The sequence below is a fragment of the Erythrobacter sanguineus genome, assembly GCF_900143235.1.
Classification (GTDB): Bacteria; Pseudomonadota; Alphaproteobacteria; order Sphingomonadales; family Sphingomonadaceae; genus Erythrobacter; species Erythrobacter sanguineus.
In genome coordinates this window covers 1-56,044 of sequence record NZ_FRDF01000017.1, presented here as the reverse complement: position 1 = coordinate 56,044, position 56,044 = coordinate 1, and the positions used below count along the sequence as shown (strand labels likewise).

The 56,044-nt window shown below is 65.0% G+C and carries 51 protein-coding genes and 2 tRNA genes (1 of these 53 cut by a window edge); 21 read left to right on the top strand and 32 right to left on the bottom strand.

Annotation, left to right across the window (positions count from 1 at the left end; all coding sequences use genetic code 11):
* Positions 1-482, top strand: the 3' portion of a protein-coding gene (locus BUA05_RS13450) for a hypothetical protein (protein WP_245790205.1). It extends 145 nt beyond the left edge of the window; 482 of the gene's 627 nt are visible here — the last part of the coding sequence; its start codon lies off the left edge, out of view; it ends in the stop codon at positions 480-482.
* A complete protein-coding gene (locus BUA05_RS13445; RefSeq protein ID WP_072675534.1) occupies positions 479-670 on the top strand; it encodes a helix-turn-helix transcriptional regulator in 192 nt (63 codons plus the stop codon). The genes BUA05_RS13450 and BUA05_RS13445 overlap by 4 nt, the downstream gene beginning before the upstream one ends.
* On the opposite strand, the gene BUA05_RS13440 is transcribed toward BUA05_RS13445, so the two are convergent.
* Positions 667-2,334 (bottom strand): alkaline phosphatase D family protein, encoded by a 1,668-nt coding sequence (locus BUA05_RS13440; protein WP_072675533.1) that lies wholly within the window; start codon positions 2,332-2,334, stop codon positions 667-669. The genes BUA05_RS13445 and BUA05_RS13440 overlap by 4 nt on opposite strands.
* 110 nt (positions 2,335-2,444) lie before the next feature.
* Here BUA05_RS13440 and BUA05_RS13435 point away from each other — a divergent pair, with 110 nt between their 5' ends.
* From BUA05_RS13435 to BUA05_RS13415, 5 genes are all read left to right on the top strand, one after another.
* Positions 2,445-3,191, top strand: coding sequence for an alpha/beta fold hydrolase (locus BUA05_RS13435; protein WP_072675568.1), 747 nt, complete (start codon positions 2,445-2,447; stop codon positions 3,189-3,191).
* Between the two features lie 5 nt (positions 3,192-3,196).
* Positions 3,197-4,081, top strand: coding sequence for a tetratricopeptide repeat protein (locus BUA05_RS13430; RefSeq protein WP_245790204.1), 885 nt, complete (start codon positions 3,197-3,199; stop codon positions 4,079-4,081).
* Complete coding sequence (locus tag BUA05_RS13425) at positions 4,078-5,073, top strand: LLM class flavin-dependent oxidoreductase (RefSeq protein ID WP_072675532.1); 996 nt, start codon at positions 4,078-4,080, stop codon at positions 5,071-5,073. Before BUA05_RS13430 ends, BUA05_RS13425 begins: the two co-directional genes overlap by 4 nt.
* A gap of 128 nt (positions 5,074-5,201) precedes the next feature.
* On the top strand, positions 5,202-9,938 hold the full coding sequence (locus tag BUA05_RS13420) for an NAD-glutamate dehydrogenase domain-containing protein (RefSeq protein ID WP_072675531.1): 4,737 nt from the start codon (positions 5,202-5,204) through the stop codon (positions 9,936-9,938).
* Between the two features lie 111 nt (positions 9,939-10,049).
* Positions 10,050-11,297, top strand: a complete 1,248-nt coding sequence (locus BUA05_RS13415) for an NAD(P)/FAD-dependent oxidoreductase (protein WP_072675530.1) — start codon at positions 10,050-10,052, stop codon at positions 11,295-11,297.
* Here BUA05_RS13415 and queG read toward each other — a convergent pair.
* Positions 11,281-12,342 (bottom strand): tRNA epoxyqueuosine(34) reductase QueG, encoded by a 1,062-nt coding sequence (gene queG, locus BUA05_RS13410; RefSeq protein WP_072675529.1) that lies wholly within the window; start codon positions 12,340-12,342, stop codon positions 11,281-11,283. The two genes, BUA05_RS13415 and queG, sit on opposite strands and share 17 nt — an antisense overlap.
* Positions 12,343-12,388: 46 nt before the next feature.
* On the opposite strand from queG, the gene BUA05_RS13405 reads away from it, so the two are divergent.
* The 4 genes from BUA05_RS13405 to msrB all read left to right on the top strand — a co-directional run bounded on the left by BUA05_RS13405 (position 12,389) and on the right by msrB (position 16,763).
* Entirely contained in the window at positions 12,389-13,429 is a 1,041-nt protein-coding gene (locus BUA05_RS13405) for an ABC transporter ATP-binding protein (protein ID WP_072675528.1), read from the top strand.
* Positions 13,426-14,715, top strand: coding sequence for an ABC transporter permease (locus BUA05_RS13400; RefSeq protein WP_072675527.1), 1,290 nt, complete (start codon positions 13,426-13,428; stop codon positions 14,713-14,715). Before BUA05_RS13405 ends, BUA05_RS13400 begins: the two co-directional genes overlap by 4 nt.
* 119 nt (positions 14,716-14,834) lie before the next feature.
* A complete protein-coding gene (locus BUA05_RS13395) occupies positions 14,835-16,175 on the top strand; it encodes a cytochrome P450 (RefSeq protein ID WP_072675526.1) in 1,341 nt (446 codons plus the stop codon).
* A gap of 75 nt (positions 16,176-16,250) precedes the next feature.
* On the top strand, positions 16,251-16,763 hold the full coding sequence (gene msrB / locus BUA05_RS13390; protein WP_245790203.1) for a peptide-methionine (R)-S-oxide reductase MsrB: 513 nt from the start codon (positions 16,251-16,253) through the stop codon (positions 16,761-16,763).
* A gap of 50 nt (positions 16,764-16,813) precedes the next feature.
* Here the strand turns inward: msrB and BUA05_RS13385 are convergent, their stop codons facing one another.
* Together BUA05_RS13385 and BUA05_RS13380 are read right to left on the bottom strand one after the other, a co-directional pair.
* Entirely contained in the window at positions 16,814-17,455 is a 642-nt protein-coding gene (locus tag BUA05_RS13385) for a PilZ domain-containing protein (RefSeq protein ID WP_072675525.1), read from the bottom strand.
* A gap of 194 nt (positions 17,456-17,649) precedes the next feature.
* Positions 17,650-17,734 (bottom strand) — tRNA-Leu (locus tag BUA05_RS13380).
* Positions 17,735-17,840: 106 nt separating this feature from the next.
* Here BUA05_RS13380 and BUA05_RS13375 point away from each other — a divergent pair.
* The gene (locus tag BUA05_RS13375) at positions 17,841-19,526 is read left to right on the top strand and encodes a cation:proton antiporter domain-containing protein (protein WP_072675524.1); all 1,686 of its coding nucleotides are present in this window, start codon (positions 17,841-17,843) and stop codon (positions 19,524-19,526) included.
* A gap of 14 nt (positions 19,527-19,540) precedes the next feature.
* Here the strand turns inward: BUA05_RS13375 and BUA05_RS13370 are convergent, their stop codons facing one another.
* Both BUA05_RS13370 and BUA05_RS13365 read right to left on the bottom strand, forming a co-directional pair.
* Complete coding sequence (locus BUA05_RS13370; protein ID WP_072675523.1) at positions 19,541-19,822, bottom strand: integration host factor subunit beta; 282 nt, start codon at positions 19,820-19,822, stop codon at positions 19,541-19,543.
* A 211-nt stretch (positions 19,823-20,033) separates the two neighbouring features.
* Complete coding sequence (locus BUA05_RS13365) at positions 20,034-20,387, bottom strand: GntR family transcriptional regulator (protein ID WP_072675522.1); 354 nt, start codon at positions 20,385-20,387, stop codon at positions 20,034-20,036.
* Between the two features lie 206 nt (positions 20,388-20,593).
* Here BUA05_RS13365 and BUA05_RS13360 point away from each other — a divergent pair, with 206 nt between their 5' ends.
* The 5 genes from BUA05_RS13360 to BUA05_RS13340 all read left to right on the top strand — a co-directional run bounded on the left by BUA05_RS13360 (position 20,594) and on the right by BUA05_RS13340 (position 26,331).
* Positions 20,594-22,261: a peptide MFS transporter gene (locus tag BUA05_RS13360; protein WP_072675521.1), complete on the top strand. Its 1,668-nt coding sequence runs from the start codon at positions 20,594-20,596 to the stop codon at positions 22,259-22,261.
* A 90-nt stretch (positions 22,262-22,351) separates the two neighbouring features.
* Positions 22,352-23,782 (top strand): amidohydrolase, encoded by a 1,431-nt coding sequence (locus tag BUA05_RS13355; protein ID WP_072675520.1) that lies wholly within the window; start codon positions 22,352-22,354, stop codon positions 23,780-23,782.
* The gene (locus tag BUA05_RS13350) at positions 23,779-25,098 is read left to right on the top strand and encodes an amidohydrolase family protein (protein WP_072675519.1); all 1,320 of its coding nucleotides are present in this window, start codon (positions 23,779-23,781) and stop codon (positions 25,096-25,098) included. The genes BUA05_RS13355 and BUA05_RS13350 overlap by 4 nt, the downstream gene beginning before the upstream one ends.
* Positions 25,098-25,610, top strand: a complete 513-nt coding sequence (locus BUA05_RS13345; protein ID WP_072675518.1) for an FKBP-type peptidyl-prolyl cis-trans isomerase — start codon at positions 25,098-25,100, stop codon at positions 25,608-25,610. Before BUA05_RS13350 ends, BUA05_RS13345 begins: the two co-directional genes overlap by 1 nt.
* A gap of 43 nt (positions 25,611-25,653) precedes the next feature.
* Entirely contained in the window at positions 25,654-26,331 is a 678-nt protein-coding gene (locus BUA05_RS13340; protein ID WP_072675517.1) for an NnrU family protein, read from the top strand.
* 9 nt (positions 26,332-26,340) lie between these two features.
* Here BUA05_RS13340 and BUA05_RS13335 read toward each other — a convergent pair whose 3' ends face one another.
* Positions 26,341-27,138, bottom strand: coding sequence for a crotonase/enoyl-CoA hydratase family protein (locus BUA05_RS13335; protein ID WP_072675516.1), 798 nt, complete (start codon positions 27,136-27,138; stop codon positions 26,341-26,343).
* 77 nt (positions 27,139-27,215) lie between these two features.
* Between BUA05_RS13335 and BUA05_RS13330 the strand changes: the two genes are divergently transcribed.
* The gene (locus tag BUA05_RS13330) at positions 27,216-28,223 is read left to right on the top strand and encodes an MlaA family lipoprotein (RefSeq protein ID WP_072675515.1); all 1,008 of its coding nucleotides are present in this window, start codon (positions 27,216-27,218) and stop codon (positions 28,221-28,223) included.
* A 1-nt stretch (position 28,224) separates the two neighbouring features.
* Here the strand turns inward: BUA05_RS13330 and dxs are convergent, their stop codons facing one another.
* From dxs to rpe, 7 genes are all read right to left on the bottom strand, one after another.
* Positions 28,225-30,147, bottom strand: a complete 1,923-nt coding sequence (dxs, locus tag BUA05_RS13325) for a 1-deoxy-D-xylulose-5-phosphate synthase (RefSeq protein ID WP_072675514.1) — start codon at positions 30,145-30,147, stop codon at positions 28,225-28,227.
* Between the two features lie 246 nt (positions 30,148-30,393).
* Positions 30,394-30,864, bottom strand: a complete 471-nt coding sequence (locus BUA05_RS13320) for a Fur family transcriptional regulator (protein ID WP_072675513.1) — start codon at positions 30,862-30,864, stop codon at positions 30,394-30,396.
* Between the two features lie 49 nt (positions 30,865-30,913).
* A complete protein-coding gene (gene msrA / locus BUA05_RS13315) occupies positions 30,914-31,597 on the bottom strand; it encodes a peptide-methionine (S)-S-oxide reductase MsrA (protein ID WP_072675512.1) in 684 nt (227 codons plus the stop codon).
* The gene (locus tag BUA05_RS13310; RefSeq protein WP_072675511.1) at positions 31,594-31,797 is read right to left on the bottom strand and encodes a hypothetical protein; all 204 of its coding nucleotides are present in this window, start codon (positions 31,795-31,797) and stop codon (positions 31,594-31,596) included. The genes msrA and BUA05_RS13310 overlap by 4 nt, the downstream gene beginning before the upstream one ends.
* A gap of 277 nt (positions 31,798-32,074) precedes the next feature.
* Positions 32,075-33,673, bottom strand: a complete 1,599-nt coding sequence (purH, locus tag BUA05_RS13305) for a bifunctional phosphoribosylaminoimidazolecarboxamide formyltransferase/IMP cyclohydrolase (RefSeq protein WP_072675510.1) — start codon at positions 33,671-33,673, stop codon at positions 32,075-32,077.
* A gap of 11 nt (positions 33,674-33,684) precedes the next feature.
* Positions 33,685-35,574: a heparinase II/III family protein gene (locus tag BUA05_RS13300; RefSeq protein WP_072675509.1), complete on the bottom strand. Its 1,890-nt coding sequence runs from the start codon at positions 35,572-35,574 to the stop codon at positions 33,685-33,687.
* Positions 35,574-36,236, bottom strand: a complete 663-nt coding sequence (rpe, locus tag BUA05_RS13295) for a ribulose-phosphate 3-epimerase (protein ID WP_072675508.1) — start codon at positions 36,234-36,236, stop codon at positions 35,574-35,576. Before rpe ends, BUA05_RS13300 begins: the two co-directional genes overlap by 1 nt.
* A 251-nt stretch (positions 36,237-36,487) precedes the next feature.
* On the opposite strand from rpe, the gene BUA05_RS13290 reads away from it, so the two are divergent.
* Positions 36,488-37,018, top strand: coding sequence for a DUF2141 domain-containing protein (locus BUA05_RS13290; protein WP_072675507.1), 531 nt, complete (start codon positions 36,488-36,490; stop codon positions 37,016-37,018).
* 5 nt (positions 37,019-37,023) lie between these two features.
* Here BUA05_RS13290 and BUA05_RS13285 read toward each other — a convergent pair whose 3' ends face one another.
* Positions 37,024-37,944 carry a hypothetical protein gene (locus BUA05_RS13285; protein ID WP_072675506.1) on the bottom strand — a complete coding sequence of 307 codons (921 nt, stop codon included), beginning with the start codon at positions 37,942-37,944 and terminating at the stop codon, positions 37,024-37,026.
* Positions 37,941-38,987 carry a diacylglycerol/lipid kinase family protein gene (locus BUA05_RS13280; protein ID WP_072675505.1) on the bottom strand — a complete coding sequence of 349 codons (1,047 nt, stop codon included), beginning with the start codon at positions 38,985-38,987 and terminating at the stop codon, positions 37,941-37,943. The genes BUA05_RS13285 and BUA05_RS13280 overlap by 4 nt, the downstream gene beginning before the upstream one ends.
* A 311-nt stretch (positions 38,988-39,298) precedes the next feature.
* Here BUA05_RS13280 and BUA05_RS13275 point away from each other — a divergent pair, with 311 nt between their 5' ends.
* On the top strand, positions 39,299-40,357 hold the full coding sequence (locus BUA05_RS13275) for a LacI family DNA-binding transcriptional regulator (protein WP_072675504.1): 1,059 nt from the start codon (positions 39,299-39,301) through the stop codon (positions 40,355-40,357).
* A gap of 6 nt (positions 40,358-40,363) precedes the next feature.
* On the opposite strand, the gene BUA05_RS13270 is transcribed toward BUA05_RS13275, so the two are convergent.
* The 14 genes from BUA05_RS13270 to BUA05_RS13205 form a co-directional block, all read right to left on the bottom strand.
* Positions 40,364-41,110, bottom strand: coding sequence for a SpoIIAA family protein (locus BUA05_RS13270; protein WP_072675503.1), 747 nt, complete (start codon positions 41,108-41,110; stop codon positions 40,364-40,366).
* 61 nt (positions 41,111-41,171) lie between these two features.
* Positions 41,172-41,885, bottom strand: coding sequence for a ribonuclease T2 family protein (locus tag BUA05_RS13265; protein WP_072675502.1), 714 nt, complete (start codon positions 41,883-41,885; stop codon positions 41,172-41,174).
* Positions 41,863-42,276, bottom strand: a complete 414-nt coding sequence (locus BUA05_RS13260) for a hypothetical protein (RefSeq protein ID WP_143150319.1) — start codon at positions 42,274-42,276, stop codon at positions 41,863-41,865. Before BUA05_RS13260 ends, BUA05_RS13265 begins: the two co-directional genes overlap by 23 nt.
* Entirely contained in the window at positions 42,273-43,148 is an 876-nt protein-coding gene (gene nadC, locus BUA05_RS13255) for a carboxylating nicotinate-nucleotide diphosphorylase (protein ID WP_072675500.1), read from the bottom strand. Before nadC ends, BUA05_RS13260 begins: the two co-directional genes overlap by 4 nt.
* 117 nt (positions 43,149-43,265) lie before the next feature.
* Complete coding sequence (locus BUA05_RS13250) at positions 43,266-44,072, bottom strand: LytR/AlgR family response regulator transcription factor (RefSeq protein WP_072675499.1); 807 nt, start codon at positions 44,070-44,072, stop codon at positions 43,266-43,268.
* The gene (locus tag BUA05_RS13245; RefSeq protein WP_072675498.1) at positions 44,069-45,319 is read right to left on the bottom strand and encodes a sensor histidine kinase; all 1,251 of its coding nucleotides are present in this window, start codon (positions 45,317-45,319) and stop codon (positions 44,069-44,071) included. The genes BUA05_RS13250 and BUA05_RS13245 overlap by 4 nt, the downstream gene beginning before the upstream one ends.
* 86 nt (positions 45,320-45,405) lie before the next feature.
* Positions 45,406-46,443 (bottom strand): M48 family metalloprotease, encoded by a 1,038-nt coding sequence (locus tag BUA05_RS13240; protein WP_245790202.1) that lies wholly within the window; start codon positions 46,441-46,443, stop codon positions 45,406-45,408.
* Positions 46,440-47,153 (bottom strand): DsbA family protein, encoded by a 714-nt coding sequence (locus tag BUA05_RS13235; protein ID WP_072675497.1) that lies wholly within the window; start codon positions 47,151-47,153, stop codon positions 46,440-46,442. Before BUA05_RS13235 ends, BUA05_RS13240 begins: the two co-directional genes overlap by 4 nt.
* 36 nt (positions 47,154-47,189) lie before the next feature.
* Positions 47,190-48,557: a M48 family metalloprotease gene (locus BUA05_RS13230; protein ID WP_072675496.1), complete on the bottom strand. Its 1,368-nt coding sequence runs from the start codon at positions 48,555-48,557 to the stop codon at positions 47,190-47,192.
* Positions 48,558-48,627: 70 nt separating this feature from the next.
* On the bottom strand, positions 48,628-50,364 hold the full coding sequence (locus tag BUA05_RS13225; protein WP_072675495.1) for a PAS domain-containing protein: 1,737 nt from the start codon (positions 50,362-50,364) through the stop codon (positions 48,628-48,630).
* Between the two features lie 115 nt (positions 50,365-50,479).
* The gene (locus tag BUA05_RS13220) at positions 50,480-50,917 is read right to left on the bottom strand and encodes a DUF2141 domain-containing protein (protein ID WP_072675494.1); all 438 of its coding nucleotides are present in this window, start codon (positions 50,915-50,917) and stop codon (positions 50,480-50,482) included.
* Positions 50,914-51,690, bottom strand: coding sequence for a sterol desaturase family protein (locus BUA05_RS13215; RefSeq protein WP_072675493.1), 777 nt, complete (start codon positions 51,688-51,690; stop codon positions 50,914-50,916). Before BUA05_RS13215 ends, BUA05_RS13220 begins: the two co-directional genes overlap by 4 nt.
* 94 nt (positions 51,691-51,784) lie before the next feature.
* Positions 51,785-52,288, bottom strand: a complete 504-nt coding sequence (locus BUA05_RS13210) for an MmcB family DNA repair protein (protein ID WP_072675564.1) — start codon at positions 52,286-52,288, stop codon at positions 51,785-51,787.
* Positions 52,289-52,351: 63 nt separating this feature from the next.
* The gene (locus tag BUA05_RS13205) at positions 52,352-52,756 is read right to left on the bottom strand and encodes a hypothetical protein (RefSeq protein WP_072675492.1); all 405 of its coding nucleotides are present in this window, start codon (positions 52,754-52,756) and stop codon (positions 52,352-52,354) included.
* A gap of 180 nt (positions 52,757-52,936) precedes the next feature.
* Here BUA05_RS13205 and BUA05_RS13200 point away from each other — a divergent pair.
* Positions 52,937-53,013, top strand: a tRNA-Arg gene (locus tag BUA05_RS13200).
* Positions 53,014-53,599: 586 nt separating this feature from the next.
* Here the strand turns inward: BUA05_RS13200 and BUA05_RS13195 are convergent.
* Together BUA05_RS13195 and BUA05_RS13190 are read right to left on the bottom strand one after the other, a co-directional pair.
* A complete protein-coding gene (locus BUA05_RS13195; protein WP_072675491.1) occupies positions 53,600-54,973 on the bottom strand; it encodes a hypothetical protein in 1,374 nt (457 codons plus the stop codon).
* Between the two features lie 48 nt (positions 54,974-55,021).
* Positions 55,022-55,717, bottom strand: coding sequence for a Crp/Fnr family transcriptional regulator (locus BUA05_RS13190; protein ID WP_072675490.1), 696 nt, complete (start codon positions 55,715-55,717; stop codon positions 55,022-55,024).
* Positions 55,718-56,044 lie beyond the last annotated feature (327 nt).

Sequence of the window (56,044 nt, the reverse complement as noted above, 5' to 3'; positions counted from 1 at the left end):
TGCCCTTTGCCCTTGTGCTGCCGATGATTACCGCCGCCAATCGCAGGAGCGACGCGCGATCGGGAGGCTGCGGTGCGAAGGGAGAAGCCCAACGCCGTTATATGAAGCGGGTCGCGGTGTTCACCTTCCTTTATCTGGTCGTGCTGGGCATCATGACCTTTGCCGTCAAGCAGGGCGACGTTCACCCGGTCTTGCGAACTTTTCTCGCACTGTTGCCCGGTCTCGCCGTTGTCGGCATCTTCTGGTCAGTCGGGCGCCTGATCGTGGAAGAACAGGACGAATTCCTGCGCATGCTGGTGATCCGCCAATCGCTGATCGCCACCGGCTTTGCCATGTGTGCCGCTTCGGTCTGGGGTTTCCTTGAATCTGCCGACGTCGTGCAGCATCTCGATGCGTATTACTGGGCGGTCGCGTGGTTCTTCGGCCTCGGAATCGGTGCGGTGGCGAACCGGCTGCGCTATGGCACTTGGGGAGCGATATGAACAACCGCCTCAAGGTGCTGCGTGCCGAGCGTGACTGGAGCCAGCAGGATCTCGCCGACCGGCTCGGTGTCAGCCGCCAGAGTGTCAACGCCATCGAAAAGGGCCGCTACGACCCTTCTCTGCCGCTCGCCTTCACCATTGCCGAGCTTTTTGGCCTGCCAATCGAGGCAATCTTCAGCCGCGATTAGACCGACAGCACCCCCGAACCCTTCTCGGTGGTGATCCGCTTGGTCCCTGCCAGCTTGGTCGAACGCTGCTTGATCCCGGCGCTGAAGCGGTATTCGGTCACCGCGCGGGTGGGGGTCAGTTCCACCATCATATAGCCGCGCTGCGCCGTATCGGCCCACACCAGTTGCTCGTTCTCGGCCACCAGCGCGCCTGCCAGTGTTTCGGGCGGGAGGAAGCCGAGATAGGTTTCAAACCCCGGCGAGCTGACCGAGGACACGCCCAGTTCCACGCCGACTTTTGCGCCGTCATGTGCCAGATCGAAGGCCCAGGCATTGTGCGTGTCGCCCGCCAGCACCAGCAGATTGGCGTCGGCATTGAGCGCCGCAGCGAACACGCGGTCGCGCGCGGCGGGATAGCCGTCCCATGCATCCATGTTGGACGGCAGGCCTGCCGCGCTCGCCGCTGCCGCTGCCATCAGCCGGTCGCGGATATAGTCGGGCAGGCCATCGCCGATCTGCTGCGTGAGCGCGCGGGGCGTCTTCAGATTGCCGATCAGCACCTGCTGCACCAGCACCTGCCAGTGCGTGCCGCTGGCGGTGGAGGCGGCCAGCCCTCCGGCCAGCCAGTTATCCTGCGCCTTGCCCAGCAATTGCCGCTCTGGATCGGCCCAGTCGCCATCGCGGAACGCGGTGAGCGCGGCCATCACGGCCTCGGGATCGCGCTTGCCCGCCAGCAGCTTTTCCAGGCTGAACTGTTCTTCGCGCCCCTCCAGCCGGGTGTCGAGCCGGAACAGGGTGGCAAGGTCACCGACCTGATAGGCGGCATAGGGTTCATCCGAGACCGGCATCCATTCGCGATAGACCCGCTTGGCGATGGCCTTGCGCACCTCCCACTCGCCCTCGGTGTCGGGCTGGTGATTTTCCGCGCCGCCTTTCCAGCTGTCGTTCGCGCTTTCGTGATCGTCCCACACCGCGATCATGGGGAGCACCTGATGCAGGCGCTGCAAATCGGGATCGGCGCGGTAGGTCGCGTAGCGCAGGCGGTAATCGGTCAGCGTGACGATCTCGTTGGCCGGAGCCAGCACCCTCTCGCCACTGGTCTGGGCCGGATCGGGATAGGTGCCCGCGCCATATTCGTAGATGTAATCGCCCAGATGCACCGCAAGATCGGCATCGTTGGCCTCGGCCGCGTGGCCATAGGCGTTGAACCAGCCAAAGCCGAAATTCGAACAGGAGAACACCGCGAGGCGGAACTTCTGGATCCCGGCTTCGGGCAAGGTCCGGGTGCGGCCGACGGGCGAGGAGGTGCCATCAGGCGCGATGAAGCGGTAGAAATACCAGCGCCCCGGCTGAAGCCCCGAAGCGATGCCCTTGGTGCACCAGTCGCGGCTGTCGCTGGCGTTCACGCTGCCCTCGGCCACGGGCGCCGAGAAATCCTCGCTCTCGCTGACCTGCCATGCAAGATCGGTGCTCTGTTCACCGACATAGCGCGTCCACAGCAGCACGCTGTTCTGGCCCGGCTCGCCGCTGGCGACCCCGTGGGTGAAGCCGCTGCCGAAGCTGCGCGCCGCCAGCGGCGCAGCCGCCAGTGCCGCCGAAGCTCCGGCAAGGGTGAACAGGCCGCGGCGGGTAAGCGCGGAAGGCGAAGCAGCCGGGATGCCGGCGGGCGGGTCGGTCTTGATCATGATTTTGGCGCTTATCCCTCTCCCGTTGCGCAATAGTGACAATGCTATCGACGGTCGCGCCTGTTCACTGTGGTTGCCTTTACGCGGCCATGCAAGGCATGGTGATCGGCATGAGCCAAGTCATGCACCATACCCTTTATGATGGCCGCCGGATCGCCTTCCGCCACACGCCCGGAGCCGAAGGTTTTGGGGGCCCGACGCTGGTCTTCCTGCCGGGCTACATGTCCGACATGGCAGGTGGCAAGGCAACAGCCCTGTTCGCCGAGGCTGAGGCAGCGGGCCGCGCCTGCCTGTTGCTGGACTATTCTGGCTGCGGCGCGAGCGCGGGCGATTTTTCCGATGGCACGCTCAGCCGCTGGCGCGACGAGGTGCTGGCGCTGATCGCATCTTATGTTGCGGGGCCGGTGGTGCTGGCGGGGTCATCAATGGGTGGCTGGCTGATGCTGCTGGTGGCGGAACGGCTGACGGAACAGCTGGCCGGTCTTGTCGGCATCGCGCCTGCACCCGATTTCACCCACTGGGGCTATACCGAGGCACAGCGCACACAATTGGCGCGTGGTGAAACGCTGTATCAGCGGAACCCCTACGGCCCCGAACCGACCCCGACCCACCCCGGCTTTTTTGCCGATGCGGAATGTCACCTGCGGCTCGGTGGCGTGATCGACCTCGCCTGCCCGGTGCGGCTGATCCACGGCCAGCATGACGATGACGTGCCGTGGGAGGTGAGCCTGCGCCTCGCTGCCGGATTGCGTTCGGATGATGTACAGGTAACCCTGATAAAGGACGGCGACCACCGTCTGTCGCGGGACAGCGACATTGCCATTCTCAAGGCCGTCGTGGCCGGTTTCTACGGATAAAACGCGTGTCGATTCTCCTCGCCCTGCTGCTCCAGGTTGGTCCCGATCCCATGGCCGGGGCGATGCAGGGCGATGATCTGGTGCGCGACCGGCCGCCACGCCCGAGCGCGCAGACGCAGACAGAGCAGGAAAGCCTCAACCCCACCAGCGCATGGCTCGTGCGCTGTCTTGACCAGCTGGCCGAAGACGCCGCGCGGGCGCATGCCATGGCGCAGATCCGTCGCAGTGAGGTCACCGGGCCGGACCGGGTGCTCGCCAATCACTGTCTGGGCATGGCGGCGACCGAACTGGGCCTGTGGGATGATGCCCGCACGGCCTTCCTTGCTGCCCGCGACGAAACCCCGGCGGATGAAGCGCGCATCCGCGCGAGGTTTGCGAGCATGGCCGGCAATGCCGCGCTGGCGGGCGGCGATCCGGCGGACGCGCTCGGCTTGCTGGGGCAGGCGCAGCAGGATGCCCGGGCAGCGGCTTCAGCGCCGCTGCAGGCGCTGGCGGCGATCGATGTTGCGCGGGTGCTGGTGACACTCGGGCGCAGCGAAGAAGCGCTCTCCGCGCTTGAAGAGGCAACAGCCCTAATGCCTGAAAGGAGTGAGGGCTGGCTGCTGAAGGCTACGCTGCTGCGGCGGCTCGATCGGCTCGGCCTTGCACAGGAAGCGATCGAGCAGGCCGCGCGGCTTGCGCCGACCAATCCGGAAATCGGGTTGGAAGCCGGGGTTATCGCGGTGCTTGCCGGACACGACGAGGCAGCGCGCCAAAGCTGGCAATCGGTCATCGAACTCCAGCCCGAAAGCCTCGCCGCCGCCACCGCGCGGGACTATCTAGCCCAGCTCGACCCAGCCGAAACCGTGCCCGCACCGACAACGACCAACGAGGAGGAACCTTCCGCATGACCGCGTTTTCCGTGCTTGATCTCGTCCCCGTCCGCGAGGGCGGAACGCTGACAGAAGCCTTTGCCGCCACCACCGATCTTGCTCGCGCGGCGGAAGCGGCAGGATGCAAGCGGTTCTGGGTCGCCGAACATCATGCGATGGATGGAATTGCGGGCGGGGCGACATCGGTCGTGCTGGCCCATATCGGCAATGCCACCCGCTGCATCCGCATCGGATCGGGCGGGATCATGTTGCCCAATCACACACCGTTCCAGATCGCCGAACAGTTCGGCACATTGGACGCGCTGTTCCCGGGCCGGATCGACCTCGGGCTGGGGCGCGCGCCGGGTGCGGGGCCGGAATTGCAGCAGGCCTTGCGCAAGAACCTGCACCAGGCGTCGGAATATTTCCCCCAGGACGTGGTCGAACTGCGCGCGCTGCTGACAGGCGATTACGATCTGCCGATCACGGCCACACCCGGGCTGGGCGCGAAGATCGAGCTGTGGATGCTGGGATCGAGCCTGTTCGGCGCCCAGCTCGCTGCCAAGCTCGGCCTGCCCTATGCCTTTGCTGCCCATTTCGCGCCCGATCATCTCGATGCCGCGCTGGCGGTCTATCGCCGCGACTTCCAGCCCTCTGACGCGCTCGAACGTCCCCATGTGATGGTGGCGATGAACGTCTTTGCCGCCGAGACCGAAGCGCAAGCACGGCTGATCGCTTCCAGCCAGCAGCAAAGCTTCGTGCGGTTGCGCAGCGGCAACCCCGGCAAGCTACCAGCGCCGGTCGCAGACTACACCGACACGCTCCCCGCCAGCGCGCAGGCGATGCTCGCCCATCTCGGCCAGGCCGCCGCTGTCGGCACGCCGACGCAAGTGCGCGAGGGCATCGCCGCCTTCATCCAGCGCACCGGCGCAGACGAGATCATGCTATGCGGCGCGACCTTCGAGCCAGAGGCGCGTGTCCGTTCGCTCGAACTGACGATGAAGGCGTGTGAAAATGCGCTCGCGGCGTGACATCGGTAATCATCGCGCTTGCGCCGGCTAGGGGGAAAGGCGTATCGCCGAAAACACGATAACAACAACCCGGCATAATATTATTACCACATGCTAATGTCGGAAAAACAGGATGCCGGGAGCCGTTGATGGGGTCCAGAACCAGCGCCAAATCCATTGGCAAGCCGTCGGGAAGCAAATTGCAGGAGGCGCTGAGGTCACATCTCCAAGCCTCGCTGTTGCCGGGCGATACCCCGCCGGGACACGCCGCGCTGGGTGAGGCGGCACAATATCTGCTTGCCGCCGCGCATACCCGCAAGCCCGGCAAGTCGCTGGTCCAGATCGAATCCGCAAGCGGCACGCGGCGTCGGCTCCGGATTGCCATCATCAACGACGACATGCCGTTCCTGGTCGATTCGATCGCTTCGACCATTGCTGCGCAAGGGATTGCGATCGATCGCCTGCTGCACCCGGTCGTCCCGGTCATGCGCGATGCGGCAGGCGCCATCACGGCCATCGCCAAGCCCGGCGCAAAGCAGCCTGACGGTCGGCGCGAATCGCTGATCTATGTCGAAACACCACGGGTCGATGCCCGGCAGCGCCGCGAACTGTCCGAAGCCCTGCAGGCGACCCTTGCCGATGTGCACGTTGCGGTCAGCGACTGGCCCGCCATGCAGACTGCAATGTCGGCCGACGCCGTGCTTGCCGAAACGTTCGACGAAGAGGCCGGCGCGCTGCTCGGCTGGCTGGGTGGCGGAATGCTTACCCAGCTCGGCCATATCACCCGCCATCGCGACGGGCAGGAACAGGCGGTGCTGGGGATCTGCCGCAGTTCGGCGCGCGAATTGCTGGCAGAAACATCGATCGAACGTGCCTTCGAATGGTTCGACCGCCACGAAGCCGCCGGGACACCGCGCACGCTGCTGGTTATCAAGTCGAACGTGCAGGCGCGGGTTCATCGCCGCAGCCCGCTCGACCTGTTCATGGTGCCGCTGCGCACAGAAGGGCGCGTCACCGCGCTTTCGATCCATGCCGGGTTGTGGACCAGCGCCGCCCTGAGCGCACGGCCGGGCGAAGTGCCGGTGCTGCGCCAGACGCTTGGGCAGCTGACCGGAGAGCTGGGTTTCGATCGGGCCGGGCATAATGGCAAAGCGCTGGTCCATGCCTTCACCAGCCTGCCCAATGATCTGCTGATCGCTTTCGGGCGGACACGGATCGCCGAACTTGCCACCACCAAGATGGTGCTGATTGACCGTCCGCGCCCACGCCTGGTTATGGTGCGCTCGACACTGGAGCGCCATGTCTTTGCCTTCGTCTGGCTCCCGCGTGACCAGCTTTCCACCGATGTCCGGCTGCAGATTCAGGCGATGCTGCTGGGCACACCGGGCGCAGCGCTGCTCGATTGGAGCCTTGAGGTCGAAGGCAGCAATCTTGCCCTGCTGCGCTTTCTTGTCGATGTGCGCGCCTGCGACACCCTGCCCGATCCCGTGGCAATCGAAGCCGCACTGGTCGATCTGCTGCGCGGCTGGAACGAAGCGGTCGAGGGCCATCTTGCAGCGCATGAGGACGACGGGCGCGCCGCCGCGCTCGCCGCGCGCTATGCCCCGGCCTTCCCGACCGGCTACCGCCTGACCTATGGCCCTGCCGAGGCGGCACGCGATATCGACCGGCTGCGTACCCTTGCCGTTACCGAAAGCGACGGCAGCCCGGCTGCGGCCCGCCCGGATCGCGCCACCCGGCTTTACCGCATGGACAGCGACGGCGCGCACAGCCTGCGGCTCAAGATCTATTGCGTGCGCGGACGCCTCGCGCTGTCCGATGCGGTGCCGGCGCTGGAGAATTTCGGCTTCCACGTCGCCGCAGAAGTACCGACCTTCCTCAACGACCCGGCGCTTGGCTCGATCCATGATTTCATCCTGACCGTTCCAGCCGGGATTGATGCAGCCACGCTGCTGGCGCGTGCGGAGCTGATCGAGCAGGCAATGGCCGATGTCTCGAACGGTGCGGCAGAGGATGATCCCTTCAACCGGTTGGTGGCAGCCACCGGGCTCGCACCGCGCGCGGCGAACTGGCTGCGCGCAGTCTACCGCTATCTGCGCCAGACCGGGGTGAGCTACACCATCTACACCGTGGTCGATGCGCTGGTGGCTGCCCCGCAGGTGACCCGGGCGATGATCGATCTGTTCACCGCGCGCCACGATCCGGCTTTCAGCGGCGATCGGAGCGAAGCGATTGCCGCTGCCCAGAACGCCTTTACCCGCGGACTGGCCAAGGTGACGGCCATCAATGACGACCGGCTGTTGCGGCTTTACCGCGCGGTGATCGACGCCATCCTGCGCACCAACGCCTTCGCCCCGGCCGCTGCCGAAGCGCTCGCCTTCAAGATCGACAGCCACGTCGTCCCTGGCCTGCCCAAGCCGGTGCCATGGCGAGAGATTTTCGTTTATTCGCGCCGGGTGGAGGGCATCCACCTGCGTTCGGGCGCGGTGGCGCGCGGGGGCCTGCGCTGGTCCGACCGGCGCGATGATTTCCGCACCGAAGTGCTGGGGCTGATGAAGGCCCAGCGGGTCAAGAACGCAGTGATCGTGCCGACAGGGGCGAAGGGCGGGTTCTATCCCAAACAGCTGCCCTCCCCCGCGCTCGACCGCGAAGGCTGGGCTGCCGAAGGCCGCGCCAGCTACGAAGTGTTCATCCGCACGCTGCTGTCGATCACCGACAATATCCTCGATGGCCGGGTGGTGCATCCTGATCGTGTCGAGGTGCTCGACGGGGACGACCCCTATTTCGTGGTCGCCGCGGATAAAGGCACCGCGACCTTCTCCGACATCGCCAATGGCATCGCGCAGGCCCGCGATTTCTGGCTGGATGATGCCTTCGCCAGCGGCGGATCGAACGGATACGACCACAAGGCCATGGGCATCACCGCGCGCGGCGCGTGGGTCAGCGTCCAGCGCCACTTCCGCGAGATGGGGATCGACGTCCAGAAGGACAGCATCACCGTTGCCGGCTGCGGCGACATGTCGGGCGATGTGTTCGGCAACGGGATGCTGCTGTCCAGGACGCTGAAGCTGGTCGCCGCCTTTGATCACCGTCACATCTTCATCGACCCTTCACCCGATCCACTGACCAGCTGGAAGGAACGCAAGCGTCTGTTCGATCTGCCGCGGTCGAGCTGGGAGGATTACGACGCCAGCCTGATCTCCAAGGGCGGCGGGGTGTTTTCCCGCGCCTCCAAGCGGATCAAGCTGCCAAGGCAGGCGCGCGAAGTGCTGGGGGTCGCCGAGAAGGAAATCGAGCCCGAGGCGCTGATTTCCGCGATCTTGCGGGCCGAAGTCGATCTGATGTGGTTCGGCGGCATCGGCACCTATCTGAAGGCCCCGCAGGAAAATCACATTCAGGTCGGCGATCCGGCCAACGACACCTTGCGCGTCGATGCTGACGCGGTGCGCGCCCGGGTGATAGGCGAAGGCGCAAACCTCGGCGTGACGCAGGCCGGACGCATCGCCTTTTCCATGAAGGGGGGCCGGATCAACACCGACTTCATCGACAATTCCGCCGGAGTCGATTGTTCGGACAACGAGGTCAACATCAAGATCGCGCTCGCCGCCGCGCTGCGCGATGGCAAGCTGACGGAGAAGAAACGCAACACGCTGCTCGCGGCAATGACCGACGAGGTCGCAGCGCTTGTGCTCGAAGACAACCGCTTGCAGGCGCTGGCGCTGTCAGTGGCCGAGACCGGCGGGCCCGGAGCCAGCGCGTCCTATGTCCGGCTGATCGAGCGGCTGGAGGAAATCAGTGATTTCGATCGCCGCACCGAAGGCCTGGCGGATGGCGAGGCGCTGCTGCGCCGTGCAGCCGACGGGCAGGGGCTGACCCGCCCCGAACTCGCGGTGCTGTTGTCTTCGGCCAAGCTGGCGCTGCAGGACGCGATCGAGGCCAGCCACCTGCCCGATGATCCGGTGCTGGAGCCGGTGCTGCTGGCGCGCTTCCCCTCGCCCATGCGCAAGAGTTTCGCCGCACAGATCCGCAGCCACCGGCTGCGGCGCGAGATGATCGCGACCAGCCTTGCGAACCGAATGGTCAACCGGCTCGGCATGGTCCATCCCTTCGAACTGGCCGAGGAGGAAGGTGTGGGCCTGGCCGAAGTCGCTGCGGGCTTTGTCGTGGCCGAACGCCTGTTCGGTCTCGATGCGCTGTGGCGCGAGCTGGACAAAGCGCCGATCCCCGAGGCGGCACGGCTCGCGCTGTTCGACCGGTTGGCCGCCGCCGTGGGTAACCTCGTGTCCGACGTGCTGCGCACCGCCGCCGGCAAGGTCGACGCGGGCATGATGATCGGGGAACTGGAATCCGGCGTCGCCGCGCTTGCCACCGCGCGCGAGGAACTGCTTGCCGCCGAGCCGCGCGCGCGGTCGCTCGAACTGCGCCAGAGCTTCGTGGCAACAGGCGCGCCCGAGGCGCTGGCGGCGCGGGTCGCCAACCTGTTCGATTTCGACGGCGCGATCGGGCTGGCAAAGCTCGCGCTTGAAACCGGGATCGATGCCAAGTTGCTCACCCACGCCTTTACCGATGTCGGTGCGCGGCTGGGGCTGGACTGGGCGCAGGGCATTGCCGCGCACATGTCGCCATCGGATGTCTGGGACCGGCTGCTCGTCTCGGGTCTCGCGCGCGATTTCCAGCAGATGCGGCTCGATTTCCTGCGACGGCTGATGCAGCGCAAGGCCGGCAAGGATAATCCATTGGGCGCAGTCGGCGCATGGGCGGAGCGGAACGTCGAAGCCGTGGCGCAGTTCCGGGCGATGGTCGCGCGGGGCCAGGCGCGGCCGCCGGTCGGTCCGGCGATGCTCGCGCAGATCGCCAGCCAGGCGCGCAACCTGCTGGAGCGTTAGGTTTCAGACCTTCTGCCCCGCAAATTCGACAGTCTGCATCAGGCCGGTTGACCCGGCGGGGGTTTGCGGCACATCAAAGGCACAAGGCAGCCGGAGGGGCACAGCGAATCCATGGTAAATACAACTCCTGACCATGCCGATGTGGTCATCGTCGGCACCGGCCACGGCGGAGCGCAGGCGGCGATCGCGCTGCGCCAGCAGGGGCACGAGGGTTCGATCCTGATGGTCGGGCGCGACGCGGTGCCACCTTACGAACGCCCCCCGCTGTCGAAGGAATATCTCGCCGGGGACAAGGGTTTCGAACGGATTATGATCCGGCCCGAAAAATTCTGGGCGGACAAGGGGATCGATCTGAAACTTGGTGCCGCGGTAACGCGGATCGACGCAGCCGCGCACCGGATCACCCTGTCGGACGGGAGCGCGCTGACCTATCGCAAGCTGATCTGGTCGGGCGGCGGCGATCCGCGCCGTCTGCCGGTGGCAGGCGCGGTGCTGCCGAGCGTCTTCTACGTGCGGGACAAGTCCGATGCCGATGCGATGATGGCCGCGCTGGCAGCCGGGGCGCGGCGCGCGGTGGTGATCGGCGGCGGCTATATCGGGCTGGAGGCTGCCGCCGTCTTGCGCAAGCTTGGCTGCGAGGTCACGCTGGTCGAAATGCTGCCTCGCCTGCTGGCGCGGGTCGCGGGCGAGGAGCTTTCGAGCTTCTATGCCGATGAACACCGGCGCCAGGGTGTTGACGTGCGGCTGGGCGAAGGCGTGCGCGCGGTCTTGGGCGAGGATGCCGGAAAGGTCACGGGCGTCGCGCTCGAAAGCGGCGAGGAATTGCCGTGCGATATGGTGGTGGTCGGCATCGGCATCGTGCCCGCGGTCGCACCGTTGATCGCTGCTGGTGCTGCCGGTTCCAACGGGGTGGATGTCGATTTCTGCTGCCGCACCACGCTGGACGACATCTACGCCATCGGCGACTGCGCTGCGCACGCCAACCCCTTTGCCGACAACGCCGTCATCAGGCTGGAATCGGTGCAGAACGCGCATGACATGGCCAACACCGTCGCCAAGGCGATCATGGGCGAAAAGGAGGCCTATAACGCGCTGCCGTGGTTCTGGTCGAACCAGTATGACCTCAAATTGCAGACCGCCGGCCTCAGTCTTGGTTTTGACCAGACGGTGCTGCGCGGCGATCCCGAGGCGCGCAAGTTCACTGTTGTCTATCTCAAGGATGGCAAGCCGATCGCGTTCGACTGCGTGGGGACGATGAAGGACTATGTGCAGGCAAGGAAGCTGCTGGAGAGCATGCCGGGCCGGATCGATCCCGCGCTGCTGGCCGACCCGGACGTGGCGCTTAAAGACCTGATCTGAGCCGCGCCAGCGCCCAACGCGCCGCCTCTCCCACCACCGGATCAGGATCAGCCGTGAGCGCATCGACCTGCGGGACGAGCGCGCCATCGCCGCTGTTGCCTGCCGCATAGAGGCAGTTCCGTACGAACCGATCCCGCCCGATCCGCTTGATCGGAGAGCCGGAGAAAAGCGCGCGGAAGCCTGCATCGTCCAACGCCAGCAATTCGGAAAGGCGCGGCGCGGCCAGTTCGGCGCGTGGCAGGAATTCGCGGATCGCCTGCGCCTCGGAAGCAAATTTGTTCCACGGGCACACCGCCAGACAATCGTCGCAGCCATAGATGCGGTTGCCCAGGCCTTCGCGGAATTCCTCCGGCACCGGGCCTTTGTGCTCGATCGTGAGGTAGGAGATGCAGCGCCGCGCATCCAGCCGGTAAGGCGCGGGAAAGGCATCCGTCGGGCAGGCATCCAGACATGCGCGGCAGCTCCCGCACTGGTCATGGTGGGGTTCAGCGGGGGCCAGATCCAAAGTCGTATAAATCGCCCCCAGAAACAGCCAGCTGCCATGGGTGGGGCTTACAAGATTGGTGTGCTTGCCCTGCCAGCCGATCCCCGCCGCCTCGCCCAGCGGCTTTTCCATTACCGGCGCGGTATCGACAAAGACCTTCACTTGCGCGTCGGGCGCTTCGGCCACCAGCCAACGGGCGAGCGCCTTCAGCCGTTTCTTGACGACATCATGGTAATCCCTGCCTTGCGAATAGACCGAAATCCGCCCGCGGCCGGGCGCGGATTCGAGCGCCAGCGGATCATGCGCCGGGGCATAGCTCATCCCCAACGCGATAACGCTCCTCGCCTCGGGCCAGAGCCCCTGCGGCGACCGGCGATGTTCAAGCCGCGTGGCCATCCACTCCATGCTGCCATGACGGCCCTCGCCCAGCCATTCTTCCAGCCGCGCCGAGCGCAGCGGGTCTTCGCCCGCGCCCGCAATCCCGCAGGCGGCAAAGCCCAGAGTACGCGCCTCAGCCGCAATCCGCTGCGCAAAGCCAGGTCTTTCGCGCACGTTAACCATGTTTGGAGAGGCTCCCGTTTAATCTCGCCGCCTAACCGACTAAGGCATGGACATGGCGGTAAGCGAACAGAACCTGTCGGGCAATCGGCCCCGATCACATAATCAGGCAGCGGGCTTCACTGCCATTCCTGCCGACGCACGCCCGTTGGCGATCGAGGCGCGCGGGCTGGTCAAGAGCTTTGACGGCACACGCGCGGTCGACGGGGTGGACATATCCGTGCCCGAAGGCGCGATCTACGGTATTCTCGGACCCAATGGCGCGGGCAAGACGACAACGCTCAGGATGCTGCTGGGGATTATTGACCCCGACGAAGGGGTGCGCCGGGTGTTCGGGCATGATCGCCCGCATGATATTGGCAGATTGATCGGCTATCTGCCCGAAGAACGCGGGCTTTATCCTTCGATGAAGGCGATCGAGGCGATTGCCTTCATGGGCGCGCTGCGGGGGCTGTCGCTGAAAGAGGGCCGCGCGCGCGGGGCCGAGCTGCTCGAACGCCACAGGCTCGGCCATGCAGCGGGCCGCCAGATCCGCCAGCTGTCAAAGGGCATGGCGCAAACCGTCCAGCTGCTCGGCACGCTGGTGCATCGCCCGCGGCTGGTGGTGCTGGACGAGCCGTTTTCGGGTCTTGATGCGATCAACCAGGGCAAGCTGGAATTGATGATCCGCGCGCTTGCCGAAGATGGCGTGACGGTAATCTTCTCGACCCATGTGATCCACCATGCCGAACGCCTGTGCGAAGGCGTGGCGATCATCGCCGGGGGCAAGGTCCCCTACGCAGGCTCTGTCGAGGCAGCGCGTGACCGGATTCCGGCGCAGGTGCGGCTGGAAACAAGGGCGCGCGAGGGTGCATGGCTTTCCGCACTGCCGAAAGAGGCCCGCCGCAACGGCGATTTTTTGCAGTTCCCGCTGCCCGAAGCCGGGGTCGAACCGCTGCTGCGCCAGCTGATCGAAGGCGAGGCAGGGATCCTCTCGCTGTCGATCGAACGCGCTGGCCTGCACGATGCCTTCGTCGCCATCGCGGGCGAGGCTGCCGCACGCCAGCTTGAAGCCGATTCTGCAGCCAATCTCGGGGAGACCCGCGCATGACCCCGACAGACGCCAGCGCCGCCATCAGGCCGCGCCTCTCCGCACTTGAGGCCGCATGGGTGATCGCCCGGCGTGATTTTCTGGCGGTGCTGTTCAGCCGCGCGTTCCTGTTTTTTCTGCTCGGGCCGCTGTTTCCGGTGATCGTCGGCGGGCTGGCCGGCAGCATTGGCGGACAGGTGCAGCGTGAGGCGGTGAGCAGCGAAGTCGGCCTCGCCATGAGCGCCGGGGATAATGCCGCGCTGCTCGCCGCAAGCCAGCGCCTTGCCCCGCAACTGGGCGGCGCGTTGCCAGTCTTGCGCCAAGTGCCCGAAGCCGCCAGCGATCCCGGGTTCGACGCGCGCGCCTTCATGGAGGCGCGGCGTGGCAATTATGCGGCGATCGTGACCGGAAGCCTCGCTGCGCCGGAGCTGGTTGGCACCGAAGGACAATTGCGCCGCTGGAGTGGGCCGGTAAGCCTGCTGGCGGGAAGCGCCCTCAGTGCCGAGCCCGCCACCCTTCCGCGCGTCAGCAAGCTGGCAGTCGCCACCAGCGCGGCCTCCGAACGATCAACCCGGATCCAGACCGCACAGCTCGCGCAGATGCTGCTGTTCCTGCTGACCATGCTGCTGGCGGGCATGGTGCTGTCCAATCTGGTCGAGGAAAAGGCCAACAAGATCATCGAGATTCTCGCGGCCGCCATCCCGATGGACGCAGTGTTCATGGGCAAGCTGTTTGCCATGCTGGGCGTGTCCTTCGTCGGTATTGGCGTATGGGGGCTGGCCGCCTGGGGGATGTGGAGCATCGGCAGCGAAGCGATCATCGCAGTTACCGGCTTCGACCTTGCACGCCTGCCCGCACCAGCAGTCGGCTGGCCGTTGTTCATCGTGCTCGGGGTGGTTTATTTCGCGATGGCCTATCTGCTGCTTGGCGCGCTGTTCCTTACCATCGGGGCAATGGCCAACACCGTGCGCGAGGTGCAGACGCTGTCGATGCCGGTCACGATGATGCAGCTGATGGTGTTCTTCCTTGCCGCCTATACCATCAAGCAGCCGGGATCGGGGCTGGAACTGGCGGCGATTGCCTTCCCGCTGTCCTCGCCCTTTGCGATGCTGGCGCGCGCCGCGCTTGACGCGACGCTGTGGACCCATGCTGCCGCGCTCGCATGGCAGGCGCTGGCGGTGCTGGCGCTGGTTAAGGGCGGATCGCTGCTATTCCGCAAACGGGTGATGAAATCGGGCGGCGCAGGCCGCGCGCGCAAAGGCTGGATGCGGCGCCCGCCGCGCAACGCAGCCGAGCCTGCGGAATAGGGCCTGCCCGCCTGATCAGTCCCAAAACGCAACCTACTATTGACAAAGCTGTCAGTTGAGGCACGATGCGATTCGGACAGGAGCGGCCCGCTAAAGAGGCCCTCTGACGGGAGAGAGACATGGCCACCATCGCCCCACCACAACGCCCGCAAGTGCGCCGCGAGCCGACGGCTTATGATGCGCTGAAAGAACATTTCGCGGCCCACCCGGAAGAACGGCTCCAGCACACGCAACCGTGGGACGTCAGCCGCTCGGACATCTATTTCAACGACACCTGGCAGCCGATCTTTGCCGAGATGCGCGCCGCCGGGCCGCTGCATTACATCCCGGAAAGCCCGTTTGGCCCCTATTGGGCGGTGGTCGGCCACAAGGCGATCCAGCATATCGAGGCGCTGCCCGAAGCGTTCTCGTCGAGCTGGGAACATGGCGGTATTACGATCCTCAATCCGCTGACGGCTGAAGAGGCTGCTGCGGCGGGCCATGCCCCGCGCGAATTGCCGATGTTTATCGCGATGGACCGCCCGCAGCACACAGGCCAGCGCCGCACCGTCGCGCCCAAATTCACGCCCTCGGCGATGACCGACATGGAGGCCGAAATCCGCGCCCGCACCGGCGAAGTGCTCGACCGCCTGCCGCGTGGCGAGACCTTTGATTGGGTCGAGAATGTCTCGATCGAACTGACCACCGGAATGCTGGCGATTTTGTTCGGATTTCCGTGGGAAGACCGCCGGCTTTTGACCCTGTGGTCGGATTGGGCGGGCGATACCGAACTCGCCACCGTGCGCGAAATGGACGAGCTGCGCTGGAGCTTCCTGCAGGAAATGGGGGCCTATTTCCAGTCGCTGTGGATCGAACGCACGATGGACAAGGAACCGGGCAATGATCTCATCTCGATGATGCTCCATTCGCCCGCGATGAACCAGATGCGGCCCGAGGAATTCATGGGCAATCTGGTGCTGCTGATCGTTGGCGGGAACGATACCACCCGCAACACCATGAGCGGCATCATCCACGCGCTCGACAAGTTTCCCGACCAGCGCAAACTGTTCGAGGAAAAGCCGGAACTTATTCCCAACGCGGTGCAGGAATGCCTGCGGATGCAGACTCCGCTCGCGCACATGCGCCGCACCTGCACCGAGGATACCGAAGTGTTCGGCCAGATGATCCGGAAGGGCGATAAGGTCGTCCTGTGGTATCTTTCTGCCAACCGCGATGAAGACGTGTTCGACAATGCCGACAAGCTCGACATCACGCGCGACAATGCCCGGCGGCATCTCGCCTTCGGTTACGGCATCCACCGCTGCGTCGGGGCGCGGCTGGCGGAACTGCAATTGAAGGTGCTGCTCGAAGAAATGCACAAGCGCCGGATGCGGGTGCATGTCGCCGGCGATGTCGAGCGGGTGCGCGCCAATTTCGTCCACGGCTTCCGCAAGCTCGAAGTGGAAATCACAGAGTTCTGATCCGGTCGGCGGGCAGGCGTGAAACCTTGGGGGCGTTCCGGGCGTATTAAGGCTGGAACGCTTACGCCCTTGCAGATGGAACACCGCCCCATGCGCCTGCCCTTCGTCACCCGCCGTACCGTGATCGCCGCCGCCGGGCTGGGCGCGGCCCTGCCGTTCGTCGCCTCCTGCGGCGCATCCGAAGCGCAGGCCAAGTCTTTCCCGATCACCAAAAGCGAAGCCGATTGGCGCAAGCTCCTGACCCGGGAGCAATATCGGATCTTGCGCGAAGAAGGCACCGAACGCGCCTTCACCTCGCCGCTCGACAAGGAAAAGCGCAAGGGCATCTTCGTGTGCGCCGGATGCGGCAACAAGCTCTATTCGTCGGCTCACAAGTATGACAGCGGCACCGGCTGGCCCAGCTTCTGGCAGGCGAACGACAAGGGCGCCGTGGGCACCAGCACCGATTACAAGATCGGCTATCCCCGAACAGAAGTGCACTGCGCCGATTGCGGCGGCCATCTGGGGCACATCTTCGGTGACGGCCCCAAACCCAGCGGCAAGCGCCACTGCATCAACGGATTGGCGCTGAAATTCGTCCCGGCCTGACGCTGGCGGGCAAACGCCATTGAAGCGCCGGGTGGATTGAAAAGGGGCAATCAGCCTTCAAGCAACGCGGGCGCCTGCAACTGCGCGGCAAGGCGTGCAAAATCGCCAAGGGCAAAGGTATCGTCGAACACCACGCCATAATGCTGGCCCCTCCGCCAGCGCACTTTGGCCCGCACTTCACGCATTGCGCTCGATACGCCGGGCGCTTCGATCCGTACCGTCTGGTCGATCGCCAGCAACCCATCACATTCGAACCGCGCACCCTGCTGCGAAAGGTTCTCGACCATCGCTTCGCAGCTCTGAGTCAGCGTGGTGAGCATGACCGGAAAACACAGGCCAAGGCGCAGTCCGCGCTTGGGGTATTCTCCGGATTCGTTGATCATGCGGGCGATATCAACCGGCTCGGCGAAGGAGAAGCCGGCCTCGTTGTCACGGTTCCAGACGCGCGAGATGGCATAGGCCGTGCCCGCAGGCATGTGCAGCTCGAAATCCTGACAGCTCGGCAGGGCATGAAACAGTCGGACGCTGACCCCGGTTTCGGACACGTCACGAATGACGCAGACGAATTCGCCCTGCGCCGATACCAGTTTGGCAGCGCGGATCAGCAGGGTAAAACGCGGCGCGGCGCGCTGGTCGGCGCCGCCTTCGTCAGGCCCTTTGTGCAGCTTTGCGCTATTCGCAGCCTTGTCCATGTCTGTATCGCCCTGCGCCCAGCCCTTTCTCCCCTGCGGGAGATGACGGGGCGCGTGTGTCCCATGCTTACGAGAAAGGCTTAATTGTAACAGGTTAAGCGGGCGATAATGCTGTCCCTGTGGTTTGTGGCAGGCTGGCCGACGGATCACAATCCTTCGAGCCGCGCCCCGGAAGGGATTGAATCTCAAAGTGCTGGTGCGGGTGGCGGGACTCGAACCCGCACGATCAAGGATCAGGGGATTTTAAGTCCCCGGCGTCTACCATTCCGCCACACCCGCCGATTGCCGCAATGCCCTTGCCACATTTGCCCCTCCCAGCGCCAGAGCTTGCCAGCCGCCGCGCCAATGCCCATCTGCGTGGGGGCGGAGGCAACCCGGGGACGACATGGCAGGCGAGGCAGCACACGGCGCGCATTCGGTGGTCGCCACGATCCAGCCGGCGATCACGCTGCTGGGGCTGGGCATTGGCGCAGCCCTGGCCAGCCGGGCGCTGCGACTGAATCCGATCGTCGGCTATATCGGGCTTGGTCTGGGCCTTGCAAGCCTCGGAATGGCCGATGATTTCAGCGGACCGCTGGTCGCCGCGATGGCCGAAGCCGGGGTGATGTTCCTGCTGTTCAATCTTGGCCTGCATTTTTCGCTTGGCCGGATTCGCGCCGAGGCGGGCAATATTTTCGGCTTCGGCGCGCTGCAGATGCTGATCGCGGGCGGTGCCTCTGCCGCGCTGTTCGCCGCCTTGGGACTGCCGGCGGCGTTTGCCATTATCGTGGGATTTTCGATGGGCCTGTCATCCACCGCAGTGGTGATCGGCCTGATCCGGGAGCGCGATCAGGAGGATTGCCCGGTTGGCCGCGCAGCGCAGGCGATCCTGATCTTTCAGGATATCGCCGCGATCCTGCTGCTGGTCGCAGCGGGCGCGCTGGCGGGCGGCGGGGCGATGGCCTCGGCGCTCGGACTGGCTGGGGTCAAGGCGCTCGCGGCGTTTGGCATCGCGGTGCTGTTCGCGCGTTATCTGACCGAACCCCTGTTCCGGCTGATTGCCCGCGTCGGCACCACCGAAGTCTATACCGCCACCGCGCTGTTCATTGCGCTGGCGGCGGGCTGGGCAACCGGGATGGCAGGGCTCTCACTCACCCTCGGTGCGTTTCTGGGCGGGATGGCCGTGGCGGATTCGCGCTATCGCATTCTGGTGCAGACCGAAATTGACGCATTTCGCGGGCTGTTCCTCAGTTTCTTTTTCATCTCGGTCGGACTGTCGATCAATCCGGCCTTGCTGGCGCAGGATTGGCTGTGGGTGCTGCTGGGCGCGGCCGGCCTGATCGCGATCAAATGCACGCTCAACGTGGTCGCGGCGCTGATCAACCGCTGGTCGGTGCCGGGATCGATCCAGCTTGGCTTTCTGCTCGGTCAAGGCAGCGAGTTCACGCTCGTGCTGCTGGCGCTGCCGGCGGTCGCGGGACTGGTGGAGCCGCGGCTGGTCTCGATGCTTGTCACCGCGATTGCCATCAGCCTGGCGCTGACACCGGCAATATCGAATATCGGGCGCAAGCTGGCGGGGCGGCTGCGCTCCGGCCCGCCCGATTCCAAGCTTTCAGGGGATGATGCACCCGTGCTGATCATCGGCCTGACCCCGGCGGGCCGCGCGGTCGCCGATGCGCTGGCGTTCAATGATATAGGCTATCTTGCGCTGGAACCCGATCACGACCGGTTCCAGACGGCGCTGGCCGATGGTTATCATGTGCACCGCGCCAATCCGGCCGATCCGCGCAGCTGGGATGCGATCGGCATGGGACGGCGCGAGGTGGTGGTGGTTGCGACCGGCAATCTCGCGGTCTCGCGCGATCTTACCCCGCTGGTCAAGCAAAGGCTGCCCGATATCGAGCGGGTCATTGCCCTGCCCGGTCCGGAAGCGGTTGACGAGTTCAACACGCTGGGGATGGTGCCAGTCGATACCAGTATCGAGGGCGAGCACGAACGGCTGGTCGATCTGGTATTCACCGCGCTGGATCGCGAACGCAAGCTTTCCGCCCCAAGCTGGGCCGGGGAGGAAAGGCTCAACGCTGCCGCATGAAGCCCCCCCGGGGCCTAGCCTTCGTTCAGGCGCTCGCGGATTTCCTTGCCCGCCTTGAAATAGGGCACCCGCTTGGCCGGAACGTCAACCGTTTCGCCGGTGCGCGGGTTGCGGCCGCTGCGGGCTTCGCGCTCACGAGTCGAGAAGGCGCCGAAGCCTCTCAGTTCAACCCGTCCGCTTTCAGCCAGCCGTTGGGCGATTTCATCGAAGAAGATATCCACGACCTGCTCGACTTCTTCGGCGCGCAGTTCGGGATTGTCTTTGTGTAATTCCTGCAGCAACTCGGATCTGATCATGGTGATCTCCCGGCGTCCATGGACGGTTGAACCGCCATATCACGCCGTATGCGGGTATTCCCGCGGTTTCCTCAACTCGCCTCCGACCCGAAAGGCGCCCCCCTTTAGTACCGGGACGCGGCGCAATGCAATCCCGCCGAACCCCGCAATGAACAAATTGTCATAAATCGGGGGCTTGCGCAATGTATACAAATGTCAGTCAGCGCATCTTTCAGGATGTCAGGGCCAGATCGGCGGGATCAAGGCCAAGACGCGCCATCCGGCTGCGGATTTCGGGCCATTCCTCGCTCAGGAAGGCCGCACGCTCGCGGGAGCGCAGGCGTTCCGCCGCGCCCTTGACCACATACATGCCGACCCCGCGCTGGACTTCGACAAGGCCATCATTCTGAAACTGCTGGTAAGCCTTGGCCACGGTGAGCGGGTTTGCCCCCTGCTCCGCTGCCAGAGCCCGCACCGATGGCAGCATCGCGCCTTCGGGATAATCACCATCAATGATCGCAGCGGCGATCTGGTCGCGCAGCTTGAGATAGACAGGCCTGTTGGGATTTGGGCGGTTGGGGTTCATGATATTGTCTGGTCCCTTGCGAGGTGCATCAGTGCCATAATACAGCCATGCGCGTCAAGGCAGGGGCCTCGCTTGGCGGCAGCGTTCCTGCGGCGCAGACCGCCCGCCAAGCAACAAAAGCTTCACATGGGAAATTGAGACGCTAGGTTGCGCGGCCATGGGATCGCGCCCGCGGGGGTGCGCAAATCACGTGGGATCGACCAGGTATGTTTGATGTATCACTTTGGGGTTACGGTGAATGGGCCGCGACCGTGGCAGCGGCCGTGCTCGGCGTTTTCCTGATCGGCGGCGCTTGGGCCGTCACCCGGCCGGGCGACGAGGTGCTGGGCCACCCCAAAGGCCTCTACATGCTGTTCTTCGCCGAAATGTGGGAGCGGTTTTCCTACTACGGCATGCGCGCGCTGCTGACGCTCTATCTGGTCAAGCACTGGCTCTATTCCGATGGCAGCGCCAACCTGATCTACGGCGCCTATACCAGCCTCGTTTACATCACTCCGGTGCTGGGTGGCTGGCTGGCTGACCGCTACCTTGGCCAGCGCAAGGCGGTGCTGTTCGGCGCGGTATTGCTTACCCTCGGTCACTTCTTCATGGCGTTCGAAGGAGACGGGTCGGGTTACAGCAATGATCCGACGCTTAACGTGTTCTGGCTGGCGCTGGCGCTGATCATCGTGGGATCAGGCTTCCTCAAGGCGAACATCTCGGTGATCGTCGGCCAGCTTTACCCGCGCACGGATATTCGCCGGGATAGCGCCTACACGATATTCTATATGGGGATTAACCTTGGCGCGGCCTGCGGCGTGCTAATCGCGGCGTTCCTTGGTGAAACCGTCAGCTGGGCACTGGGCTTTGGCCTTGCCGGGGTCGGGATGCTGCTGGGCCTGGTCGTGTTCATCATCGGCAAGCCGCTGCTCAAAGGACGCGGGGAATCGCCTGTTCCCGCCAAGCTCAAGGAAAAGGTGGCCGGCATCAAGCTGGAATACCTGCTCTACGGGGTTGGCTTTGCCGGCGTCGGAGTGATCTGGCTGTTGATCCAGTACCAATCGCTGGTTGGAGGAATTCTGCTGGTCTCCGGGCTCGCGTTGCTGGGCTATGTGCTGTTCGAAGCGTTCAAACTCGACAAGGAGGCGCGCGACCGGGTGTTTGCGATGATCTTCGTGATCCTGCTGATGCCGCTGTTCTGGGGTCTGTTTGAACAGGCAGGCGGATCATTGAACCTGTTCACCGATCGCCATGTCGACAAGGGCGGTATTCCAACCACCTTCTTCCAGTCGATCAACCCCATCTACATCATTCTGCTCGGCCCGATCTTTGCCGGACTGTGGCAATGGATGGCCAGACGCGGGATCGAACCGTCGACCCCGGCCAAGATGGGTCTCGGGATCGTGCAGATGGGCCTTGCCTTCGTGGTGATGGTGTGGGGCGCGAACGCCTTCAGCACTACCGATGCTGCCGGGCAGATCATGATGCCGGTGCTGTTCCTGTTCATCTTCTACCTGCTTTCGACCACTGGGGAGTTGTGCCTTTCGCCGGTCGGCCTGTCGGCGATGAATCGCCTGTCCGCGCCGCACATGGCGAGCCTGATGATGGCGGCGTTCTTTTTCGGAACGGCGGGCGGGAACTACGTCGCGGGTTTCATGGGATCGCTGATGGGCGAAGGCGAGGGCGGCAACATGACCCGTGAAGGCGCGCTTGATGCCTATTGGACCATGGGTCTGGTCGCGGTTGGCGTCGGGATCGTGGTTATGATCGCGAGTCCGCTGGTCAAGAAGCTGATGCATCTCGATACCCTGCGTGACGATGATCTCGCCGGCGATGCCGAATTGGGCGAGGCGCAGGCGGCGGGCATCCATCCGGCGACCCGTCCTGCCGAGTAGCCGTGATCTGACATAAAATTCGTCCAACAACATGGACAGCTTCCCGTTTTCCCAGCACACTCGGTTCCGGGACGACGGGAAGGGTTTTTGATGATACCAGAATTCAGACTGCGGGCGCGCACGGGCGTGCTGGCCACCTTGGCGAGCGCGCTGGCGCTCACCGCTTGCGCGACGACGGGCAGTGCAGGCGAAACCGGCAGCGCCAGGTCCGATGACAAGACCTTCGCCGCCAGGATCGAAAGCGAGGGCGTGTTCGCCTCGACCTACAAGGCCTATCCCGGCATCGCCACCGCGCTGAAAGGCGCGACCGTGTTCGACGGGCGCGGTGGCAGGATCGAGAATGGCGTGGTGTTCTTCAGCGGCGGCAAGATCGTCGCCGTAGGCGGGCCGGACACCCCGATCCCGGCCGATATCGCGGTGTTCGACGGGACAGGCAAGTTTGTCACCCCCGGCATCATCGACATCCACTCGCACCTTGGCGATTATCCCTCGCCCGGGGTCGATGCGCATTCCGACGGGAACGAGGCGACCAGCCCGACCACGCCCGAAGTCTGGGCCGAACATTCGATCTGGCCGCAGGATCCGGGCTTTACCCGCGCGCTTGCCAATGGCGGGATCACGGCGTTGCAGATCCTGCCCGGCTCGGCCAATCTGATGGGCGGGCGTTCGGTCACGCTGAAAAATGTGCCCGGACGCACGATGCAGCAGATGAAGTTTCCCGGCGCGCCCCATGGCTTCAAGATGGCCTGCGGGGAAAACCCCAAGCGCGTTTATGGCAGCCGGGGGCGGATGCCCTCGACGCGGATGGGCAACCTTGCCGTCAACCGCGACACATGGTTCGATGCGATCGATTATGCCAATGATCAAGCCTCGGGGAAGGGGGTAAAGCGCGACCTCGGCAAGGAAACGCTGGTGGGCGTGCTCAAGGGCGAAATCCTGGTCCACAACCATTGCTACCGCGCTGACGAGATGGCGCTGGTGATGGATATGGCCAAGGAGATGGGTTACAAGGTCACCGCCTTCCATCACGCAGTCGAAGCTTACAAGATCGGCGATCTGCTTCGGGCAAATGACGTGTGCAGCGCAATCTGGGCCGACTGGTACGGCTTCAAGATGGAAAGCTATGACGGCATCATGGAAAACGCCGCCTACCTCCATCAGGCCGGCGCCTGCGTGGTGATCCATTCGGACGATCAGGACGATATCCAGCGGCTCAATCAGGAAGCACGCAAGGCTCAGAAGGCGGGCCTCCGGCTCGGCATCGACATTTCCGATGCCACGGTGATCCAGTGGATCACCTTTAACGCGGCCAAGGCGATGGGGATCGAAGCGATGACCGGCAGTCTTGAACCGGGCAAGATGGCTGACGTGGTGCTGTGGAACGGTGATCCGCTGAGCGTCTATTCCCGGCCCGAGAAGGTCTGGATCGATGGCGCGCTGATGTTCGACGCGCTGGACCCCAAACGCCGTCCGGTGAGCGATTTCGAGCTGGGCCAGCCCGGCGAAGGAGATGTGAAATGAAGCGGTTTGCGAGCTGCGGCCTGAGCGCCCTTGCCGTTTTCGCTGCCATGACCTCCCCGGCGCTGGCGCAGGATGTGACCATCACCAATGCCCGGCTGGTGCTGGGCGATGGCGGCGCCCCGATCGAAGGCGGCACCGTGATCGTGCGCGGCGGCAGCGTGGTCTATGCCGGCGCCGCTGCGGGCGCTCCGGCAACGGGCAGTTCGGTTGATGCGGGCGGAGCATGGGTCACGCCCGGCATCTTCGCGACCATCACCTCGCTCGGCCTCATGGATGTTTCGGCGGTGAGCGATTCGAACGATACCCGTGCACGCGGCGCCCCCTTCAGCGCGGCGCTGGATGCGGCGACCGCGATCAACCCCTCCTCGCAGCACATTCTCGTGCATCGTGCTGCCGGAATCACCCGCGCGGCAACCACCACGGTGCCGGCCGGTTCGATCTTTGCCGGGCAGGGAGCGATCATCGATCTGGATGGGGATTCCCGCGCCGTGATGCAGGCGCGGGCGTTCCAGATGGTCAACCTCGGCGAAGGCGGAGCACGGCTTGCGGGCGGCAGCCGTGCGGCGGCACACACGCTGCTGCGCGCGAGCCTGCGCGAAGCGCAGGCGCTGGTCGGCGCAAGCGGAACGCCGCAGACCACAGAAATCGTCAAGGATGACGAAGTGCTGCTGAGCCGCTTTGATGCCGAAGCGTTGGTGCCGGTGGTGACCGGGCGGCAGAAGCTTTATGTCGCGGTTGAACGGGCGGCCGATATTCGCGCCGTGCTCGCGCTCACGTCCGAGTTTCCAAAGCTCGACTTGGTGCTGGTCGGCGTGACCGAGGGCTGGCTGGTGGCGAGCGAGATCGCCGCGGCGGGCGTGCCGGTGATTGCCAATGGCCTGATCGATCTGCCCGACACCTTCGAACAGCTTGGCGCAACCCAGAGCAACGCCGGAAGGTTGGCACGCGCGGGCGTGAAGGTTGCGATCAACGCCGCGACCATGAAGGATCCGCGCCGTTTGCAACAGGTGGCGGGCAATCTGGTCGCGCTCACCCGTGTTCCCGGCGCAACCGGGATGGAATGGGGCAAGGCCTTTGCCGCGATCAGTTCCGTCCCTGCCGAAATCAGCGGCATGGGCGGCAAGGCCGGGGTGCTGAAGCCGGGGGCGCTGGGCGATGTGGTATTGTGGGACGGTGACCCGCTTGAAGTGGGAAGCGTTCCCACACGGGTCTTCATCGGCGGGGTCGAACAAAGCCTTGAAAGCCACCAGAGCGGCTTGCGAAACCGTTACCGCGATCTGGACGAAAGCGAACTGCCCAAGGCTTACGACTGGTAATGCGGTTGCCCGCGAAACTGCTCGCCGCAGCCCTTGCTGCCTCGCCGCTGTTCGCCGTTCAGCCAGCCTTTGCGCAAGCCGGGCCGAACGACGCCGGCGCGAACCCCGATGCGCAAAGCCCGGCCTGGCACTCACAACAGCAGATCTATCTGCTCGGCCTGACTGCCGGGGATGGGTGGCATTTTGTCGAAGGCGGCGTGCGCTGGCGCTGGATCCGCTACCTTGCATCGGACCGCAAGCCGACCGTCGCTGACCGGATCACTGTCCATTACGAAGGGCGATTGCTCGATGGCACGGTGTTCGACAGTTCCTATCAGCGCGGCAGTCCGGCGACTTTCTCGCTGGGCCGGCTGGTTGAAGGTTGGCAGCGTGCCATCCCGCAGATGGGTGTGGGCGAGATCATCGAGATCGCGATTCCCTCGAACCTCGCCTACGGCCCGGTCGGACGCGGTCCCATTCCGGGCAATGCGACGCTCGTCTTCAAGGTGGAACTGATCGCAATTGAAGATTAGGCTGCCCCATGGTTGGGGAACGTGCTTGCGGGAGGTGCGGGTGATGAACGAAGCCTTGTCGGGTCTGATTGCGGCCAATGTCGCCTTTGTCGGATCGCATTTCGCCATGTCGCATCCATTGCGGGCGCCGATGGTCAAGGCGATGGGGGCGGGCGGCTTCCAGATTGCCTATACGTTGGTCAGCGTCGCGACGCTGGCGTGGGTTTACTTTGCCTTCAAGGCCGCGCCGCCCGCCGACTTGCCCGGTTCGGGCACAATCGGCTGGATCATCGCCACGGCGCTGACGATCCCCGCAATGATCCTGCTGGCAGGCTCGCTGATCGGCAACCCCGCGCTGCCGACCCCGATGGCCGAAGCGCAGGCCCGCGCGACCCCGCGCGGCGTATTCACGGTAACACGCCACCCGATGATGTGGGGCATTGGCCTGTGGGCACTCTCGCACATCGTTCTGTGGTGGAGCATCCGCACTCTGATCGTGGCGCTGGCCATGGGGATCCTCGCGCTGGTCGGCGCGCGGATGCAGGACGCCAAGAAAGAGGTGTTGATGGGCGACGCCTGGGCCGAATGGGAAAGCAAGACCAGTTACTGGCCGCGCTGGGGCAAGCTCTTGTTGGTCGGCCCGGTGCCGCTGGGTGTGGGGCTGGCGCTGTTCCTCGGCTTCAGCTGGCTCCACCTGTGGCTGGCAGGCATTCCGGCCGGTGTGTGGAAGTGGCTCGGCTGAGGCGCGCTGCTATTCGCCCTTGAAGACCGCGCTGCGCTTTTCGATCAGCGCCGCCACCCCTTCGGCATGGTCGGCTGTGGTGTGCATCATCGCCTGCGTATTGGCCGCAAGTTCCAGCGCCGTATCATAGCTGGTCTGCTGGCCTTGGCGCAGCAGGTTCTTGGTGTGGCGCAGCGAATGGGGGGGAAGCAAGGCGATGCGCCCCGCCAGCGCGCGGGCTTCGTCCATCAGCGCATCCGGTGCGACCACCCGGCTGACCAGGCCCCAGTCCTTCGCGGTGGCGGCGTCGATCACATCGCCGGTGTAGAACAGTTCCGCCGCACGGCTCATCCCGATCACGCGCGGCAGGATCCATGTGCCGCCATCACCGGGGATGATGCCGAGCTTGAGGAAGGTCACCCCGAATTTCGCATTCTCGCTGGCAATGCGGATATCGGCGAGGCAGGCGACATCGCAGCCCAGACCGATCGCCGGGCCGTTCACCGCCGCAATCACCGGCACCCGCAACCCGTAAAGAGCGCGCAGCATCAGGTGGATGTTGTCGCGATAACCATCTGAAATTGCAGGGGTGGTGCCGCCGAAGGTGCCGGTCTTGTCCCGCATCGCCTTGATATCGCCGCCCGCGCTGAACGCGCGGCCCGCGCCGGTCAGAATAACCACCCGGCACTCCATATCGCGGTTGATCGCGTTCGCCACCCGGACGAACTCATCCCCGTCGCCGGGCGCGCCCAGCGGGTTCATGGTATCCGCCCGGTCAAGCGTGAGGATGGTAACGGGGCCTTCGCGGGCAATCTGGATCAGGGACATGGCACCTTGCACTTTTACGATGGAGAATTCAGCTTGCGTATAGACAGGGGGGGGCAACGAGGAAACAAAGGAATGGTATGTCGAACCTCGCACTTTTCACTGTTTCCCAGCCGCTCCTGAGCGCGGCGCTGGCGCTGCCGGGCGTACCGGCGCAAGCACCCGAGCCGCTGCCTGTCTCCGCGCTGGCATGGTCGTTGCAGCACGCCGAAGGCGAACAGACGTCTTCTGAAGTTGAGCCGACGTCGCCCGGTGAAGGTGCGCCGATCGAGGAAAGCGGCGAGATCATCATCGAAGGCAGCTACGGCCCGCCCGAAGGTGACCCGGTCGAAAAGCTCAACGCCGAAAGCTACCGCATCACCCAGGCGGTTGACCAGGCGCTGGTCGAACCGGTCGCCTATGCCTACCGCGACGGACTGCCCGAACCGCTGCGCGATGGCCTCGGCAATGTCGTGCGCAATCTTGGCGAGCCAAGCAACGCATTGAACTTCCTGTTGCAAGGCAAGGTCGGCAAGGCGGTCGAGACACTCGGGCGGTTGGCGATCAATTCGACGCTGGGACTGGGCGGGCTGGTCGACATCGCGGGCAAGCCGGGGATCGGTCTGCCGTATCGCCGCAACGGCTTTGCCAACACGATGGGGTATTACGGGGCCGGGCCGGGGGCCTATCTCTATCTGCCGGTGACCGGCGCGACCTCGGTGCGCGATCTTGTCGGCAGCACGCTCGATCAGCTGCTGTTGCCGGTGGCGGTGGGGCGGCCCTTCAATCGTCCGGCCTATGCGGCGACCTATTTCGTGGTGAACGGGCTCGATCAGCGGCTGGAATTCGACGCGGAATTGCAGGAGATCGCCGCTTCGGATGATCCCTACGCGATGCGCCGCGACACCTACCTCGCCATGCGCGAACGCGAGATCGCCGCATTGAAGGGCGAGGTGGTGGACGACACCGCATCTCCGCCCCAGACTGCGACGGAGATCGACCCCTCCGCCGAACCCCCCGATCCGCAAGCCAGCGCGCCGCCCCCGACGCCGCGCGCTCTTATCGAGCGGATCCAGCTTACCGCGCGGAGCATTCCGGCAACCCGCTGACTTACGCCCGCGCTTCCTCGATCGCGGCGGAATTGTGCTTCAGCGCCTTCAGCACCGTCTCGACGATGTGCGGGGCATTGAGGCGGGCCTCGTCATACTGCTTCACCGGATCGTCCTGATCGATGAAACTATCGGGCAGGCGCATGGTGCGCACCTTCAGCCCGGCATCGGTCAGGCCTTCGTCGGAGGCATAGGTCAGCACATGCGCGCCGAGGCCGCCGATCGCGCCTTCCTCGATCGTCACCACCACTTCATGCGTGCGCATCAGGCGGGCGATCAGGTCCTCGTCCAATGGCTTGACAAAGCGCATGTCGGCGACGGTGGTTGAAAGCCCCTTGGCCTCCAGCTGGTCAGCCGCCTTCAACGCTTCGGCCAGACGCGGCCCGAGTGACAGGATCGCGACCTTCGTGCCTTCGCGCACCAGCCGCCCCTTGCCGATTTCGAGCTTCTGCGGAACCTCCGGCAGGGGAACCCCGGTGCCGCTGCCGCGCGGATAGCGGAAGGCAATCGGGCCGGAATCATGTTCGACCGCGGTATAGGTCATGTGGACCAGCTCCGCCTCGTCGGCGGCGGCCATCACCACCATGTTGGGCAGGGTGGCAAGATAGGTGACGTCAAAGCTGCCCGCATGCGTGGCCCCGTCGGCCCCGACCAGCCCGGCGCGGTCGATCGCAAAACGCACGGGCAGGTTCTGGATGCACACATCATGCACCACCTGATCATAGGCGCGCTGGAGGAAGGTGGAATAGATCGCCGCGAAAGGCCGCATGCCTTCGGCTGCCATCCCCGCGGCAAAGGTCACCGCGTGCTGTTCCGCGATGCCGACATCGAAAGTGCGGGCAGGATGCGCCTTGGCGAACTTGTCGACCCCGGTGCCGGACGGCATGGCGGCGGTGATGGCGCAGATGCGCGGATCGGTCTCGGCCAGCTTGGCCAGAGTTTCACCGAACACGTCCTGATAGGCAGGCGGCCCGGCTGCGCCCTTCTTCTTCTCGCCGGTGATGACGTCGAACTTGGGAACGCCGTGATACTTGTCGTCGCTGTTTTCCGCCGGGGCATAGCCTTTGCCCTTTTCGGTCACGACATGGATCAGCACCGGGCCTTCGGACGTGTCGCGCACGTTTTCCAGCACCGGCAGCAGATGATCGAGATTGTGCCCGTCGATCGGGCCGACATAGTAGAAGCCCAGTTCTTCAAACAGCGTCCCGCCGGTCACCATGCCGCGGGTGAATTCCTCGGCCTTGCCGATGGTATCGTGCATCCGGCGGCTCAGCTTCTTGACCGCACGGCTGGCGAGGCTGCGGATCCCGAGATATTCGCTCGAAGACACCATGCGCGCCAGATAGGCCGACAGCCCGCCCACCGGCGGGGCAATCGACATGTCATTATCATTGAGGATCACCACAAGCCGATTGCCAGCCTGGGATGCGTTGTTCATCGCCTCATAGGCCATGCCTGCGCTCATCGAGCCATCGCCGATCACCGCGATCCCGCGCCCTGCCTTGCCTTGCAGCTTGTTGCCGATGGCAAAGCCGAGTGCCGCCGAAATCGAGGTGGAGGAATGCGCCGCGCCGAACGGGTCATATTCGCTTTCCGAACGCTTGGTGAAGCCGGACAGCCCGCCGCCCTGGCGCAGCGTGCGAATCCGGTCGCGCCGCCCGGTGATGATCTTGTGCGGATAGCACTGGTGCCCGACATCCCACACCAGCTTGTCTTCCGGGGTGTTGAAGACATAGTGGATCGCAACCGTCAGTTCGACCACGCCAAGCCCGGATCCCAGATGTCCGCCCGACGTGCTGACCGCGTCGATCATTTCGGCGCGGAGTTCGTCGGCCAGCTGGCGAAGCTGCTCGTGCTTGAGGCGGCGCAGGTCATCAGGCGTGTCAACCTGATCGAGCAAAGGGGTGTAAGGCGGTTGTGTCATGTTTTAAAGCTTACACACTGAAAACGAGCCTGTCGATGCAGGCTTGATGAGGATCAAACAGGCCCCGGCAGGCCGTGTGACGAGCAGCACGCACGCGCCCTGTTGGAGACACATGAGACACTGTTCAGGAACAGAAAACCGGCCTGTCGCCGGGCCGCGAACGGGAAGGCAGACGGGCCAGAAAGACGGGAAGCTTCATAGCTCGCTTCTACCCGCTGCAAGGCCTGTAGGAAACCGCCGCGCCGGTCAGGTGCAGCTTTTGCACAGGCCGCGGATTTCCAGCACCGGACGCTCCGCCTTGAACTGGCGGGCCGCGGCAATGGCGCGGACGCTGCGGCTGACGTCTTCATCGTCAATATGCGCAGCCTCGCCGCATTCGTCACAGACCAGAAAAATACAGTCATGCGCGCAGCCGGGATGGGTGTTGGCGAGATAGGCATTGGCGCTTTCAACCCGCATCGCGAGGTTGTTTGCCACGAACACATCAAGGATACGGTAGACCGAATTGGGCGCCACCCGCTTGCCGCGCGCCGCCGAAAGATTATCGGCAATGTCATAGGCCGAGACCGGGCGATCATGCCGCGCGAGTTCGGCAAACACCGTCTCACGCATGGTGGTCCACTGCTCGCCCGCCGCGATCAGCGCGTGCGCGGCAGCTTCGATCAGGTTGCGCCCGTCCAGTTCGTGGTGCGCATGGCCATGTGCGTGCTTTCCCATTCTTTCGAATATAGGCGCATCGCGGGCATTGCGCCAGCGACAAGCGCGCTCAGCGCGCGTCGCGCAGGAAGGCGGCGCGGTAATGATCGGGATAGAACGCCTTCAATGCCGCGACCTTGGGCGCATCCCACCGCATGATATATCCGTGCCGCGGGTTTTTTGCCATGAAATCCTGATGATAGCCCTCTGCCGGATAGAACGCCTTGTAAGGTTCGATCCGGGTGACGATCGGCTTTGACCACAGGCCAGCCTTGCCCAGCTGCGCAAGATAGGCGCGCGCGACCGCCGCCTGTTCCTTGTTCATCGGCACCAGCGCGCTGCGATAATGCGCGCCGACATCGGGGCCCTGGCGGTTTTTCAACGTGGGATCGGCCACCACCGAGAAGAAGATGCGCAGCAGTTCATCATAACGCACCACCGCGGGATCATAGGTGATCTTCACCGCTTCGGCATGATTGGTGACGCCAGTGATGATGATATCATATTTCGCGCTGGCCGCATTGCCGCCATGAAAGCCCGCGACGGCGGATTTCACGCCCTTCACATGACTGAACACGCCCTCCACGCCCCAGAAACAGCCGCCCGCAAAAATCGCGGTTCTGAGGCCTTTCGTTTCCTTGGCGGTGCGCGTGGCAGCGGGGGCGTTGACCGGTTCTTCAGCGGCGATGGCCGGGCCGGCGCAGGCCGACAGGGCGAGCGATCCGGCCAGCAGCAGGGCAGCGATGCGGTTCATCGGGGTGCCTGCGCCGGCGGGGAGGCCGGGGGGATAACGAATTCCGCCGAAGGCTGCGGTGCCCTGGGCATCGGCGCTGCCTGCGCGGGCGAAGACAGCTCCCCGCCCCAGCTTTCGGCATTGGCCCCGGCAATCAGCAGCGCAGCGATCACGAATCCGATCGAGAAATTGCGGATCAGATCGGAAGAGACAAGGCGCATCAGGAAGCTCGCGATTCGTTGGTTGCCGCCTGTCTTTGCCCACTGCCGAATTGCGGCGGGATGAACATGGCGGTCAGCCAGGATTAGGTTGGACTTCGGCCATAGTTACGGAGCTGCTGAGAAAAAGTTGCGATTAACCATGCGCCGGGCCGAACCGTTCGCAGAGTGCGGCGGGATGCAACCCGCGCCCCTCCACCATGCTGCGCATGATCCCCCTCCTCTGAAGGGGAGGAAGCAGCGCCGAGGACGCTCGCCCGGAGGGGCGAGCGAAAAGCAATCAGTGCCGGAAATGCCGCATCCCGGTGAAAACCATCGCCAGCCCTGCGGCATCGGCAGCGGCGATCACCTCGTCATCGCGAATTGATCCGCCCGGCTGGATCACGGCGGTTGCGCCCGCCTCGGCAGCGGAAATCAGCCCGTCGGAAAAGGGGAAAAAGGCGTCTGATGCCACCGCGCTGCCATGGGTGCGCGGGGCGTCCCAGCCATAGGTTTCGGCGGCTTCCTTCGCCTTGATTGCGGCAATCCGGGCCGAATCCCGGCGGTTCATCTGGCCTGCCCCGATCCCGGCGGTCGCGCCATCCTTGGCATAGACGATGGCGTTGGATTTGACGTGGCGGGCGACGGTCCAGGCGAACAGGCAGTCCTTCAGTTCCTGATCCGTGGGTGCGCGGCTGGTCACGACTTTCAGATCATCGCGCGAAACCGCCCCGCCATCGCGCGACTGGATCAGCATGCCGCCTGCAATGGTCTTCATCGCAAAGCCGCCCCGGCGCGGATCGGGCAGGGCGCCGGATTCGAGCAGGCGCAGGTTCTTTTTCTTCGCGAACACCGCGCGCGCCTCGGCGCTGACGGTGGGAGCGATCACCACCTCGGTGAAGATGCCCGCAATCGCCTCGGCCGTCGCGCCGTCGAGCTCGCAATTGACCGCCACGATCCCGCCGAAGGCCGACACCGAATCGCAGGCGAGCGCAGCTTCCCACGCCGCCAGCAAGCTGCCGCTTTGCGCCACGCCGCAGGGGTTGGCATGCTTGACGATGACGACCGCCGGTTCCTGCCCGGCAAACTCCGCCGCCAGTTCCAGCGCGGCATCAGCATCGTTCAGGTTGTTGTAGGACAGCGCCTTGCCCTGCAACTGCGCCGCCTGCGGCACCCCGGGCGCGGCGATCACTTGCGGGACATAGATCGCCGCCGACTGGTGCGGGTTCTCGCCATAGCGCAAGCTATCGGCCCGCTTCAGCGCAATCGGCAGAGTCTCGGGGAAGGGCGTTGTCTCGCCATCGGAGTCGCCGAAGGCGAACCAGCTGGCAATCGCGCTGTCATAGGCAGCAGTGCGGGCATAGGCCTTGCCCGCCATTCGGGTGCGAAAGGCCTGCGTGGTGGCGCCATCATTCACCGCCAGTTCCTCCAGCAGCGCAGGGTAGTCCGCCGGATCGGTCAGGATCGTCACGAAGCCATGGTTCTTCGCGGCTGATCGCACCATCGATGGCCCGCCAATGTCGATATTCTCGATAATCTCGGCGCGCCCGGCCCCCTTGGCCACGGTCGCTTCGAAGGGGTAGAGATTGACCACCACCAGATCGATCGCGCCGATCCCGTGGGTCTCCATCGCGGCGACATGTTCGGGATTGTCGCGCAGGGCGAGCAGCCCGCCATGCACCGCCGGGTGCAAGGTCTTCACCCGCCCGTCCATCATTTCGGGAAAGCCGGTGAGGTCGGACACGTCCTTCACCGCCAGCCCAGCATCGCGCAGCGCCTTCGCCGTGCCGCCGGTGCTGACCAGTTCGACCCCCCGCGCCGCCAAGGCTGCGCCAAGGTCAGCCAAACCGCTTTTGTCGGACACTGACAGCAGCGCCCGGGTGATTGCCTTCTCGCTCATGTGGGAAACGCCTATCCTGTCTTTCTCAGCAGCCAGGAGAATTGCCCCCCGCTGCGCAATGCCAGTCCTTCGATCACCAGCTGTTCGGTCGCATGCGGGCGGCCTTCGCCATCGACCCACAGGCTATCCTCGGCAGCAAGGGTGATCTCGCCGGCGCCCGCCCTATCGCCGCGCAGGCGGAATTGCCAGAGCCGACCATCGGGCAGCAGCAGGCTCGCCCCGCGCTTGTCACCCGACAATTGCACCTCGACCCCGCGCCCGAGGTGAAAGCGGATGGCAAAGCCGATCCTGCCGCGCTTGCCCTTGTTCGACGAGGGGACGAGGATGTCCTCGCCCGCCAGTTCGGTGCCGTCGCTGCTCAGCGTCAGGATGCGCCGATGGGTCAGGCCAAAGCGCGCTGCATAGCCATCATGCGCAGCTTCGATCCGGGTTGCGTCTCGCCCGCGTGCGGCGACCTGGCGGCGTTCGATCTCGACCTTTTCCACCCCTTTGCCGAGCTGGCCATGGAGCAGCACCGCGGTGGAATTGGCATTGTCCAGCACCAGCGTGGAAAACGCCGGCGTGGCGCGCAGCCCCTGCCCGATGCGCGCGGGAAGCTGACCGCCGGTCAGGCCTGCGCCCCCGCAATTGACGATCACCCGCGCCGGGCCATCCGACAATTCGAACGCCAGTGTCGAGGCGCAGCCGGTGCGGGCATGGCGCGCGCGCGGCGGCGGGGCCGTGTCGAACTGCACCAGCGTATCGCCCGCCCGCAGGCGCTGATACCCCCAGCCCTGCACCGCGCCGAGCGGGCGGGTGCGCACGCCCGAACCTTCGATCACCGCAGCGACCCGGTCCGCCGGAATCGCGCCCTGCCCCTGCCAGTTGCCCAGCGCGCCGTCCCCGTGGCGCAGCGCCAGCAATGGCGGCACCAGCAATTCGCGCATGACCGGCAAGGCCGGCGGCGGCGCAATCTCCACCGCATCGTAACAAGCGATCAGATCGGTCAGCAGCCGGATCGCCTCGATCTGCGCGGCCGGGCAACGCGACAGCAGACCGCCATCCTCGCCCACCATGTCGCCAAGGGCGCGCACCAGACCCGCCTCGCCATACAGGCGGCGCGGCTTGCCATGGGGCAGCAGCAATCCTGCGGCGACCACCCCGGCCCAGCCCGCAACCTGCCCCAGCCCCGCCCCTGCTCGCGGGGCCTTGCGATCAAGCCAGCTGGCGGTTTCGGCAATCGCGGCAAGCAGGCGTGATTTCAGGCCCTTGCCATGTTCCGCGCCATGCCCGGTCAGCACCAGCGGCGCATGAACCAGCCATGCCACCAGCCGCAGCCCGGCCGCTTCAACCTCCCATGCCGGCCCCTTACCGGGCTCGCCATGGGCGTGCAGCCACATCGCGGTGATCCGCTCGGCGACCGGAATGCAATCGGCACGCGGCGCGCTGGCGGCAAGATCGGCCAGCCACGAGAAGGAATGCAACACCCGCTCCACCACGGGTGCGGGCCGCGCCGATCCGCCGAAATCGAGGGTTGCGATCGGCAGGCGCACGCCGTGGACAAGGAAATGCCCGGCCCGCAGCGCGGTCCCGGCGGCGCGATCCCCGCGATTGGGGCTTTCCACCGTCGCCAGCATCCGCAGCGCCTGCGGGCGGCGGAACGGCTGGCTGAGCGCGTGGCCGGGCACCCCCATGCGATAGGCCAGCCGGATCAGGCCTTCGCCGGGGCGCGATGGCGCAGCGATGACATCGCTCAGCGCCAGGGCGCGCGAAGGCTCCTCGATCGGCGCGGGGGCGGGCGTATCAGCGGCAAGGGCATTGGGCTCGTCCCGCTCGGCCAAGGCCAGCGCCGGGGTTTCTGCCACCCGTTCCACCAGTGCATCGGCGCGGCGGCCGGCCTGGGTGCGCAGCAGCGTTGCCATCAGCGCCCGCCCTTCAGCGCGGCAATATTGTCCGCGTAGCGATCCGGCCCGCCCTTGAAGGTGGCCGAACCCGCCACCAGCACATCGGCCCCGGCCTCGACACACAGGCGGGCGGTTTCGGCATTGACCCCGCCATCGACCTCAAGGTGGATCGGGCGGCCCGTGCGGGTGATCATCGAACGGATGCGGGCGATCTTTTCGAGGCTCGAAGGGATGAAGCTTTGCCCGCCGAAGCCGGGATTGACGCTCATCACCAGCACCAGATCGACCAGGTCCATCAGGTTGTCGAGCACCTCCACCGGGGTGCCGGGATTGATCACCGCGCCCGCTTTCTTGCCCAGCGCGCGGATCGCCTGCAGCGTGCGGTGGATATGCGGCCCGGCTTCGGGGTGGACGGTGATGATATCCGCGCCGGCCTCGGCAAAGGCTTCAAGATAGGGATCGACCGGGGCAATCATCAGGTGGACATCGAACGGCTTGTCGCTGTGCGGGCGCAGCGCCTTCACCACATCCGGGCCGATGGTGATATTGGGGACGAAATGCCCGTCCATCACGTCGATATGGATCCAGTCTGCGCCAGCCGCGTCAACAGCGCGCACTTCCTCCCCCAACCGGGCGAAATCGGCAGAGAGGATCGAAGGCGAAATCAGCGGTGCGGGCATGATGCGGCGCGAGGCCCCTTTTGCATTGCAAGCCTCGCAATACCGGAGGCGCGAATCGGGCGACAAGCGCCGGATGGGCCGTTTTCCACCGTGGCGGGCAGGCAATTGCGTGAAAGCGGGCCTTTCTGGCATGATTAAGCCGCAATTCAGCCGGATGATGCCATTGCGTATCGACACCGCGGGGCGATAGACCGGGCAACCGCAACGGATCGCCTCGCCCCACCCCTCTCTTTCGCGCAGGATCTTTGCCGATGAAGTCGCTTGCAACCGTCCGCACCTCGCTGCGCCCCGCGATTATCGCTGCGGGGATCGGCGCGCTCGGGTTTGCCGGAGCCGCCGCGGCGCTGGCGGCGGAAACGCTGGGCGGGAAGATCGACAATGACATGCGCCGCTGCGCGCCCGGCAGTGGCCCGGCGGTGCGGCTTGACGTGACCGGGCTGAAATCAGCGAGCGGTAACCTGTTCGTGCGCACCTACCGCGCCAAGGATAGCGACTGGCTCAAGAGCCGGCGCTATCTCCACCGCATCGATACCACCCCGCGCAAGGGCAACATGACGGTATGCGTGCCGCTGCCGGCGGCGGGCGATTATGCGATTGTCGTGCAGCACGACATCAACGGCAACTATGACAAGGATTTCTCGATTGATGGCGCGGGGATGTCGAACAATCCCGAAATCAGGACGTTCCTTGGCATCCCGCGTCCGCCGGCGCTCGACAAGACCCGGTTCCGGGCGGGCGAGGGTGTGACCCGGATCGCGATCCAGATGAAATATCAGGATTAGGCGGGTCAGGCACCGCGGCGGTGGCGCCACAGCTCCCACAACACCTTGGGCGCGGCAAGCAGCGGGAAGCGTTCGCGGAACGGGGTGACCGCCACCGGCATCCCCGTATGCCGCTCGATCTTCCACGCGGCATAGCGGGCCGCGCCTTTGAAGGTGGTGCTGGCCTTGATCAGCCGCAGCAGGTTGATCGGCTTGCCCAGGCGGCGGCGGCGCGACCACCATTTCAGGATCACGCGGCGCTGCCAGTCGGGCAGGTCGGGGGCGAGCCGTTCACCTTCTTGCCGGGGAGGGATCCCTCCGGCATCCAGCGCCAGCGGCAGCAGACCGGCGAAATGCGCGGCATTATGGCCGAGGATATCGTTCTCGCGCCCGCTTTTCTCGACCCGGAATTCTGCCGCGTAGGTGGCACGGAACAGCGCGCGCCAGTAATCCTCGGCTGCGCCGCTTTCCGGCCCAAGCGCTGCCGACAGCCGTGCCGCAGTGGTGCAGGCGGCGGCAATGGCGGCGATCACTTCGGCGCGGGCCGCCTCGTCCGCTGCCCACACCAGCGCGCTCGGCTGGACGAAGCGCGCCCAGATCGTGGTATCCGCAAGATCGCCGGCGGCGGCGCAGGCAAAGGTCGCCAGCCGCATGGTGGCGACCTTTGCGCGCAGAATGTCGTCACCCTGCGGGCGTTCGTGATAGCTTACCGTCGGCCAGATCGCGGCCTCGCCCTCCGGGGTGCCGGGCAGCAGGACGTAGAAATCGAGCACGCCCTCAAGCGATCCGGTCCGCAGGTTCGATCCGTAGAACAGCACGGCGCGCGCACCGGCAGCCCCGGCAAGCGCTGCGGCAAAATCGCCCACCGCCGGATCGACCGGGGCGGCAAGCTGCGCGGCGATGCGGCCAGAAAGCGGGGCAGCAGGTGGGCCGCTGCCCGCGCTCATGGCGTGACGAAGGCGAGCTCCGGCCCCTGATCGACCCGGTAATCGCCAGCGGGAAAAGCCTCCCCATCGAGGATGAACTGATCGTCGATCGACAGGGTAAAGTGGCTCACGGCGAGCTGGTGGATGCCGCGTTCACGCAGGTTTTTCGGCGCATGCCCAAGCAGCGCCAGCGGGATCAATGCAGTGGTCCGCCGCGATATCTGGTCAAACGCCACCAGCTTCAATCCGTTGCGCAGCTGGCCAAAGGGGCGGATTCCGGCCGGCAGGGTTTCAAGCGTGGAGGCGAACAGCAATTGCCGCATCCCGGAATCGCCGCGCCCGCTATGTTCCATCGGCACACCCGCCGGGCCCAGATTGATCCGCATCCGCGCGCCCTTGCGCCACGCGTTCGACCGCCCGGCAAACAGCGACTGCGCCAGCGCCCACAGCGCTGTGACCCCCACGGCAAGGCTGTTGAACGCGCCCAGCTTGTGCGCGGCCTGCCCGGCGCGGGTCGCGATGGTGAAGGCCCCGGCGCCGAGGATGAAGCCCGACACCCGCGATTTTGGCGCAGCCTTGCCGTCCTGTTCAAGCGCGGTGATCGCAATCGGCCGGCGGCGCACCCGCCCGCCACGATCAAGCGCGGTGATCGCATCTTGCAGGGTCCAGTCCTCCGGGATGCCAAGATCGACGGTCAGTGCGTTCGTCTTGCCCTTGGGCAGCACGGCAATCGCGGGCCAATCCTCCCCGAAAATCGCATCGCCGCAGGTCAGCACATCGCGCACCGTGCCATCGCCGCCATTGATCACCAGCAGATCGATCCCGCGCGCGGCAAACTCGGCCAGCGCCTCGGGCAGCTGGGCGCGAGCGTCAGGCTGGGCGATATGGACATGGGGCGACAGGCCGCAATCGAAATCCGCACCAAGATTGCGATGGCTGCGCGGATTGTAGATCACGCCGACGGTCGGCACCTGGTCGGCAGGGCGGGCATGGCCCGACCCGCCACGAGACGCATCGGCCTCGACCCGGGGGATCTGCGTGAATTCATAGATCGGCGTCGCCATGCCGGATCTATAGTTGCACGAAGATCAAGTTTCCACCGTCATGTTTCGCCAATGTGTAACATTCGGCCCCTGCGAGGCTGGTTTTCGACCGGATGGTGGCAGCGGGCGACGAAAGGTCTCGCCGGATTTGGACGGGCAATGCCTGCGAGCGACCCCGAAAGCTGTTGCGGCCCTTGAAACAGTCGCGGCAGGGCAAAAAAGGCTTGCGTGATCGCTCACATTGGCATCAAATCCGACCGCCATCAATTTGCAATCGCCCGATGCAATCACGGCGATTCAGGAATGCACTGCAATGCCGGGAGCATGATCGTGTGAGGCAAGGCCGCATCACAATCGAGGACGTCGCCAGCGCCGCGGGCGTTTCGCGGCAGACCGTCTCGCGCGTGATCAACGACAGTCCGCGGGTCAGCCCCGCTGCCAAAGCGCGGGTCGAACAGGCGATCGCAGCGCTGGGTTATGTCCCGAGCCTGGCGGCGCGCAGCATGGGCGGCGGGCGCAGCCGCTTGGTGCTCGCGGTGTTCGAAGGGCCGCCCCCCGGCGCCCGGCCCGCGCTGCCGCTCGACCGGTTGTTGCTGGCCGGCACCGCCGCCTGCCGGGCGCGCGGTTACCGCCTGATGTTCGAACAACTCGCCTCCGGTCAACCCGCCGCCGAAGGCAAGGCGCAGCTCGCCGCCACGCTGGGCGCGGTCCAGCCCGACGGCATGATCCTGCTGCCCCCGCTGGGCAGCCGCGCCGATCTGCGCGCGCTGGCCGAAGCGCGCGGGATCGCGGCCGACAGCCTTGACGGGCCACAGGGCGCGGCAGGCAATCCCGGCGAGGCAGCCGCGCAGCATCTGATCGCGCTCGGCCACCGGCAGGTGGGGTTTATCGCCGGGGCCACCGACCCGCAGGTCTCGCAGCAGAATCTGGCTGGATATCGCCGCGCGCTGGCCCGCAGCGGCAGCCGCGCCCACCGCCACTTTGCCGCCGCGAACGCGCCCGACCTGCCAGCGCTGCTCGACCTTGCGCAATCATGGCTGGTGCCCACCATCCGCCCGACCGCGATCATTGCAGAACGCGCGCAAACGGCGCTGGCGGTGCTGCATGTGGCGCGCACGCTGGGGCTGGCCGTACCGCGCGAATTGTCGCTGCTCGCGCTTGAGGATGACCCTGCCCTGATGCGCAGCCAGCCGCCCGTCACCGCGCTGCACGAACCCACCGCGCCCCTGTTCGCCGCGGCTTGCGAACGGCTGATGGCCGCGCGTGACGCGGATGGCGAGCCGGCGGACGAAGACGCGCAGGATGGCAGCGCCAGAGCTGTGCTGGCGTTGCCGCTCATGCTCGAACTGGTTGAACGCGCCAGCCTTGCCCGCGCCCCGCGCCGCGCCTGACAGGCGTCAGCTGCGCAGCCACGCCAGCGCGGCGTCTTCCTCGTCCGCGTCGAAACTGCGCACCTCGGGCTTGACCAGCGGGCCGAAGGTGCTGGCCATCTGCCGCAGCCAGCCGGGGCCGCCGACCACTGCATAGCGATCAAGCTTGTCCAGCAGATCAAGCTGGCCCTGCATCACCTTGCCGCTCAGCGCTGCATCCGGATCGAAACCGTGCCACTTGCGGATCACCACCATCAACCGGGTCGCGCCGGTCGCCACCAGCCGCGCGCGCACCAGATCAAGCCCGTTCTCGGCTTCCTCGCGGTCGAGCCGCCCGGTCAGCTCGATCACCGCGACATCCGGCCCGACATCGCGTTCCGCCACCGCACCGGCATGGGCGCGCGCGCTGTCCTCCAGCACCCAGGCGCGCGCGGCTTCGGTCTCGTCGGCATCATAGACGGCATAGGAAACCCCCGGCAGCAGCGCGCTTTCCAGCCGCGCCATGGTGCGGATCCATTCCTCGTCGGAAACCAGCGCGATGCGATCGAGGCTGTAGAGCCAGCGCATCAGCACCGGGACATGGGCCAGTTCCTCGACGATGGCGCTCCATGAAAAACCCGCCATCGACACCATGTCGATCAACAGGTGTCCGCCCTCCCCGGCAGCGGCCTGCTGCTTGGCAAAGGCGACAAACTTGCGCGTGTCTGCGGGCGTGATCTCGCCATAGACGAGCATCTGGTGGGCTTTGGGCGAAATGCGTTCAATATCGATCATGATCTTGCCTCCTTCCCCGAGCAGCCCCAGCTTACGCTGTCTGGGGCAAAGGCACCACCACCTAGAGCCCGCGCCAGATCTTTGCCGGGGCGCTGTCCCTCGCGCCAAACCGCTGCGCCGTGCAGCGCGCCGGGCGGAAGGTCTTGGCATAGCACAGGCGGATTTCCTCCAGCCAGCCGCGCGCATTCAGCTTCACACCGATGGCGTTTTCGGGAACCCACGGATTGGCATCGGCAAAGGCAGCGCGGATGCGGCCTGCTGTCAGGCGCTGCTCGCGGCTGATGCGGTCGTAATCGGGGATGCGATAGGAATTCCACAGGATGCGCGTGACCTTGAGATAGGTGGCGGGCCGCCTGACCATGCAACTGCCATGCTTGGCCCATTGCCGCGCCACCAGCCGCGCGGACGGCATCATGCACATCGCCCCGCGCACCTCCAAAGGGGTGGGGGCGCTGGTGGCCTTGCACCATTGCGGCCAGCCTGATCCGCTTTCGGGCCACAGCCCGTGGACGACCAGACCGAAGCTGCCATTGCTGCCCGAACATTGCGCGGCATGGGCGCGGGCATCTTTGCGCGGCTTGCAGAACTCCGGGCTCCAGCTGAGCGCGAGGGTGTAGCCGGTTACCGGCAGGCTGCGGCGCGGGCCATCGGGCGCGATTTGCGGCACGGATCGGACTTGCGGCGCGCGGCATTGGTAGGCCTGCGCCTGGGCGGCGGCGGGGAGAGCCAGCAGCGTCAGCGCGGCAAGGAGGCTATTCGAACACCGCAGGGCCATCCTCCCTGTCTGGCGTTCGCGCGAACCATCGCCCCGCCTGCGCGGTCAGCAGGCTCAGCATGGCGAGCGCGATCAGCACTGGCCCGACCAGCGCTTCGGGATCGAAAAACGCCAGCCGCAGCGCACCAAAGCCCAGCACCAGCCAGCGCGCGAACGGCGCCGCGAACAGGTAAATCCACGCCAGCGGAATGAGCGCGATGGTGAACTCGGCCGAAAGCGCGACAATCGTCCAGTCGCGGTTCCACGCCAACCACGGCGCGTGCACGGCAAAGACCATCTGCGACAGGGCAAGATCACCAAGCCCGCGTACCAGCCGCAGCAGCGCCGCGGCAAGGAAGGCGGCGGCGAAAATGCGGATCGCGAGCGGGCGCGGGCCTGCCTTCACCCTCATAAAGGCTTGAAGTCCAGCCCGATATCCGCCGCCGGTGCGCTTTGTGTGAGCCTTCCCACGGAAATGTAATCGACCCCCGATGCCGCTTTCGCCGCGATGGTATCGAGGTTGACCCCGCCCGAAGCCTCGGTCGGCACCCGGCCTGCAACCAGCGTGACGGCTTTGCCCAAGGTGGCCGGGTCCATGTTATCCAGCAAAAGGTGGTGTGCGCCCGCCGCCAATGCGGGTTCGATCTGGTCGAGCCGGTCGACCTCGCAGATGATCCGCGCCACCCCGGCATCGCGCGCGCGGGCGACGGCCTCGCCCACGCTGCCCGCCACCGCGACGTGATTGTCCTTGATCATCGCTGCATCCCACAGGCCCATGCGGTGGTTCTGCGCACCGCCCTGGCGGGTCGCGTATTTTTCCAGGAAGCGCAGGCCGGGAATGGTCTTGCGGGTATCAAGCAGGGTGCAGGCCAGATTGCCATCCGGCCCGCGCATCGCGGTGACATAGGCCTGCGTCAGCGTGGCAATGCCCGACAGGTGCTGGACGATATTGAGCGCGCTGCGTTCCGCCGTCAGCAGCGCACGGGCCCTGCCTTCGATCCGCATCAGATCAGTGCCAGCGGCCACCTTGTCGCCATCATGTGCGAGAGCTTCGATGGTGCAATCAGGATCGAGCGCGCGGAAAAACGCCTCGGCCAGCGGCAGGCCTGCCACCACGATGGCATCGCGGCTGTCCATCACGCCGCTGAACTGCGCATCGGCCGGGATCACGCTTTCCGATGTCACATCACGCCCGCCGCCCGGCAGGCCGTCACCGAGGTCTTCGGCCAAGGTTTCGCGGATGAATTTGGCAAGGTCGAAGCCGGGGAGGGAAAACGCGATCATATGACCCACCATAAACGGAGCCGCAGGCTCCGCAAGGCCGACTGGCCGCCCGCAGGCGCCCGGAGCGTAGCGGAGGAACAGCGCCGAGGACGGGGGCGCGGCGGCGCCCCCCACACATCAATGCACGAACCGCGCCACGACGTCCCGATAGGAGCGCGAAACCTTCACCTCGGCGCCGCTTTCCAGCACCAGAAAGCATTCGCCATTGGTGTGCGGGCGCACCTGCCGCACCAGATCGAGATTGACGATGGTCGAGCGGTGCACGCGCTGGAACTTGCGCGGGTCAAGCCGGCGCTCAAGGTCCTTCATCGTTTCGCGCAGCACCAGCGAATTGTCGCCGGTGGAGATGATCATGTAATCGCCCGCGGCCTCGATGTGCTCGATCGAATCCACTTCCACGCGGAAGATCTGCCCGCGATCCTTGACGTTGATCAGCTTTTCGAACCGTTCAGCGCTTTCGGCCACGACGGTGGTGGTCTCGGCGAAATCGGCGGCGCGATCGGGCGCGATCTCGTTGAGCACGTCGAGCAATTGTTCGGCATCCTCGGCCGATTTCTTCTCGGCAAGGCGCTGGCGCACGCGTTCGATGGTGTCGGCCAGTTTCTGTTCGTCGACCGGCTTCATCAGGTAATTGACCGCATTGGCCTCGAACGCGCGGATCGCATGTTCTTCATAGGCGGTGACGAACACGAACAGCGGCGGTTCGATATCCATCACGCCTTTCACCACCGAAAAACCGTCAAACCCCGGCATCTGGATGTCGAGGAACACCAGATCGGGCTTTTCGGTCTTGATCTTGCGGATCGCCTCGCGCCCGTTGGCGCAGGTATCGATGATCTCGACATCGTCAAACGGCTGAAGCCGCAATTGCAGGCCCTGGATGGCGAGTTTCTCGTCGTCGACGAGGATGGTTCTGATGGTCATGCGGATGTTCCGGAGGTTCGTTGCGGGGGGGAAAGGGGGATGACCTTTGCGCCAGCGGGCGCGGCATCACCCTTGGGGGCAGGTGCGGCAGGCACCTGGAATTCGGGTTCGCTTGCACGGCTATATGGGATCTCGATCAGCACGGTGAAACCCCCGCCGGGTTCGGACCGGGTTTCGAACAGGTGCGCATCGCCGTAAGCCTGCATCAGCCGGTTGCGGATATTGGCAAGGCCGACGCCCGTGGAAACCGGGCGTCCGGGCGCATGGCCGGCGCGCATTTCGGCGCGCGAGGCAGCCGCATCGATCCGGTCGAACAATAGCGGCTCATCCAGCCCCGGCCCGGTATCCTCGACCGTCAGACGCAAGCGGTCACCGATCACGCGCGCGGTCAAGGAAATACGCGCGCCTTCTTCCTGCGGGCTGACGGCATATTTGATTGCGTTCTCGACCAGCGGTTGCAGCAGCATCGAAGGCAATTGTGCGCCCAGCGCGGCGTCATCAATCTCGAAATGGGTGCGCAGGCGTTCCTCGAACCGCATCCGTTCGATATCGAGATAGAGCTGAAGCGTCTCGATCTCCTGCGCCAGTGTCACCTGACTGCCCGGCTCGGCGATCAGCGTGTGCCGCAGGAAACCCGACAGCCGCGTAAGCATGGCATTGGCCGGCTCGGTCTGTTTCAGCAGCACCAGCGTGCTGATCGAATTCAGCGTGTTGAACAGGAAATGCGGGTTGAGCTGGTACCGCAGCATCGCAAGCTGCGCAGCGGTGGCCTGCGCTTCCAGCCGTTCAAGCCGATCAGCCTGCCGTTCCACGGTAAGGAAGAAATTGATCGCGTAATACAGCGCGCTCCACCCTGCCAGCAGCGCCAGCGGGATGAAGGACAGGCCGATAAAGCGCTGGGCAAAAGTCGTCTCGCGGCTGCTTGCATAATAGACGCCGTGCACCCAGGCGTCGATCGATGCATGCACGAACACCGCCAGCATCAGCACCAGCGCGGTCATGCCCCAGGTCACCAGGGGCTGCTGCTGGATCAGCTTGCGGTAGATCACCGACAGCACGAGGGTGATCGAAAAACCGGTGATGGTGGTGACCAGCACCAGCGCCAGCAGATCAAGCGGCTGGCCATTGGCCAAAGCGACCACCGCACGGAAAATGAACGCACCGCTCCAGCCCGCCAACTGGAGGTTCCAGAACGCCCGGTTCTTGCTGGCAAAGAACGGCGCCGGCTGGATCTGGATCACGGCCATAACCCGCCTGCCCTACCCGATTTTGCCAAAGCCCGCACCGCAATTCGCTTGCGCCGTCGCTGGCCCGCCACGGCTTGGCGCAAGGATCATTCCCGGCCCGTTTTGCCAAGCCCCCTGGCAGGGTCGATCTCGCGCCGGAAATGGGCGGTCCAGTCGGCCCGTCCCTCGCGCGCCATCGCCTGCGCGATCAGCGGCAATTCGGCGGCGATGAATTCAGCGCGCTCGTCCCAGCCATCATGGCTGCGGATCATCAGGATTCCGGCATCGTGGCGCGATCCCCAGCGGGTCATGAAGGTCGCCGCCGCAGCCGGATCATAGCCCGCATTGGCAAGCAGCCATGGCATCAGCCGGTCAGCCTCGCGCTCGGTCAGGCGGACGTGGCGGCGGCGGCGGCCGTTGCGGTCGAGCCACGCGTCATGTTCAAGGACATTATGCGCCAGTTCATGCGCGACGACAGCGGCAAAGACGTCTTCCTCGGGGTAGGCGAAGGCGGGGAAATCGATCCCGATCACCACGCGCTGCCCATCGGCAACCGCCTTGCCGCCATCCCCCATCAGTTCGAACCGGGTGGCGCAGACCTCCACCGGAATAACGCGCGCAACTGCGCCATCGGCAAAGCCAACCGCGATGCCGCCATGTTCGGTCAGCATCGCGTCGATGTGGTCATGCGCCCAGACCAGCCGGTGCCAGTTCATTCTCCCGGGTTCGGCGGGCCATTGATTGGGATCGAACCGTTCCAGAGCCACGATTTCACGGTTGCGGGTGAAGACGCCGGAAAGCGCCGCGGGCGATCCGCGGGCGGCGGTCTGCACCGCGAAATCGCGTTTGAGGCCGATCGCGGAGCGGGCAATTTCGGGCGCGCCGTAACTCGCCATGTCCTGCAATTGCAGCCCGATCGCAGGGATCGCCCGCGGGCAGAAGCCGGCATTGCCCTGCGCCAGCCGCCAGCCGATATCCTGCAGGCGCTGATCGGCATCCTGATAGCGGCCAATCGCCGCGCGTTCGGCCACGTAATCGATTGTCGGCAGCGGCGGTGTCGCACCCAGCGGTGCGGCCAGCACCACAGCCAGCACCATGGCCAGCATCCCACCAGACCAGCGCAGCCGCCAGCCCGGACGCATCATCCCGCGCTGTCTCCATCAAGCGCGGCCTTGAGCCGTTCATAACCCACCGCCCCGCCGATCGGCTTGCGCCCCGCGATCCATGCCGGGGTGCCGGTAAAGCCCAGCGCGCGGGCAAGGTCGAGATTGCTGGCGATCTCGGCGGAAACTGCATCGGACCCGGCATCGGCATCGGCGCGGGCCATGTCCAGCCCGGCCTCGGCGGCAGCGGCGCGGACATCGCCAAGCTTGAACATCGCCTTGTGAAAGGCATCATACTTGCCCTGCAATCCGGCGGCGAGCGCCATGCGCGAGGCCGAATCGCTGCCTTCGAAGATCGGCCATTCGCGGATCACCACCTTCAAATCGGGGTCTTCGGCCACCAGCCGGGTGACATCGGCAAGGCTCGCCTCGCAATAGGGGCAGTTATAATCGGTGAATTCGACCAGCACCTTCGACCCCTGCGGATTGCCCAGCACCACGCCGGGGAAGGGCGCGAACACATCATCGCCCATCGCCGCCAGCCGTTTTTCCGCCTCCTGCGCCTCATAGGCGGCGACCATCTGCGGCAGCATGTCGGGATTATCGAGCAGGAAAGCGCGGGTGCGGTTGTCGGCCAGCCCCGCATAGGACCAGATCGCCGCCCCGAGAAAACCGAACACCAGCGCGGTTAATGCGGTCAACAGGGTGTGGCGCAGGGCGGAAGGCACAGGTTCGCTGGGGGATGAAGACATGATGGTTCCGTGACAATCGGCAGGTGGGACTGCAGCCTAGCGCCGGTCGCGCAGACGTTCCAGTTGCGCGCGCGCCTCAAGCGCAACATCCTGTGCGCGAATCCAGTCGGGCGATCCATAGGGCAGCCCCGCCTCTGCCGCGCGCGCATTCTGCAGCGCCTCGGGATAGCGGCGGTTCATCACCAGCTGTTCAGCGCTGGCGAGCCGTGCGCGCGGGATATCGCCGCGCTCGGCATAGACCACGCCAAGCTGGTACCACGCGAAGGGATTGTAGCGATCGCGCGCCACAGCAGCGCGCAGCACGCGTTCGGCCTCGGAGAAATTGGCCTCGTCCTCGGTCGCGATCAGCGCATGGCCGAAAATCCCGGCGATCAACGGGTGCGCACGGCTCAGTTCGGTCGCGCGGCGCAGCGGCTGGAGCGCATCGTCGGGCCGCCCGGATTCGAGCAGCACCTGCCCCTTGAGTTCGAGGAAATAGGGATTGTCCGGCTCGGCAGCGAGCAACGCATCGGCCTCTGCCAGCGCCAGATCGACCCGCGCGTCCTTGTGATAGGCATAGGCGCGGGCATAGCGTGCCGGAATGCTGGTATCGCTGGGCGGGAAAAACGCCAGTGTCCGGCGCGGTTCGGCAAGAAAGCCGTAAAGCTTGGCCTTGGCGCGCACGAACCGTTCCTGCAGCGCGGCATCATCCGGCGCGTCCCATGCCAGGTCTTCCTGCAGCAGCAAGCGCAGCGTCTGGACGCGGTCGCCCGAAAGCGGGTGGGTGCGACCATAGGCCGCATCGTCCGCCTGGCTGTAGCCCCGGCGGATCTCGAAATTGCGCAGCTTTTCGAAGAAGGTGATCATCCCGCGGCCCGAAATCCCCGCGCCCGAAAGATACCGCGCCCCGGCAAGGTCGGTGGAGGCTTCCTGATCGCGGTTGAACGCCAGAAAGCTGCCCATCGCCGCCTGCTGGCCCGCCATGATCGCACCCATCGCCGCATCGCCCGCCCCGGCCAGCGCTGCGCCGACACCCAGCAGCAGCGACAGGATGGTGATGCCGTTCGCGGCCTTCGTGCGTTCCCCGAAGCGGACCACGTGACCGGCGGTGATATGGCCCAGTTCGTGCGCAAGCACGCCCTGCACCTCGTTGGCGGTATCGGCGGCGTTGATCAGCCCGGCATGGACATAGATCGCCTGCCCGCCCGCGACGAAGGCGTTGATCGACCCGTCATTGATCAGAACCAGCTCGACATTGCCGGGTTCCAGTTCGCTCGCCTCGACCAGCGGGGCGGCCATGTCGTTGAGCAAGGCCTCGGTCTCGGCATCGCGCAGGATCGATTGCGCCGCCACCGGCTGCAAAATGATCAGCGAGCAGGCCAGCAGCGCAAGCGCATTGGCAATAAGGGAGCGGAGGCCGCGCATTGCACCACCTCTACCGCGATTCCGCATGAACTCAAACTGAAGCGGGCGGGCGGGTTGCCTCGTCCGGGGCCTAACCGATCAGCTTCTTGGCGGCGCGTTCCAGCTGCGGCACATCCTCGCGCAGTTCGCCCAGCACTGCCACATTGCCAGCAGCATCGCGGCGCACCATTACCAGCGCGAATTCAGGCCCTTCCCCGGCCAGCGCCTCAAGCGAGAGCGCTTCCAATGCGCGCAGCTTTTTCGCCAGCCCGGCACGCAGGCCGTGTTCTTCCGCGATTGCCTTGCCCTGTTCTTCGCGGCGCAGGCGGCGCTCGGCCTTGACCACGCCCTTCAACCCACCTTCGGCCTCGCCCAGAAAGCGCGACAGGCTGCCGCGTTCCAGCCCGATCCGGTGGGCATGGTTCAGCACAGCAGCATATTCGGTCAGGCGGGTCTTGTCGTAATCATGCCCGAACACGAGCTTGACCACGGGGGTCATCGGCGCACGGTCTTGCACGGCAAGGCCGCTTTCGGCGATCAGTTCGGCGTAATCCTCGGGCGCTTCGCGCGCGGCGAGCGAGAAATCATAGGCGCGGCTGACCGCCAGATACAGCGCGCTGCGGCTGCGGTCCTCGGTGACATCCGCAGTGTGGGCGAGTTCGCGCGCGGCGGCGAGCCAATCGTAAAGCCCGGCATCCTCGGGCAGGTGATCGGCAAGCATGGCGGGCTCATCATGGCTGGCGGCATCGAAGCTTTCGGCATGATCCACCGCGTAGGGCGCATCGAAATCGCTTGGCGCATCCGGATCATAGGGCAGCGAAGCCGGGTCGATCGCCTTCTTGGATGGCGCCTCGACATAATCGGCCAGCGAGGCGAAGCTGTAGCCGGCGTTGTCTTCCTCGCCCTCGTCCTCGTCATAGTCTTCGTCCTCGACATCATCGAGCGCATATTGGCCGAAGTCGGGGAGCGGCAGATCGCTGTCTGCGACCTGGGGTGCGGCGGACACGGCATCCGGGTCAACGCCAAGCCCCTGATCGCCAAGCCCATGATAGTCGGCCTCCTGATCGTCGGCCCCCTGATCGTTGGGCCCCTGATCGTCGGGCCCGCCATCATCGGCCTCGTGCGCGGGCGAATCCGCCCAGTCGGTGACAGGATCAGCAGCACGGCGCTGCGGCTCGTCGGCCACTTCCAGCGCTTCGTCCAGCTCAAGCGCCTGATCAATTTCCAGCAGAAGTTCATCCGCCATCAGCTGGTCGGCCATTTCCTTCCAGTTGATCACGCCATAGATGAAGTCGATCGTTTCATCATTGCTCGAAAACGGCAGAAGAATGCCGCGATAAAGGATCTCAGCCCCGCGCTGGTTGACGAATTCGGCCTCGAATCCGATCGGCGCCTGATTGGCGAGAATCTGCATGTAATGATCGGTAATGCGGCTCAGCAGCGAACGCGGCGGCACATCCGAAAGGCGCGTGATCGCGCCATGGCCGCCGCATTCCTGCGCCAGCCGGTCACCAAGAAACTGCACCGCCGGATTCTCGATTCCGGAAGTGAAATCCAGCAGGACGCCAAAGGGGCCGAAATCGGGCAGGTTGGCGGGATCGAGATCATCGATCGGCGGGAACATCCGCTCACCCAGCAGGCCCGCCCAGTGATTATAGGCGCGCACCTGCATGCGGCGCTCGTCCTGGCCGATTGTTTCGGGCGGAAGGTCGTGGTGCGATGCGGACTGGGGACTGTCGTCCTCGGTCGCATCCCAGCCCCGATCCGACGCCAATCCTGCCGTGTCGGCAGGCTCATCGGAATCAAACGGGCCGCGCAGAGTGTCCATGGCTTAATTCCGCCCCTTCGTGAACAGTTACGAAGGCTGTTCTGGCGCGGTGTGGTAAACATCACGTTAAGTCGCCAAGGCGGTTGTGGCCTTGTTGCGCCCGCTTCCCTGCGGTCTAGAGGAAATAGCGCATCCTGATGGTCAGCCGGTTGGTGCCTTCGTCCTGGGCAAACACCGCGTCCCGGAATTTGGGCGGTGCCATCCTGACCGGGGCATCGCGCGAGAAACCATAGCCTTCCTTGGGCATCATCCCCATCGCCCGGTCAGCCTTGCCGTTGTCATTTTCATCATGCAGCAGCGCGATCGCGTAGTTGCCCGGTTTCACCCCGGTAAAGCGGATCTCGATCTTGTCGCCCGCGGGCACCACGGTGCGATGCGATCCGGGGTCCTTGATGCATTTGGGGAAGATATCCTCGCGCGTGGTCATGCAGGCGCGCACCACACCCTTGGTCGATCTGAGATCGGTGACAGTGATCACCACCTCGCCCGCCAGCGCGGGCGCCGCGCCCAGCGTGGCGGCAGCGCCAGCAAGTGCCAGCCCGGCCCGCTTCATGACAGGGCGGCTTCGCGCGCGCGCCCGGCCTCGGCCACGATCCGCCGCGACAACCCCTTGTCCGTGCCGCACAGCCTGTCCCAGACGCGGAAATAGAGCCCGAAATTGCATTTGTATTCCTCATGATGCCGCTCGTGATGGCTGGCCGTTATCAGCCAGTCCCCCAACCGCGAATGAACAAGCCAGCGCGGAAAGATTTCCCAGCCCATGTGATTGGTCACGCCCATCACCGTGGCGATGGTCAGCACCAGACCCAGCATGGCAAGGTGGATCGGCACGAAAAACACCAGCACCGGCACCACGATCGCCCCGGTCATCGCCTCGATCGGATGAAAGCTCATCGCGGTCCACGCGGTCGGCGGGCGGCTTTCGTGATGGACGGCATGGGCGATGCGGAACCACCGGGGGCGGTGCATCCAGCGGTGGCTCCAGTAAAAACAGGTGTCCTGCACAGCGAGGTAGATCAGCACCGAAAGCGGATGATACCACAACGGCAGCGCCGCAAAATCGGCGGTGATCAGCGACCAGTCATGATGCCGCCAACCCCACAGCACGATGCCGGCAGGCGCGCCGTAGATCGCAGCGGAAAGCAGCGACCAGCGGATCTCGCGCGCGATCTGATTGCCGCGTCCGGCGTAAAGCCCGGGCCGCATCCGCGCGGTCGCCAGCGCGAACAGTCCGCTTGCGGCCATGTAACGCAGCGCCACGATCACGGTAACCGCAAGGCTGACGATCAGCAGGGCAAGCGGAACGGGAAGGTCGGGCGGAAGCATCGCACCCGATGATATGGCGCAAATCGCCGCGCCGCGACAGTCTCAATTGCTGGCTCAAATGCTGGCTCAAATGCTGCAGCAATCGCCGCGCGCGTCAGGCCAGCGTATCCGGCGCCGCGCATTGCGGATCGATCAGCGCGGTGTGTCGCCGCATCGCGATCCGCGCCAGCTGTTCGACCTGCGCCTTGCGCCGCGCCGGCGCCAGCGGGGCAAGCGCAGCCGGGCGCAGGATCTCGGCATCATAGCCATCGGCCACGATCACGCCGCAGCTATCGGGACGATAGGCCTCGCTCTCAAGCGGCGCACGGTCGAGCCCCGGCGGCACGCCCCAGAAGAAGCGGTCGCAAAAATCGAGATAATCGGGCCATTTGGCATCACCCAACAGATCGGCACGGGCGACCTTGATCTCGACGATCACGACCTGTCCGCGGGCATCGATCCCCATCAGATCAGCGCGGCGACCATTGCGGATCGGCACTTCGCCAAGGCACCAGATATCGTTGCGCGCAAACAGCCGGGCAATCCCGCGCGCGACGTCGCTGGCGGTCAAGGCCGAAGCTGCGGGCGAATCAAGTGGGTGGGAAGCAGAGGCAGCCATTGCACCCCGCTGGAACATATGACGAACGCAGTCAAGAGCCGCAAGCCACACGGCAAGGCGGGATCAGTCCGTTTGCGACTGTCCGAGAGCCGCCAGCACGCTGCCCCGCGCGGCATGGAATTCACGCCACAAGGCCAGCGCCGGGGTGGTGGCATCCTGTCCCCGCGCCGTCAGCGTCGCCAACGCGGAAAGACCCGGGACGAGCATCGCGTCGATATCCGCAAGCCCCTGCGCCACCAGCACCCGCTGCCAGTCACGCGATTCGGCGATCAGACGGGCGAATGGCGCATTTCCGGCCTCGGGGGCAATCTGCGCCAGCGCGCCCAGACGGGCGGCCTGCGCGTGCAGCGACCGCCATTGCTCGACCAGCGTAGGCGGGTCGCACCGGAGGCTTACTCCGGCAAGCTGCGCCGGGGCCTGATCGGGCACCTGCTCGGAAAGAATCGGTTCGGGCGGAAAGCTTGCCATGCGCAAGAGGCTAGGGGCGGCTCCTTGCCGATTGGTTAAGCCGCCCCCGCCCGCAGCGCGCCAGTTCGGCGTGGCCATCCGGGCCAGAGACGCCCGCAAGACAAATTATGTGGCGCAGCGCGAGCGCACTTGCTAAGCGCCGCGCCGCACACGATGCTGTCGCCCCACGCACGGCACCAGGCACCCGTAGCTCAGCTGGATAGAGCGCTGCCCTCCGAAGGCAGAGGTCACAGGTTCGAATCCTGTCGGGTGCACCAATCTTTCAGAGACTTATCGAATTGCCCTTGGCTTCGTACGGAACGCGTACGGAAAACTGCGGTTTGATTTCAGCTCTCGGAAGCGGCTGTTCGACCTCTTCCCCGGGGGAGGGGGTCTTCGCAATTCCGCTGCGTGGGCTAGGCCTACTAGCGGTTCTGCGACTTTCGCCAAAAGGCAACTTGGGGTTGAACGATCTTGAAAGCAGATTGTCGACCGGTGAGCGAGGCACAGCTTGGCGCGTTCGAGCGCAGCTCAGGTAGCAGAGGGCTGAGAAAGTTGGATGGATGGCTGCATTTGGGAAAGTTGTTGAATGGCTAGTCGGGCAGCGAGAGATCCAAAGCAGCCGCTAAGTCACGCCATGAAGATAAGCCACTCTCGACCCAGACCCAGCCATTCCCGTCAGAACAATGAACGTCTGCTTCCGCCGAAAGCCGCCATGCAGCTTTCGAGATCGAGGCCCAGCCCGGCTCATGACCGTAGCTGGTTGGTTTGCTGCCGTGCCGCCGCCCACCTTGCGGCCAGCATAGAACGCAACAGCCCCAGGAAAGCCTGCCATTTCGACCGGCATTCCCGGGGCAATCTTGGTCAACCCTCCAATCCCGCGAAGCAAGGGAAGAAGCTTTCGGCTTGGTTGGTCAACAAATAGCCGCTGCGGGGCAAGTAGGGCCCCATCGTCTCCTGAAGGTCTGCCTGCCGCTCGACCCGCTGGATCGACCGGGCGAAATCGGGTGCGGTGAGCATGTGGCGGATCTGCACGATGGTCACATCCTCATCAATAAGGCCGTCGCCATCGGGGGCCATCGGAAGCCAGCCGATGCCGCATTCCGGGCGGGCGTTTCGGGGCCGGTCTTCCGCGCGGCTGACCATCACCATCCAGTTTCCGTCGGCATCGACCGGGATTTCCTCGTCGAACAGACAATCGTTGACCCGTGTGTTGGAAATACCTTGGTTCGAGCAGACCGACCAGTAGCGCAGCTCACCATCGCCCATTTCTGCATCGCCGCCGAATGTGTTGGGAGTTGTTGGAGCCTTCCCTCTTACGAAGAAGATCGGGCCGTGCTTGCGGTTTACCACCGTGCGGATGTAATGGTTATCGAGATTTGGATAGAAGCCCCCTTCGCTGCGACGGGCGTCATCGTTGATCTGTCCGGTATAGATTCCCAGCAGGCTCTCCCGGTCGAGTTGGATGAACCACTGGGCCGGGTTTTGTGCCGGCCAGGTATCGGGCCGACCTTCCTGCTTCACCAGTTCACGATAGACGAACGGGGGGACACCGACCGCATCCGGTGTGAGGGCTAACCTCTGCGTCGTCTGGAGCGCATTGCAAGCAGCCTCGCCCTTTAGCTTGCTGCCATCAGCCAAAGTGAGCACCGCTTCGGGCAGCGACACCCCGCCGGCGGGACCGGTCGCATCATCGGGCAGGTAGATACGGTAAAGCACCATTTGCTGACCGCCGGCATAAGGCGGCGCATGGAGCGCATTCACGCTTTCAGGCTCGCCCCGTTCGCCAATCGCACGCTGCGTCGTGGGAGCATCAAGCAGAACACGCACCGAATAATCGCGCTTTGCTGAATCGCGGCGATTGCCCGCCACGTAAGGATTGACGTCGCCCTTTCCGCGCGGCGCGATCAGGTAGTCAGCAAGGGATTCGATCGGGCGGCCACGCTCGTCATAGCTGATGAAAGACATGTAGCGCGAATGTGGGAAGCGCCCCTCAAACGAAAGTTCGGCACCCTTCGGAACTGTGAAGGCTGCCGCCCAATAGAACACGTTCGCGTCCGGGTAGGCGATGTTGATGTAGGGGTCGGCGCTGTGCGGACCGCGCGCCCAGAAGCAGGTGCGCGGGCCGGGGATGGACGGCTGCACGGCTTGCGTTGAGGGCGCGGGTGGCTGCGCGGCAATTGAAGGGGCGGCGATGTGAGCCGCTGCGGCGATAGTGGCAAGAGCAAGTGTGCGCATGGGTATCCTCCTGACCCCAAGAATAGGCCAGACCCAGAACTTGGAATGCTAAGTTTGAGGGTTTTTGAGATGTTCCAAGCCGTAACCGATGCGCGAAGTGAGCCAGGCGTTAAGGGCCTGTGGGTCGATGACCTCGACCTCACCATAGCCTGTATTGATGAGTCCTTGGGCTTTCAGGAACCCTAGCGCGCGACCAATCGACACGCGCGAGACCCCAAGGACTTGTGAAAGTGTCGCCTGATCGACCTGCGTCGCTGGGCGGCCTTCGCGGGTCGTCATTTCAAGGAGCAATTTGGCACAACGTTCGTTGAGATCGAGCCGGCGCATATCGTCCAGCAGGCTTAGCGTGATGTGCAGCCGCTGTGCCGATAGGCTCAGCATAGTCTTCCCGAATGAGGGGTATTTCTCCCACAAGGCATCGAATGCCGAACGCCGCAATTCAAGGAGCTGGGTTTTGCCAATGGCCGAGGCATCGAAGGCACGTGGCTTGTCCTCCAGGAGGGTCAGGTCTCCGAAGCTTTGGCCTGCGCCGAGGATGATGATCGTGATCTCCACCCCATCCGGCGCGCTCTGGCACATTCGGACCGCCCCCTGTTCGATGATGAAAAGCGCCGAATGAATATCGCCCGCCTGCTGGATGAGTTGCCCATCGGCACAGGTGCGCCGCGAACTCAACGCCATGACCTCGGCCCGCACCTCGGATGAAAGCGCATCAAGAAGTGGGCGAACTCCGAAATCGAGCATCGTGGGCGCTCCATTGCCACAAATGATGCATTCTGACTTTTGCGCCTCAACTAATCAACGCCCCTCACAGACATAAGGCCATCGTGAAGAAACGGTGCGCACAAAGAGGGGAACTGTCCCCCGTCAGCACCAATGGCACAGATTTGAGGTTGTGATTTAAGGAGGGTTGGGGCTTCGTCGTAGTGACGAAGGAACGAAGATGAAGACCCAACCCTCCTTGAAGAAATCGCCCCCCAAGAAGGCCCCTGCCGAGCGGGTGGTGAAGGACATCCGGCGTGCAACCCGTCGCCATTTCTCGGCTGAGGACAAGATCCGCATCGTGCTCGA

What these genes read in the sequence shown, in the direction of transcription:
- BUA05_RS13425 (WP_072675532.1), top strand. Translation starts at nt 4,078, where the DNA reads ATGACCGCGTTTTCCGTGCTTGATCTCGTCCCCGTCCGCGAGGGCGGA.
- queG (WP_072675529.1), bottom strand. Translation starts at nt 12,342, where the DNA reads ATGGTTAACGTGCGCGAAAGACCTGGCTTTGCGCAGCGGATTGCGGCT.
- BUA05_RS13280 (WP_072675505.1), bottom strand. Translation starts at nt 38,987, where the DNA reads ATGGCGACGCCGATCTATGAATTCACGCAGATCCCCCGGGTCGAGGCC.
- BUA05_RS13360 (WP_072675521.1), top strand. Translation starts at nt 20,594, where the DNA reads ATGTTTGATGTATCACTTTGGGGTTACGGTGAATGGGCCGCGACCGTG.
- BUA05_RS13405 (WP_072675528.1), top strand. Translation starts at nt 12,389, where the DNA reads ATGGACATGGCGGTAAGCGAACAGAACCTGTCGGGCAATCGGCCCCGA.
- BUA05_RS13355 (WP_072675520.1), top strand. Translation starts at nt 22,352, where the DNA reads ATGATACCAGAATTCAGACTGCGGGCGCGCACGGGCGTGCTGGCCACC.
- BUA05_RS13320 (WP_072675513.1), bottom strand. Translation starts at nt 30,864, where the DNA reads ATGGGAAAGCACGCACATGGCCATGCGCACCACGAACTGGACGGGCGC.
- BUA05_RS13290 (WP_072675507.1), top strand. Translation starts at nt 36,488, where the DNA reads ATGAAGTCGCTTGCAACCGTCCGCACCTCGCTGCGCCCCGCGATTATC.
- BUA05_RS13395 (WP_072675526.1), top strand. Translation starts at nt 14,835, where the DNA reads ATGGCCACCATCGCCCCACCACAACGCCCGCAAGTGCGCCGCGAGCCG.
- BUA05_RS13210 (WP_072675564.1), bottom strand. Translation starts at nt 52,288, where the DNA reads ATGGCTGCCTCTGCTTCCCACCCACTTGATTCGCCCGCAGCTTCGGCC.
- BUA05_RS13195 (WP_072675491.1), bottom strand. Translation starts at nt 54,973, where the DNA reads ATGCGCACACTTGCTCTTGCCACTATCGCCGCAGCGGCTCACATCGCC.
- BUA05_RS13300 (WP_072675509.1), bottom strand. Translation starts at nt 35,574, where the DNA reads ATGGCAACGCTGCTGCGCACCCAGGCCGGCCGCCGCGCCGATGCACTG.
- BUA05_RS13440 (WP_072675533.1), bottom strand. Translation starts at nt 2,334, where the DNA reads ATGATCAAGACCGACCCGCCCGCCGGCATCCCGGCTGCTTCGCCTTCC.
- BUA05_RS13270 (WP_072675503.1), bottom strand. Translation starts at nt 41,110, where the DNA reads ATGATCGATATTGAACGCATTTCGCCCAAAGCCCACCAGATGCTCGTC.
- BUA05_RS13215 (WP_072675493.1), bottom strand. Translation starts at nt 51,690, where the DNA reads ATGCTTCCGCCCGACCTTCCCGTTCCGCTTGCCCTGCTGATCGTCAGC.
- BUA05_RS13400 (WP_072675527.1), top strand. Translation starts at nt 13,426, where the DNA reads ATGACCCCGACAGACGCCAGCGCCGCCATCAGGCCGCGCCTCTCCGCA.
- BUA05_RS13445 (WP_072675534.1), top strand. Translation starts at nt 479, where the DNA reads ATGAACAACCGCCTCAAGGTGCTGCGTGCCGAGCGTGACTGGAGCCAG.
- BUA05_RS13260 (WP_143150319.1), bottom strand. Translation starts at nt 42,276, where the DNA reads ATGAGGGTGAAGGCAGGCCCGCGCCCGCTCGCGATCCGCATTTTCGCC.
- msrA (WP_072675512.1), bottom strand. Translation starts at nt 31,597, where the DNA reads ATGAACCGCATCGCTGCCCTGCTGCTGGCCGGATCGCTCGCCCTGTCG.
- BUA05_RS13285 (WP_072675506.1), bottom strand. Translation starts at nt 37,944, where the DNA reads ATGAGCGCGGGCAGCGGCCCACCTGCTGCCCCGCTTTCTGGCCGCATC.
- rpe (WP_072675508.1), bottom strand. Translation starts at nt 36,236, where the DNA reads ATGCCCGCACCGCTGATTTCGCCTTCGATCCTCTCTGCCGATTTCGCC.
- BUA05_RS13375 (WP_072675524.1), top strand. Translation starts at nt 17,841, where the DNA reads ATGGCAGGCGAGGCAGCACACGGCGCGCATTCGGTGGTCGCCACGATC.
- BUA05_RS13235 (WP_072675497.1), bottom strand. Translation starts at nt 47,153, where the DNA reads ATGTCTTCATCCCCCAGCGAACCTGTGCCTTCCGCCCTGCGCCACACC.
- BUA05_RS13205 (WP_072675492.1), bottom strand. Translation starts at nt 52,756, where the DNA reads ATGGCAAGCTTTCCGCCCGAACCGATTCTTTCCGAGCAGGTGCCCGAT.
- BUA05_RS13310 (WP_072675511.1), bottom strand. Translation starts at nt 31,797, where the DNA reads ATGCGCCTTGTCTCTTCCGATCTGATCCGCAATTTCTCGATCGGATTC.
- BUA05_RS13220 (WP_072675494.1), bottom strand. Translation starts at nt 50,917, where the DNA reads ATGAAGCGGGCCGGGCTGGCACTTGCTGGCGCTGCCGCCACGCTGGGC.
- dxs (WP_072675514.1), bottom strand. Translation starts at nt 30,147, where the DNA reads ATGACACAACCGCCTTACACCCCTTTGCTCGATCAGGTTGACACGCCT.
- purH (WP_072675510.1), bottom strand. Translation starts at nt 33,673, where the DNA reads ATGAGCGAGAAGGCAATCACCCGGGCGCTGCTGTCAGTGTCCGACAAA.
- nadC (WP_072675500.1), bottom strand. Translation starts at nt 43,148, where the DNA reads ATGATCGCGTTTTCCCTCCCCGGCTTCGACCTTGCCAAATTCATCCGC.
- BUA05_RS13340 (WP_072675517.1), top strand. Translation starts at nt 25,654, where the DNA reads ATGAACGAAGCCTTGTCGGGTCTGATTGCGGCCAATGTCGCCTTTGTC.
- BUA05_RS13370 (WP_072675523.1), bottom strand. Translation starts at nt 19,822, where the DNA reads ATGATCAGATCCGAGTTGCTGCAGGAATTACACAAAGACAATCCCGAA.
- BUA05_RS13435 (WP_072675568.1), top strand. Translation starts at nt 2,445, where the DNA reads ATGAGCCAAGTCATGCACCATACCCTTTATGATGGCCGCCGGATCGCC.
- BUA05_RS13250 (WP_072675499.1), bottom strand. Translation starts at nt 44,072, where the DNA reads ATGACCATCAGAACCATCCTCGTCGACGACGAGAAACTCGCCATCCAG.
- BUA05_RS13385 (WP_072675525.1), bottom strand. Translation starts at nt 17,455, where the DNA reads ATGGACAAGGCTGCGAATAGCGCAAAGCTGCACAAAGGGCCTGACGAA.
- BUA05_RS13415 (WP_072675530.1), top strand. Translation starts at nt 10,050, where the DNA reads ATGGTAAATACAACTCCTGACCATGCCGATGTGGTCATCGTCGGCACC.
- BUA05_RS13225 (WP_072675495.1), bottom strand. Translation starts at nt 50,364, where the DNA reads ATGGACACTCTGCGCGGCCCGTTTGATTCCGATGAGCCTGCCGACACG.
- BUA05_RS13330 (WP_072675515.1), top strand. Translation starts at nt 27,216, where the DNA reads ATGTCGAACCTCGCACTTTTCACTGTTTCCCAGCCGCTCCTGAGCGCG.
- BUA05_RS13350 (WP_072675519.1), top strand. Translation starts at nt 23,779, where the DNA reads ATGAAGCGGTTTGCGAGCTGCGGCCTGAGCGCCCTTGCCGTTTTCGCT.
- BUA05_RS13345 (WP_072675518.1), top strand. Translation starts at nt 25,098, where the DNA reads ATGCGGTTGCCCGCGAAACTGCTCGCCGCAGCCCTTGCTGCCTCGCCG.
- BUA05_RS13335 (WP_072675516.1), bottom strand. Translation starts at nt 27,138, where the DNA reads ATGTCCCTGATCCAGATTGCCCGCGAAGGCCCCGTTACCATCCTCACG.
- BUA05_RS13420 (WP_072675531.1), top strand. Translation starts at nt 5,202, where the DNA reads ATGGGGTCCAGAACCAGCGCCAAATCCATTGGCAAGCCGTCGGGAAGC.
- BUA05_RS13245 (WP_072675498.1), bottom strand. Translation starts at nt 45,319, where the DNA reads ATGGCCGTGATCCAGATCCAGCCGGCGCCGTTCTTTGCCAGCAAGAAC.
- BUA05_RS13230 (WP_072675496.1), bottom strand. Translation starts at nt 48,557, where the DNA reads ATGCGCGGCCTCCGCTCCCTTATTGCCAATGCGCTTGCGCTGCTGGCC.
- BUA05_RS13365 (WP_072675522.1), bottom strand. Translation starts at nt 20,387, where the DNA reads ATGAACCCCAACCGCCCAAATCCCAACAGGCCTGTCTATCTCAAGCTG.
- BUA05_RS13190 (WP_072675490.1), bottom strand. Translation starts at nt 55,717, where the DNA reads ATGCTCGATTTCGGAGTTCGCCCACTTCTTGATGCGCTTTCATCCGAG.
- msrB (WP_245790203.1), top strand. Translation starts at nt 16,251, where the DNA reads ATGGAACACCGCCCCATGCGCCTGCCCTTCGTCACCCGCCGTACCGTG.
- BUA05_RS13265 (WP_072675502.1), bottom strand. Translation starts at nt 41,885, where the DNA reads ATGGCCCTGCGGTGTTCGAATAGCCTCCTTGCCGCGCTGACGCTGCTG.
- BUA05_RS13240 (WP_245790202.1), bottom strand. Translation starts at nt 46,443, where the DNA reads ATGATGCGTCCGGGCTGGCGGCTGCGCTGGTCTGGTGGGATGCTGGCC.